The following is a 57,671-nucleotide window of genomic DNA, read 5'->3' on the forward strand; positions in this document are numbered from 1 at the left end:
TTAGAACGAAAGACTTCGTCGCCAGCAGCGCCGCCGCCCTCGTTCAGTGAGTGGGCTTATAGAACCAACCCCTTTTCTAAGTCAACAGCCATACCAAAAGTTTTTTGACAATTTTGTAACGGGTTGATTCGGAACATGTTTTTACCCGCCGGCATTATCCACAGGCCGCCCTTTCAGGCCGGATCCGCGAAAATTCTTTTATCAACCGGTCAAAAATCCGCTGAAAACCCGTCGTCAGCCGCCGAAAGATAACGAAAAAACAGCGTCTTGAGCGGATTTATGGTTAACGGAGGATGAAAGCGCCTCGGGCCAAGGCGCTTTAAATTTCCGTCACAAATCAACGGCTGCCATTTCGGAACCTATCGCCGTCTGAGGTGTTGTCTTTCCCATTGAAGAAAGGAGACCGACATGGCTGCCAATACCGATGATATCAGGACATCTGTAAGCAAGGACATCGCAGCACTCCAGCAAGAAGTCTCGCGCTTGCAGAAGATGATTTCCGCGCAGGGCGCCGAAGCTTATTACGAGGTGCGCGGCCGCGCCGGCAAGGTTTATGAAGATGCCCTTCCCCGTGCGAAAAACGCCGTGGCCCAGATCCGGGCCGAAGGGGCCGCTGCCGCCGGGGCCGCTCGTGAACACGCGGCCGCGACCACCACTGCATTGATGCTGGCAGGGGCGCTTGGCTTTCTCGCCGGATATCTGCTTGCCGGCAGTTCGCAGCCGCAGCCCCGCCATTGGTGGCGCTAAAACGCCGATCCGCTGAAAATCAGTATTTTTACGCACCCACCGATCTATTTTTCGGCAGGGTGCGTAAACGCTTATGTCTCAGAAAAACCAATTTTTAATGGCAGTGGTGGGAACATAAAAAACTACAGGGAGGACGACACATGGAAAACAAGAGGGCCAATTGCATCATTGAAGTCAGCGTCGACGGCGCCAATGGCCGTTACGCGGTCGGTATCATGAACATGCGTCAGGCGCTCGAACTGCCGGAAATGCCAAGTTTATCCTACACACACCCGGATCCGGCCAAGGCCGCCGCCGGTATCGTTGTCAGCCGCAAGGAATTGGCCGGTTTCATGGCCTGCCGCTGAAGATCGCACGATCGATCATGCCTGACGGCGCTTTGCCCCAAAGCGCTGATGTTTTCTTGTGACGCCCGCTTATCCTGGGTTTTTAATCACCTTGCTGGCCTCCTTGCGCTGTTCATGCCAAGAGAAGGCATTCGAAGACAGCACAAGGATGGCAGATGAGGGAGCGGCGTCCACCGCACAAGACGCGCGAGCGCACAAAGCCGGCCGCCGACGCCGCAGCCAAGCGAGTCACCATCCCACGCGCCCTATCCAAGCTCGGTTATTGTTCCCGTACGCAGGCCGAACGGCTGATCGCCGAAAACCGCGTCGCAGTCGATGGCCGCAGGGTCACCGATGCCTCCGCATGGGTCGATCTTTCCACAGCAAGGATAACCGTCGACGGCCGCCTCGTCGCCGCCGAGGCGAAAATCTATCTCATGCTCAACAAGCCGCGCGGGCTCGTCACCACCCGGGACGATCCCGAAGGCCGGCCGACGGTCTATGATTGCCTCAAGGATTTCGACATCCCGCACCTCTCCCCCGTCGGGCGGCTCGACAAGGCGAGCGAAGGCCTGCTGCTGTTCACCAACGACACGGAATTCGCCCAGATCCTGCTCGATCCGGTCACGCATCTGACGAAAACCTATCATGTGCAGATCGATCGCCTCATGGACGACGAGGCGATAGCCGCCATGACGTCAGGCATCCGCCACGACGGCGAGCTGCTGACGGCAACCGCCGCGCGGCGCCTGCGCCAGGGCGACAAAAATTCATGGATCGAGGTGGAGCTCGACGAAGGCCGCAACCGCCAGATCCGCCGCATGCTGGAGGCGCTCGATACCGAGTGTCTGCGGCTCGTCCGCGTCGCGATCGGCGGGCTCGAACTCGGCGAGTTGCCGAAAGGCGCCGTGCGTGCGCTGACCGAAGCCGAATTGCAGGGGCTACGCCGGAAAGCCGGCCTGGAAAGGACGAGGCGCAATTGACCGATGTGACTGATATGGCGCCGCACGATTTCTGGCAGGAGCTTCATCCGCCCGGCAAATTTGCCGAGCAGAAGGAGTTCACCTCCTTCTATATCGCCGCATTGGAAGACGGCCGCCAGCTTCGCCTGCCGATCCGGGTGCTCGCCGATGGCGATCATGCCCTCGCCTCGCTGATCGTCAACCAGGCGAGCTTTGCCGTGCTCGATGCCCTTGTCGAGAGCCTCGCCGAAAAGATCAGGCCCATGCGGATCGATATCGTCGCGGGCCTGCCGACTCTCGGCCTGACACTGGCCGCCGCGGTCGCGCAAAAGCTCGGGCATGGCCGCTATGTCCCGCTCGGCACATCGCGCAAATTCTGGTACCGCGACGAGCTCTCCGTTGCCCTGTCCTCGATCACCACGCCGACGCAGCAGAAACGCCTCTATATCGATCCGCGCATGCTGCCGCTGCTTGCGGAACGGCGCGTCGCCCTGATCGATGACGTCATCTCCAGCGGCGCCTCGATCGTCGCCGGTCTTGAGCTGCTTGCCGCCTGCGGCATCGAACCTGTCGCCATCGGCGCGGCAATGCTGCAGTCGGAGCGCTGGCGCGAAAAGCTGGCGGCGGCCGGGCCGCAATGGGCGGCGCGCATTGCTGGCGTCTTCGCAACGCCGATGCTGGAGCGGAACGCCGCGGGCCGGTGGCAGGTAGCACGGCTCTAACGAAATCTCGGGATTGAATCTTGCCGGCCGGCACCGCTTTATAGCGCACCGGACGAGCACAGTCCGGCTGACACATGCATACGGGATCCGCCCATGTCGTTTGAACAAGCATCCCTGCTGGTCCTTCTGCTGGCGATGCTCATTTTCTTTTCGCTCGATCGCATCCGCATCGAGATCGTCTCGATCGCCGGCCTGCTTGCCGGTTATGCGCTTGGTCTTTATCCAGCCGATCAGATCTTCACCGGCTTCGCCAGCCCCGTCGTCATCACCGTCATCGAAATCCTGCTGATCGTTCAGGTGCTTGCGCGCGCTAAGCTCTTCGACAGCCTTGCCACCCGCTTCGCGGCCGCTAAGCCCTCGCGCTTCAAAGTCATATCAGGCACGTCCTCGCTCGCCGGTTTCATTTCCATCTTCATGAACAATATCGGCGCCTTCGCAATTACGCTGCCGGTAGCACTCGGGCTCGGCACGGCGCTTGCCATTCCCCGTCGCCAGATCGTCATGCCGCTTTCCTTTGCGGCGCTGCTCGGCGGCATGGTTTCACTGATCGGCACGCCGGCCAATCTGCTTGTCAGCGATGGGCTCGCCAAGGCAACGGGAACGGGCTTTCGCTTTTTCGATTTCGCCTATGTCGGCCTGCCCGTGGCGATCGCCGGCATTCTTCTCATTGCCTTTCGCGTGCAGCGTCTGTTTCCGGAACCTGACGAAGCACCGGCCACGATCTCTTCAATTGCACGCCGCATTGTCGTCGAGCGTCGCGTTCCCGATGCCTCGCCGCTGATCGGCGTACGGCTTTCCGAGTGTTCGGCGCGTTTCGGCATCAAGCCGCACGCCCTGATCCGCGCCGACAATTTCGTCTTCGGTCCGCTCGACCAATCGGTGATCGAAGCCGGCGATGTGCTGCTTGCCGAAGGTGGCGATACCACCTTTGCCGGCCTCTCCGCCGCGCAGACGCTGCTGGCCGATGCCCACCCGGACGGAAATCAGGCGGATTTCGCCCGCGTCGAAAGCGTCGTCATGCCGGAAAGCACGCTGGTCGGCTCACGCATCCGCTCGCTCGAAGTCTTTCACAGCCGCGGCGTCGCGGTCACCGCTCTGTCCATGCGCGCGCCGCGCATCGAGGGCCGCTTTCTCGATCTGCAGCTATCGATCGGCGATATATTGACGCTGGAAGGATCGCGCACGGCGATCGCCGAAGCGCTTGATGAAAGCGAGTGTCTGCCGCTCGCTCAGACAGTGCCGGTCGAACCTGTCGTGCTCTCATGGCGGCCTTTCGCGCTTTTTGCCGGCGGCGTCGCCGCCTCCGCGGCCGGCCTGCATCCCGACATCGCCTTTGCCTGCGTCATCCTCGCGCTCGCCCTGCTCAACCTCCTGAACATCCGTCAGGCCATGGCCGATCTCAACTGGCCGATCATCATCATGCTCGCGGCGATGATCCCGATCGGCCAGGCAATGGCCACCACCGGAGCGGCCGAAACCATTGCCGGCTGGCTGAGCCTCGTGGTGCCGATCGCCGATCCTTTCTCCGGCATCGCGCTCATCCTCTTCCTCGCCATGGCATTGACGCCCTTCGTCAACAACGCGACGGTCGCGATCGTGCTGACCCCGATCGCGCTGGAATTCGCAAAGGCCGGACAGCACGCGCCGGATGCCTATCTGATCGCCGTTGCCGCCGGTGCGTCGCTCGATTTCCTCACCCCCTTCGGCCATCACAACAATACGCTGGCGATGGGCATAGGCGGCTACCGCTTCGGCGACTTCCTGCGCGCCGGCTGGCCGCTCACCGTCGCATGTTATGGCCTTGCTTTGTTTTTCCTGGCCCTGTTCTGGCTGTGATGCGATAGTTGGGCTCGACTTGACTTCCCCGGCAATGAAACTAGAGCAGGAAGCCGTCAGCCAACCACAAGGACAGTCGAGCGCCGTGCGAATCCTCTCCGAAGCCCATTTCCCGGAACTGCCGAACTATTATCGCGGCAAGGTGCGCGAGAATTACGACCTTCCGGACGGACGCCGCATCATCATCAGCACCGACCGGCTGAGCGCTTTCGACCGCATCCTTACCTGCATTCCCTATAAGGGTCAGGTGTTGACGCAAACAGCGCGCTATTGGTTCGAAGCGACGACGGACATCTGCCCGAACCACGTCCTCGACTATCCCGATCCGAATGTCGTCATCGGCAAGCGGCTCGACATCCTGCCGGTCGAGATCGTCGTGCGTGGTTATCTTGCCGGCACCACCGGCACCTCAATCCTGACGCTCTATAAGAAGGGCGAGCGGGAAATGTACGGCATGCGCCTTCCGGACGGCATGCGCGACAACCAGATTCTACCGGAGCCCGTCATCACGCCGACCAGCAAGGAATTCGATGGCGGCCATGACGAGCCGCTGACGCCTGCCGAAATCGTCACGCGCGGCCTCCTGACAAGCCAACAGTGGGAAACCTTGTCGGCATACGCGCTCGCCCTCTTCGCCCGCGGCCAGAAGATGGCGGCCGAGCGCGGCCTGATCCTCGTCGATACCAAATATGAATTCGGCACCGATGGCGACGGCAACATCATCCTCGCCGACGAGATCCACACGCCGGATAGCAGCCGCTACTGGCTTGCCGAAAGCTACCCGGCAAGTTTTGCGGCTGGAAAGCGGCCGGAAAGTTTCGACAAGGATTTCGTCCGCGCCTGGGTGGCGGAGCGTTGCGATCCCTACAAGGACGAAATTCCGGAAATTCCCGTCGAACTGATCGAGCAGACCTCGGGCGTCTACATCAGGGCCTATGAGGCGATCACCGGCGAACGCTTCGTTCCCGACGATAGCCGCGAGACGCCGCTTACCCGTGTCCGAAACAACCTCGCCCGCTATTTCCCTTGAAAAAGGACGACGCACGAAGCCGCCGGGCCGAGCATCGGCTTGGCAGCTCTCGTGTAGTCGCGCTAGCATAAGCAAAAAGGGATACCGGGCGCGGCCCGGCGGGGAGCAGATGGCGAGAAGGCCGAGGCGCAAGGCCGAGGAAACGCGGCGGGACATCCTCTGCATGGCGGAGATGCTGTTTCGCGAGCGCGGCTATGTCGCGGTGTCGATCGCCGATATCGCCGGCGCGCTCAACATGTCGCCCGCCAATGTCTTCAAGCATTTCCGTTCCAAGGTCGCACTGGTCGATGCCATCGCCGGACGCCATCTCGACAATGCCGCCGAACGTTTCGTCCCTCTCGACCAGGACATGCCCGCGAAAGAGCAGCTGCTCCGCTTCGTGCTGCGCCTGCTCGAGGGTCATCTGCAGGATATACAGAAGAGCCCTTACATCTTCGAAATGGTGCTTTCGACCATCGAGGCCAAACTCGAAGCCGGCAATCGCTACCGCGCCCGTATCGAGGAAAAACTCAGCGAGATCATTCGCAAGGGCATGGCGGAAGGACGCTACCAATGTCGCGAGCCCGAGCGCGCGGCGCATACCGTCGCCGATGTGCTGGCCTGCGTGCTGCATCCTATCCTCATCGTCCGCGACGACAAGGAGACGCTGGTGCAGCGCGCCGGGGAAATCGTCGGCTTCGTCGATGCCGCACTGCAAAATAACGCTTGCTAAGTGACGATTGCTGACTTACGTCACTTCGTAAAGCTTTTCTTAGACTCGGGTGTAATGGCATCTGAAGCCAGATCAATCCTGACGCTTATATAAGCCTGCGCTCGGCCCGGCCGAGCCCGTGGATCGAACGGCAATTGCCACCGCATGGGAATTCAAGAATGATACGGCGTGCCCTGCTCATTTCCTCGGCCCTCCTGGCCGGCGCCTTGCTTGGCGCCTGCAGCGACAACGCCAGCAAACCGGCCGGCAATGCCGGCGCAGGCGCGGCGCAGCAGGCAGCGCCGGTCGGCGTGGTGGCGCTGAAGAAGGCTAGTTTCCCTGTTACCACGATCCTTCCCGGCCGCGCCGAATCCTTCCAGACGGCCGATATCCGGCCGCAGGTGAGCGGCATCATCCGCGAGATCGCCTTCAGGGAAGGCGGCGAGATCAAGAAGGGTGACCTTCTCTATCAGATCGAGGATGCGCCCTATATTGCCGCGGTCGAGCAGGCCAAGGCGGCAATCTCCAAGGCCGAGGCGAGCGTGCCGAGCGCTGAAAGCAATCTCGAACGCTACCAGCGCCTCGTCGGCAGCGGCGCCACGCAGATCGAATACGAGACGGCCAGGACGACGCTTCTCCAGGCGAAGGCCGAGGTCGAGTCGGCAAAGGCCGCCCTTTCCGCCGCGCAGATCGACCTCGATCACACCAAGATCGTCGCACCCTTCGACGGCATCATCGACCAGACCGCCTATAATGTCGGCAACGTCGTCTCGGCCAACCAGACGACGGCGCTGACGACGATCCGCCAGCTCGACCCGATCTATATCTCCCTGACGGAATCGAGCACCAACCTGCTGCGGCTGCGCGATGCCATGGCGGCCGGCGACATCAAGGGCGCGGAGAACGTCGCTTTCCACCTGATCCTCGAAAACGGCAAGGAATATAACCAGCAGGGCAAGCTCGACATGTCGAAGCAGGTGGTCAGTGAGACCACAGGCACCTTCATCATCCGCGTGCTCTTCCCCAATCCCGATCGCGTCGTCCTGCCCGGCATGTATGTCCGTGCCACCGTCGAACTCGGCGCCGAGAACGGCTACGCGCTGCCGCAGCTCGCAACGAGCCGCGACGCCAACGGCCGGCTGACGGCGCAGTTCATTTCAGCCGACGGCAAGGTCGAAACCCGCGCCTTCGAGAACAGCTCGCCCTCCAACAATTCCTGGCTGGTGACCGAAGGCATCAAGGACGGCGATCAGCTGATCGTCACCGGTCTGCAGTCGGTGACCGCAGGCATGCCGGTAACGCCGGTCCCGATGAAGATCAACGACAACGGCGTGGTCGTGCCTGCCGAGCAGCCCGCGGTCGGTGACGCAGGAAAGCCCGCAGCGAAATAATCGCTTCGGGTTTGCATCGTCACTGTCTCAGCCGCACAGGAACAACCGATGGCCAAGTTTTTCATCCGACGTCCGATTTTCGCCTGGGTCATTGCGATCACCATCATGCTCGCCGGCCTGCTGGCGATCTACACCCTGTCGATTTCGCAATATCCCGACATCGCCCCGACGACGGTCCGCATCAACGCCACCTATCGCGGCGCCAGCGCCGAGACCGTCGAGAAATCGGTGACGACGATCATCGAGGACGGCATGACCGGCCTCGACGACCTCACCTACATGACCTCGACCTCGTCGACCGGGTCGGCCAGCGTCCAGCTCACCTTCGGAACCAGCATCGATCCCGATATCGCCCAGGTGCAGGTGCAGAACAAGCTGCAGCTCGTCCAGTCGCAGCTTCCGGGTGATGTCATCGATGCCGGCATCAGCGTGACCCGCTCGACTTCCAGCATCCTTCTCGTCGGCTCGCTCGTTTCGACCGATGGTAAGCGCAGTTCGGTCGATCTTGGCAACATCATGTCGACCTCCGTCGAGGATCAGATCCAGCGCCTGGAAGGCGTCGGCAGTATCAACGTCTTCGGTTCGGGATACGCCATGCGCGTCTGGATCGATCCCTTCAAGCTCTTGAAATATCAGCTGACGCCAAGCGACGTCACGGCAGCGATCCAGGCGCAGAACACCCAGGTTTCCGTCGGCTCGCTCGGCGCCCAGCCGACGATTCCCGGCCAGCAGCTGAACGTCACCATCACGGCGCAAAGCCAGCTGACCACCGTCGCCGATTTCGAGCATATCATTCTGAAGGTCGAAAAGGACGGCGCGACGGTGCGCCTCAGCGACGTCTCGCGTATCGAGATCGGCCAGGAAAGCTACGGCGGCAGTTCGCGCTACAACGGCCTGCCCTCCAGCGGTTTCGCCGTCAATCTGGCGATCGGCGCCAACGCCATCGATACCGCCGCCCGCGTGCGCTCGGCACTCGACGTCATCGGCCGCACTCTGCCGGAAGGTGTGAAGATCACCTATCCTTACGACACCACGCCCTTCGTGGAACTGTCGATCGAAAAGGTCGTGCATACGCTGATCGAGGCGATCGTCCTCGTCTTCGTGGTGCTGCTCGTCTTCCTGCAGAATCTCCGCGCGACGCTGATCCCGACGATTGCCGTTCCCGTGGTGCTGCTCGGCACTTTCGGAGTGCTGGCGGCGACCGGTTATTCCATCAATACGCTGACGATGTTCGCCATGGTTCTGGCGATCGGCCTTCTCGTCGACGACGCGATCGTCGTCGTCGAAAACGTCGAGCGCATCATGTCCGAAGAAAAGCTTTCGCCGCTCGAGGCGACGGAAAAATCGATGGGCGAGATCACCGGCGCCATTGTCGGCATCGCGCTGGTGCTGACCGCCGTCTTCATTCCGATGGCCTTCTTCGGCGGTTCGACCGGCATCATCTACCGCCAGTTCTCGATCACCATCGTCTCGGCCATGCTGCTGTCGGCGCTTGTCGCCATCGTGCTAACGCCGGCGCTCTGCGCCACGATGCTGAAGCCGGTCACCGAACACAGGAAGCACCGCGTCGGCGACTGGTTCAACCGCAACTTCACGCGCTCGACCAACGGTTATGTCAAGACCATCGGCTATCTCCTGAAGCGGCCGATCCGCGTCATGCTGGTCTTCCTTCTCGTCGGCGCCGGCTGCGCCTACCTCTTCACCCGCCTACCAAGCTCGTTCCTGCCGCAGGAAGACCAAGGCGTGCTGCTGACCATCGTCACCACGCCACCGGGCTCGACCACACAGCAGACCCAGGCGGTCGTCGAGAAGGTCGAAAATTACTACCGGGAAAACGAGAAGGATGCCGTCGAGTCCGTCTTCGGCGCCCTGGGCTTCGGCTTCAGCGGCTCCGGACAGAACAGCGCCATCGTCTTCACCAAACTCAAGGACTTCTCGCAGCGCACCGATCCTAATCTGAGTGCACAGTCGGTCGTCAATCGGGCGCTGCGCAGCTTCTTTGCGATACGCGAGGCACAGGTCTTCGCGCTTCTGCCGCCGGCGATCCAGGGCCTCGGCGTGTCGAGCGGCTTTTCCATGTATCTCGTCGATACCGGCGGCCATGGCAACGATGCTCTGACGGCCGCCTCCAAGCGGCTCATCCAGATGGGCAACTCGTCGGGCAAGGTCGTGGCGCTGCGCAGCAGCAACAAGGAAGTCGAGCCGCAGATGCGCATCGTGCTCGATCAGGAAAAGATCGGCGCCATGGGCGTCGACATCGCCTCGGTCAATTCGATGCTGTCGATCATCTTCACCGGCCGCGACGTCAACGACTTCACGCTGAACGGCGAGATCAAGCCGGTCTATGTCCAGGGCGACGCGCCCTTCCGCATGCAGCCGGACGATCTGAACCACTGGTATGCCCGCAACACTTCAGGCGAAATGGTGCCCTTCTCCGCCTTTACCAAAACAGAATGGGTGAAGGGCGCACCCTCGCTTGCCCGTTTCAACGCAGTCAGCGCCATCCCGCTCGACGGCGCTTCGGCTCCCGGCGTGTCCTCCGGCGATGCGATGAACGAAATGGAAGCGCTGACCGAACAGCTCGGCGGTGGCTACACGGTCGCCTGGCAGGGCATCTCCTATCAGGAGCGCCTTTCCGGCTCGCAAGCGCCGATGCTCTATGCGATTTCCGTTCTCGTCGTCTTCCTCTGCCTGGCGGCGCTTTACGAAAGCTGGTCGATCCCCTTCTCGGTGATCATGGCGGTGCCGGTCGGCATTCTCGGCGCGCTGGCGGCGGCAACGCTTTTCGGCCAGGCGAACGACGTCTATTTCAAGGTCGGCCTGCTGACCACGATCGGGCTTGCGGCGAAGAACGCGATCCTGATCGTCGAATTCGCCAAGGACCGGATGGAAAGCGGGCTGGGACTCTACGAGGCGACGCTGGAGGCTGCGAGACTACGCCTGCGGCCGATCATCATGACCTCGCTCGCCTTCATTCTCGGCGTCGTGCCGCTGGCCATCGCGACAGGCGCGGGCTCGGCGGCGCAGAACGCCATCGGCATCGGCGTTCTCGGCGGCATGCTCGCGGCGACGCTGCTCGGAATTTTCTTTGTGCCGCCCTTTTTCGTCGTGATCCGACGCATCTTTGCCACACGCGGCAAAAATGCGGCATCAGTGTGATATAAATGCACTGTGATAATGCTGTTCCGATTGCTACATTGCGCCCGACTGCTTCGGAGTGTGTGTTATTGGTAGAACGAGGCGCGGCGGCCGATAGTGAAGCATGAAGCTTCGGACAAGAATTGACTTGCTCGAGTACAGGAAGAAATGAATGGTATCTCTTCGTTTTGCCACACCGGCATTATTGTTATTACTGTCGGGCTGTGTTGTAGGCCCGGATCATGCTCCTCCTGAAATGCCGCTGCCCGCCAAATTCGGAGAAGGCGGGACGAAGAGTGTAGGTGATGTTGCTACCGCAGCCTGGTGGACCGCCTTCAACGATCCCAAACTGAATGGCTATGTCCAGGCCGGCCTCGACCAGAACCTCAGCGTCCAGCAGGCGATCGAACGCATCAATGCGGCGTCCGCCAACGTCACCACCGCCGGTGCCGGCGGCCTGCCGAACCTGACGGTCGGCGGCTCGCACACGGTCAGCGGCCAGAGGGGCGAGCTGCGCACGCAGTTCGACACGCGCAACACCAGTGCCGGCGACGTCCAGCTGAGCTGGCTGCTCGATCTCTTCGGTCTCTACAAGCGCAGCACCGAGAGCGCGCTCGCTTCGCTCGATTCCGCCTACGCATCTGCCGATGTCGCCAAGCTGACCCTGGTGCAGGATCTCGTCTCGAGCTACATCGACGTTCGCTACTATCAGCAGCGCCTGGCGCTTTCGAGGGCCAACCTGAAGTCTCGTCAGGAAACCTACGAACTGACCAAGTTCCAGCTTGAGGCCGGCGCCGCCTCGCGTCTCGATGTCGTCCAGGCCGAAGGTCTCGTCCAGTCGACGCTTGCCGAAATCCCCGGCCTCGAAACCAACATCCGCATCTCGGCCCATCACATCGCCACGCTGCTCGGCCTGCCGGCCTCGGCTCTCGTCGACGAATTGCTGAAGGGCCGTGGCCAGCCGGTATTCCGCGGCGGCATCAATTCCGGCATCCCGGCAGACCTGATCCGCAACCGTCCGGACATTCGTGTCGCCGAACGGGACCTCGCCGCAGCAACGGCCAATATCGGTGTTGCCGAAGCGCAGCTTTACCCGAGCATCTCGCTCAGCGGTTCGATCTCGCCCTCCTACATCAACCAGCGCGGCATTCATGGCGACCTGACCCCGTGGTCCTTCGGTCCGACCCTCAACCTGCCGATCTTCGACGGCGGCCGTCTGCGTGCCAACGTCAAGTCAGCACAGTCCACTGCTGCCACCGCCTACCTCAACTGGAAGTCCACGGTGCTGACCGCTGTCGAGCAGGTCGAGAACGCGCTTGCAGCCGTCCGGCGCGACGCCCAGACGGTCGCCGCCCTTCAGGCTCAGGTGAAGACCACGCAGGAAACGCTCGAACTTTCCACCGCATCCTATAAGGACGGCGCCTCCTCGCTGCTCGACGTTCTCGACGCGCAGCGCCAGGTCTCGCTCGCCCAGGCAAGCCTTGCCCAGGCCGTCCAGCAGATGGCCAAGGACTATGTCTCGCTGAACATCGCAGTCGGCGGCGGCTATGCTCCCGGCGGCAAGACCACCGTACCGGTGAAGGTTGCTCCGGCAAAAGCCAAGAGCTGATTGGCATTGCCTTTCTGGAAAATACCAAGCCCCGCGATCGTCTCGCGGGGCTTTTTTCATGCGGCTTCGCATGGGATAATTGCGCAGCAACGGAATTTGGATTCGACAAGCGGCGATCGCTGATATAGGACTGATTAAACGATTAATCAGGCGACCTGAAATGGCTTCATCGCGCCCGGGACCCAACCTCAGCAGGATAGCGACCTCGCTCGGCGTCTCGATTGCCACGGTCTCCAACGCGCTTTCCGGGAAAGGCCGGGTCTCCGACCAATTGGTCGAAAGAATTCGCGAGCATGCCGCCGAACTCGGTTATGTCCCGAGCCAGGCCGGCCGGGCGCTCAGGACCGGCCGTAGTGGCGTTCTCGGCCTGGTGCTGCCCGATATCGCCAACCCACTGTTCCCGAAGATCGCACAGGCGATCGAATTCGCAGCCTCCGCCGCGGGCTATGGCGTGCTGATCGCGGATTCCCGCGGCGATGCCGCCGCACAGGCCGAGGCGATCAACCGTCTGGTCGAACGTGGCGTCGATGGCATGGTCGTCATTCCGCGCCGCGCCACCCGCATTACGTTTGCCGCCTGTCCGGTCGCCGTCATCGACACGCCTTCGACGCCGGGCAACACCGTTTCCGCCGATCATTGGCAGGGCGGGCGTGAAATCGCCCTCCATCTCGCCGATCTCGGTCATCAGCGCATCCTCATTATTGGCAACAACCAGGAATCCAGCGTTCAGAACGACCGCGCCGGCGGCATCCGCGCTGGTCTCCGCCCCGGCATGCAGGCTGAAACCCTCTGGATCGACAAGCTGGAACGGGATGGCGGCAACGGCTGTCCGCTCGGCCTGGCCGAAAGGGCGAGGCAGGGTTTTACCGCTTTCGCGGCCCTCTCCGATCTGCAGGCGCTGCGCGCGCTGACGGAGCTGCAGCAGGCCGGCATCAATGTTCCCGCCCATGTCAGCGTCACCGGCTTCGACGACCTCATCTGGTCGCCCGTCGTCACTCCGTCGCTGACGACGGTCAGGATGGACATGGACAGGATTGCCGGGATCGCCGTCTCGGCCCTGGCGGATACCATAAGCAAAAGCCGCGCCCGGGAAGGCGTGCTCGTTACCGCGGAGATCGAACGCGTCGCAATGCAGCTGATCGTCCGCCAATCATCCGGGCCTCGTGAACCCGGCACTAAAAACCTCAGAGATGGAGAACATGTAAGATGAAAAAAGCTCTCATTGCCTCGGTGGCGCTTGCAGCGCTGTCCCCGCTTGGCGCGGCTGCCGCCGAACGGACGCTGACCATATCCGTCTATGCCTTCGCGCAGGACGATTTCAAGACGCTGGTCTACGATCCCTTCGAGGCCCAATGCGGCTGCAAGCTGGTGGTGGAAACAGGCAACAGCGTCGAGCGCCTGGCCAAGATGGAAGCCAACAAGGCCAATCCCGCCGTCGATCTCGCCGCCGTTTCGATGGCGGATGCGCTGGCCGCCTCGCGCGCCGGCCTGATCGACAAGATCGATACCGCCAAACTTTCCAATTTCGCCAAGCTTTACGACGTCGCCAAGGATCCGAATGGCGACGGCATGAGCGTCGGCTATACATTCTACGCCACCTCGATCGCCTATCGTTCCGACAAGATGAAGATCGAATCCTGGGCCGATCTCCTGAAGCCGGAATATGTCGGCCATGTCGCCTTCCCCAATGTCACCACCAACCAGAGCCCGCCGGCGCTCTATATGCTGGGGCTGGCGCTCGGCAAGGATACGCCCGATCTGAAGGGCCCGATCGAAGCCTTGGGCGAGAAGAAGGACGACGTCGTCACATTCTACGAAAAGTCCTCCCAGCTCGTGCAACTCATGCAGCAGGAGGAGATCTGGGCGGCTCCCATCGGCCGCTTCTCCTGGGCAGGCTTCACCAAGCTCGACGTGCCCGTTGCCTGGGCAACCCCGAAAGAGGGTCAGACCGGCGGCATGAACGTGCTGGTGCTGACCAAGGGTTCGAAGAACCAGGATCTTGCCATGCAGTTCATGGACTTCTGGCTTTCGACCGAAACCCAGACCAAGCTCGCCGAAAAGCTGATCGACAGCCCCGCCAACAGCGAGGTCAAGCTTTCCGAAGCCGCCGCCAACAACCTCACCTATGGCGAGGAGACGGCCAAGAGCCTCAAGCTGATCCCGTCCGCCATCGCCCTCGACAATCGCGCCGGCTGGCTGAAGACCTGGAACGACAAGGTCGGTCAATAAGCCGCTTCTGAAACCGGTCCCGGCCTTCTCGTCGGGGCCGCCCTCCTCTCCCGGAAAGGCGCCTCATGTTCCAGAACCGTGCAGAAGCCCTGGCGCTTGCGCTGCCGGCCGCCGTCTTCGCGACCCTGGTCTTTCTGCTGCCCGTCGCAATCCTGCTGTCGGAAGGCTTCCGCGCCGGCGGAGCCTGGACGCTGTCGGCCTATGCCGGCTTCTTTTCCGAGACGCTGAACCGCACCGTTTTCCTGCGCTCCTTCCGGCTCGGCCTCGAAGTTACCGCCGTTTCGGCAGTCATCGGCTACGCCGCAGCCTTCGCCATCGTCAACCTGCCGCCGACAGGCAAAGGGCGCATGATCGGCCTCGTCACCCTGCCGCTGATGATCTCGCCAGTGGCGCGCACCTATGCCTGGATCGTCATTCTCGGCCGCACCGGCATCGTCAACCAGGCGATCACGGGCCTCGGTTTCAGTGCGGAGCCGCTGCGCCTGCTCTTCACCGAAACCGCCGTCTTCATCGGTCTCTTGCAGCTCTTCCTGCCGCTGATGATCCTGTCGCTGATCAGCGCCCTTGAAAACATGCCGAGGGATGCGATCCCCGCCGCCCGTGTTCTCGGTGCCAACTGGTTCCAGGTCTTCTGGAAGGTCGTCCTGCCGCTGACCCGCGAAGGGCTCGTCATCGGCGGCACGCTCGTCTTCACCGGCTCGCTCACCGCCTACATCACCCCCGCCATTCTCGGCGGCTCGAAGGTGCTGATGCTCGAAACCCTGATGTACCAGCAGGTCTCCGTCGCCAATGATTTCGTCTCGGCGAGCGTCATCGCCTTCATCCTGATCGTCATGAGCTTTGCCGCCAATCTCCTGCTGAAACGCCTGGCGACGGCGAGGAGCCGCCGATGACCGCCCGTCTCTTTTCGCCCGTGGTGCTCTTCCTCTTGCTGGTCTTCCTGATCGGCCCGTTCCTGATCATCATCGCCGCCTCGCTCTCGGCAGGCGATACGCTGGCCTTCCCGCCGCAGGGCCTGTCGCTGCGCTGGGTGATGAAGGTCTTCACCATCGAAAGCTTCCGCGACAGCTTTGCCATGTCGATGTTCCTTGCCGTTTTCGGAACGCTCGCGGCCCTTGTCCTCGGCATTCCCGCCGCCTACGCCCTGTCGCGTTACCGGCTGCCCGGAGCCGAGACGGTACGCACCATCGTCTCGCTGCCGATCATCGTTCCCGGCATCATCGTCGGCCTGGCATTGCTGCGTTATCTCGTCGTGCCCTTCGGCTTCAACATCACGCTTGCCCTCTTCTTCGCCCACGCGGCCCTCGTGCTGCCCTATGCCGTGCGCGTCGTCTCCGCGAGCCTCGACAATCTGCGTTCGGATATCGAGGAAGCGGCCGTATTGCTTGGTTCCTCCAGGCTCGGGGCCTTCTTCCGCGTGGTGATGCCGAATATCCGCGGCGGCATTCTGGCCGCCTTCATCCTCGGCTTCGTCACCAGCTTCAATCAGGTGCCGGTCTCGCTCTTTCTTTCCGGCCCCGGCGTTCGGACGCTGCCGATCGACATGCTGGGTTACATGGAAACCACCTACGATCCGTCCATCGCGGCGCTCTCCGCCCTTCTCGCTTTCCTGTCGATCGGCATCGTCTTCCTCGCCGAACGCTTCCTGGGATTTTCGCGTTATGTCTGATGCCTATCTTCAACTCGACAAGCTGACGCTGAGCTACGGCGATACAGTCGCGGTGAGGGATCTCGATCTTGCGATCGGCAAAGGCGAGCTCGTCGCCCTTCTCGGGCCGTCCGGCTGCGGCAAGACGACGACGATGCGCGCCATTGCCGGTCTGCTGACGCCCGCCTCCGGCCGCATCCGCCTCGACGGCGCCGATATCACCCGCGTCTCCGCCAACAAACGCGCCGTCGGTCTCGTCTTCCAATCCTACGCTTTGTTCCCGCATCTGACCGTCTACGAGAACGTCGCCTTCGGCCTGCGCCTCAAGGGCATCTCCGGCGCGGATCTCGATACCCGCGTCGGCGCCGGCCTGAAATCCGTCGGCCTCACCGCTTTCGCAGGCCGCAAGCCCACCGAACTCTCCGGCGGTCAGCAGCAGCGCGTCGCACTCGCCCGCTCGATGGTGATGGAGCCGAAGGTGCTGCTGCTCGACGAGCCGCTCTCCAATCTCGATGCCCGCCTTCGCTTGGAAATGCGCGCCGAACTGCAGCGCGTGCAAAAGGAAACCGGCGTCACCATGATCTTCGTGACCCATGACCAGGTGGAGGCCCTGGCGCTAGCCGACCGCATCGTCGTGATGCTGAACGGCGGCATCGAGCAGATCGGCACGCCGGAAGAAATCTATAACAATCCCGTCTCCGCCTTCGTCGCCGATTTCGTCGGCTTCGAGAACGTTTTTGCGCTCAAGGACGGGAAGCTTGCGACGCCGAACGGCCCGGTCGCACTTTCCGCTCCGCCGCCGCAAGCTGCCGCAGGCTTGGCCTGGCGTCCGCGCACGGTGATCCTCGGCTCAGGTTCATTCCAGGGAACGGTGCGCGGCACTTCCTTTGCCGGCAACAGCCGCGAGTATCTCCTCGATACACCGCTCGGGCCAATCAAGGCCGAGATCGACGCAGGCCTGCCGCCGCACGAGATCGGTAGCACCCTCGCCTTCGACCTGCCGGTCTCCGGCGCGGCCAACCTCAAGCGCTTCGGGTGACATCGTGGGTGTGTGGATCGACACTGATATGGGCTTCGACGATATCGCCGCCATTCTGGTGGTGGCGCAGTCGGAATATGTGATCGACGGCGTCTCCCTGGTTTTCGGCAATGCGCCGCTGCCGCAGGTGAGGCTGAACGCCGCCGGCGCCGCCAGCGCTTTCGGCTGGACATTTCCCATTCATACGGGCCGCGCCATGCCCGTTCTCGGCAAGCTCGAAACCGCCCAGGCGATCCTCGGCGAAAGCGGCATTCCAACCATCGGCAAGACCCTGCCGAAGGCGGCCACCCTTGTTGAAAGCGATGCCTTCACCGCGCTCTGCCGCTGGCTCGAAGACGACGGACCCCACCGCATCCTGGCGCTTGGCCCACTCACCAATATCGCCGCCGTAGCGCTCGCCCGCCCCGATCTTGCAGCCCGCATCACCGACCTCGTCTGGATGGGCGGCGGCGTCACATCAGGCAACCACACGGCCTCTGCCGAGTTCAACGCACTCGCCGATCCCGAGGCGCTGGCAATCGTCATCGCCCATGACCTGCCGCTGCGCATGGTCGATCTAGACCTCTGCCGCAAGGTGCTGGCGCGGCCCGAAGATGCCGAGCCGGTGCGCAATGCCGGCGGCAATAATGCCGAACTGATCGCCGATATGTTCGCCGGTTATGTCAATATCGGCACCAGCCGCGGCCGCCCTGGAATGGCGATCTACGATCCCTCGGCCGCCGTCGCCTTCATCGATCCAGCCGTCGTCAGCTTCCGCCCCGCGCGCATCGACGTCGAACTTCAGGGCGCCCTCACCCGAGGCCGCACCGTCGTCGAGGTCCGCGCCACGCATGCGACCTTCAACGCCCAATTCGCCGCCGATATCGACGTCGGGAAGGCGCGTACCATCATTCTCGCCGCCCTGATCAATGAGGCCCGCAGATGAACGCCATCGCTCGTCAAGAACCTTTCGATCTCAACGATCCCGAATTGCGCGCCCGGGCCGTTGCCGCCGCCCGCGGCGATGCCCCATTCGATATGCTCCTCACCGGCGGCCGGCTGCTCGATGCGGTGACGGGTTTGATCCGAGAAGCCGACATCGGCCTCGTCGGCGCGCTCGTCGCCAGCATCCATGCCCCGGCAAGCCGCACGGATGCCGTCGAGATCGTCGATGCGGCAGACAGCATCGTGACGCCGGGGGTGATCGACACACACATGCATGTCGAAAGCTCGATGGTGACGCCGGCCGAATATGCGAGCGCCGTGCTGCCGCGCGGTGTCACCACGGTCGTCTGGGATCCGCATGAATTCGGCAATGTCCATGGCCTCGACGGCGTGCGCTGGGCGATCGAGGCCGCGCGCGTCCTGCCGCTGCGCATGATCCTGCTCGCTCCCTCCTGCGTGCCGTCTGCACCGGGCCTGGAGCTTGCCGGCGCCGACTTCGATGCGTCTGTTGTCGCCGAGATGCTGCGCTCTTCGGCCGTCGGCGGCGTTGCCGAAGTCATGAACATGCGCGGCGTCATCGACGGCGATCCCCGCATGAGCGCCATCGTCAATGCCGGCCTTGCCTCCGGCAAGCTCGTCTGCGGCCATGCCCGCGGCCTTGAGGGCGCCGATCTCAACGCCTTCATGGCGGCCGGCGTCACCTCCGACCACGAACTCACCTCCGGCGCCGATTTCGCCGCCAAGCTTGCCGCCGGCCTGACGATCGAGCTGCGCGGCTCGCACGACCATCTGCTTCAGGAATTCGTCGAGGTGCTGAACGGTCTCGGCCACCTGCCGCCCACCGTCACGCTCTGCACCGACGACGTCTTTCCAGATGAACTCCACGAAAGCGGCGGCCTCGACGACGTCATCAGACGGCTGGTGCGCTACGGCATGAAGCCGGAGTGGGCGATCCGCGCCGCGACCTTCAACGCCGCACAGCGGCTGAAGCGTTCCGATCTCGGCCTTGTCGCCGCCGGCCGCCGTGCCGATCTCGTGCTCTTCGAAGACCTCGAGGAATTCCGGGCGCGGCTGGTCATCTCAAGCGGCCGCATCGTCGCCCGCAACGGCGGCATGGAAGCGGCCGTTCAACCGCTCCATACGGCGCCGCTCACCCATTCCGTCAAGCTGTCGACGCTGACCGAGAACAATTTTCGCGTGCCCGCGAAGGGCGAGCGCGTCCGCGTCGCCACCATCGACCGCCCGCGCTTCACCCGATGGGGCGAAGCAGAAACAGAAATCCGGGACGGCTTCGTCGTGCCGCCGGCCGGCAGCGCCATGATCGCCGTCGCCCACCGCCACGGCAAGGCCGATGGTACCCCACGCATCGGCTTCCTCACCGGCTGGGGCGAATGGCGCGGCGCCTTCTGCACGACCGTCTCGCATGACAGCCACAACCTCACCGTCTTCGGCGGCAATGCCCGCGACATGGCGCTCGCCGCCAACGCCGTCACATCAGCCGGCGGCGGCATGGCGGTCGCGAAAGACGGCCGGATCGAAGCGATCCTGCCGCTGCCGCTCTCCGGCCTGGTGACCGACGCCTCGCTGCAGGACACCGCCTTGGCCTTCGCCGAGATCCGCAAGGCCATGGACAAGATCGTCGACTGGAAACCGCCCTACCGCGTCTTCAAGGCCTGCTTTGGCGCAACACTCGCCTGCAATGCCGGCCCGCACCAGACGGACAGAGGGATTGCCGATGTGGTGACGGGAAAGGTGCTGAAAAGCCCGGTGCTGGAGGTTTTGTAGGCTTGGTGAAATAGCGAGGATGGTGCCGGGGAGAAGAGACGTGCTGCGAGGTCTCGAATCTCCTTCTCTCCAACGGGGAGAAGGTGCCCGTAGGGCGGATGAGGGGGCCGCAAACGCCAGTTAACCCTTCAACTCCCGCTCCACCAACGCCACCCAATAGGCCGCCCCATATCCGAGCACTTCATCATTGAAATCATAAGCCGTATTGTGATGCAGCGCCCCGTCCACCGCCGGCCCATTGCCGAGCCAGACATAACAGCCCGGCGCATTCTGCGCGAAGAAGGCAAAATCGTCGCCTGCCGTCGACGGCGGAAAACTCGTCCGCACCTTCTCCCCGAATACCGTGCCGGCAGCGGCAAGCGCCCGTGTCGTCGCGTCCCCGTCATTGATGACAGGCGGAATGCGCCGCTCGAAACGGTAGTCGGCTGAAATGCCGTACATCGCGGCCGTTCCGCTCGCCAGCCTGCCGATCTCGGCCTCCAGCTGATCGCGCACCTCGGGCGAATAGGCCCGCGCCGTCCCGCCGATCTCCACGATATCGGGAATGACATTCAGCGCCTTAGCATCGCCCGCCTGCAGGAAGCAGGCGCTGACGACGGCCGGCTGCAGCGGATCGACCACGCGCCCGACGATCGTCTGCAGCGATGACAGAAAGGTACCAGCTGCCGTGATCGGATCACGACCGAGATGCGGCTTGGCGCCGTGGGTGCCGACGCCGCGAAAGGTGACGCGCCAACTGTCGGAAGAGGCAAGCTGGGGGCCTTCGACCACGGCGATCTCATCGATTGCGAGCCCTGGCATATTGTGCAGGCCATAAACGGCATCGCAGGGGAAAAGCTTAAACAGCCCTTCCTCGACCATGCGCTTTGCCCCGCCGCGCCCCTCTTCCGCCGGCTGGAAAATGAAATGCACCGTGCCGGAAAAATTCCGCGTCGCCGCCAGATGCCGCGCCGCGCCGAGCAGCATTGCCGTGTGCCCGTCATGGCCACAGGCATGCATCTTTCCCGGCACCGTCGACTTATAGGGTCGCTCGGCCATTTCAGGCATGGCGAGCGCATCCATGTCGGCTCTGAGCCCGATCCTGCGCGTGCCATTGCCGATCTGCAGCGTGCCGACCACGCCGGTGCCGGCAAGCCCGCGATGCACGGCGATACCAGCCTCCTCAAGAAGGCTTACGACGATGCCGGCGGTGCGCTCCTCCTCGAAACCGAGCTCGGGATGCGCGTGCAGATCGCGGCGCAAGGTGGTGAGGAACGGCAGATCGTCCTTGATCCGGGCGGGAATGCTCATCGGGCAATGCTCCTGGGGCCTGGATATCTCTTCATGCGAAACGGGCGCCCAACCGGCGCCCGCGTCAGATTATTCCTTGTTCATCAAACAGACTGTGACTTCAAGCCCTCAGGCCTCTTCGACGAACACCTCTTCGCGCTTCTTCCTGACGCTCGGCAGGAAGACGACGATGAGTACGGCGAGCGCGATCGCCAGAAGCGTGGCGCTGATCGGCCGCGTGACGAAGGTGGTCGGGTCGCCGCGCGACAGGATCATGGCGCGTCTCAGGTTCTCCTCCAGCAGCGGCCCGAGCACGAAGCCGAGCAGCAGCGGCGCCGGTTCGCAGCGCAGCTTTGCCAGCACGTAGCCGATGAGGCCGAAGAAGGCGACGGCATAGAGGTCGTAGACGTTCGAATTGACGCTGTAGACCCCGATCGAGCAGAAGGCCATGATGATGGGGAAGAGTACGTAATAGGGAACTGTCAGCAGCTTCACCCAGAGCCCGATCAGTGGCAGGTTGAGGATGACGAGCATCAGATTGCCGATCCACATCGAGGCGATGATGCCCCAGAACAACGCCGGCTGCTCGGTCGCGACATTCGGCCCCGGCACGATGCCCTGAATGATCATCGCGCCGATCATAAGCGCCATGACGGGATTGGCCGGAATGCCGAGCGTCAGCAGCGGAATGAACGAGGTTTGGGCGCCGGCATTGTTGGCCGATTCCGGCCCCGCCACACCGGCGACTGCACCTTTGCCGAATTCCTCCGGCGTCTTCGACAGGCGTTTTTCCACCGTATAGGAGGCGAAGGAGGCAAGGATCGCGCCGCCGCCCGGCAGGATGCCGAGTGCCGAACCAATCGCCGTGCCGCGAATGACCGGGGCGATCATCTCCTTGAATTCCTGGCGTGAGGGCAAAAGGCCGGATACCTTGGCCATCAGCACCGTGCGGGTCGACTCGCCTTCGAGGTTGCGCAGGATTTCCGCCACCCCGAAGACGCCGACGGCGAGCGCCACGAAGTTCAGCCCGTCGGCATATTCGCGGATGCCGAGCGTGAAGCGCGGCGTGCCGGTATAAATATCGGTGCCGACGAGGCCGAGCAGCAGCCCCAGCGCCACCATCGCCAGCGCCTTGACGACCGAGCCATGGGCAAGCGCGATCGAGGAGACGAGGCCGACGATCATCAGCGAGAAATATTCCGCCGCACCGAATTGCAGCGCGATGTCGGTAAGCGGCGGTGCGAAGATCGCCACGAGGAAGGTCGAGACCGTGCCGGCGAAGAACGAGCCGAGCGCCGCGATCGCAAGCGCCGCCCCGGCCCTGCCCTTGCGCGCCATCTGGTAGCCATCGATTGCGGTAACGGCGGAAGAGGATTCACCCGGCATGTTGATGAGGATCGCCGTTGTCGAGCCGCCGTACTGGGCGCCGTAGTAAATGCCGGCAAGCATGATGAGCGAGGAGACCGGCTCGAGCTGGAAGGTGATCGGCAGAAGCATGGCGATCGTCGCCGTCGCGCCGATACCGGGCAAGACGCCGATCAGCGTGCCGAGCAGGACGCCGATGAGGCAGAAGAAAAGATTGTGGAGTGTCGCCGCCGTGGCAAAGCCGAGCGCGAGATTGCTGAAGAGATCCACCGTAGCCTCCTAAAGCATGTCGCGCAAAGGTGTGCAGTGGTTTTGCGGTAACGACATGCGAGAAAATAAAGACCTAAAGCGCGGGAAGCGATCTGAAAGATCGCGACGTGCTTTAGAACCGGACCCAGGGGCCGAAGCGCTCGAACGGCAGCCCGAGCCCGTAGCTGAAGACAGCGACCGAAAAGAGCGTCAGCAGCAGCGACAGGATGAGCGCAAACACCACATTCATCTTGCGCGACGCAAAACAGGCGATGAAGGCGGTGAAGAACAGCGCCGGCGCAAATCCGAGCCCCCGCACCGTCAGCCCGAAGAACACGGGAGCCGGCAGGATGAAGAGCATGCCGCGCCAGGCGAACGGATCGATCGGCTCACCCTCGACGCGCAGCGCCTGAATGAAGATGATCGCGCCGAGCAGCACCAGCACGACGGAAAGCAACAACGGAAAATAACCAGGCCCCATGCGCAATGTCGTGCCGAGGTCGAGCCCCAGCGACTGGAAGGCGAAGAAAGCGCCGGTCGCGACGAAAAGCGCGCCGCAGATCGCATTGGTGGTATCGAAACTGATGGATTTCATGGTGTCTCCTGCAGTTGGAGATGGAGCGTCGTTACTGCCGCGATTCTCCCTCATCCGCCTGTCGCCACCTTCTCCCCGCCAGCGAGAAGAAGGGGATCCGCCGCGGCCTCTCGCCTTTGCCCCGCTATTCGCGGGCAAGTCCCCTCTCCCCGCATGCGGGGAGAGGGTTAGGGTGAGGGGTTATTCCTGGCACATCCCTCACTAGTCCGCATATTCCCCGGCAGCCTCGATCACCGGCTTCCAGCGGGTGATCTCGCTTTCGAGCTTGGCCTTGAGCGCAGCCGGCGTTGCATCCGCGTCAGAGGAAGGCGCCGTGCCGAGTTCGGCGAAGCGGGCGCCGACATTCGGATCCTTCAGCGCGACCTGCAGCGACTTCGACAGGCGTTCGTTGATCTCGGCCGGCGTACCCTTCGGCGTATAGATGCCGTGCCAGATACCGACTTCGAAGCCCGGCAGGCCAGCTTCGACCGCTGTCGGAATGTCCTTCATCACGTCGAGACGCTTGGGCGAGGTCACGGCATAGGCCTTGATCGTGCCACCGGTAATCTGCTTCGTCGTGTTGGTGGTCTGGTCGCACATGATATCGACCTGGCCGCCGAGCAGATCCGTCATCGCAGGGCCGGTGCCCTTGTACGGGACGGTGGTGAGCGGGGTCTGGATGGCGCTCATGAACATCATGCCGCAAAGATGCGAGGCGGCACCGATGCCGGCATTGGCGACCGTCACCTTGTCCTTGTTGGCCTTGACGTATTCGATCAGGCCCTTGAGGTCGGTCGGCTCGAAATCCTTGCGGGCGACGATCGTCATCGGCACCTCGGTGACGAGGCCGACATAGTCGAAGGCGCCGAGCGTATCGTAGGCGAGCTTGCGGTAAAGCGTGGCGCTGGTCGCCATGCCGATATGATGCAGCAGGATGGTGTAGCCGTCGGGATCGGCGCTCGCCACGCGGCCGGCGCCGAGCGTGCCGCCGGCGCCGCCGACATTTTCAACGACGATCTGCTGACCAAGATCCTTCGACATCGATTCGGCGACAAGGCGCGCGACGGTGTCGGTCGGGCCGCCGGCCGCAAAGGGCACGACCATGGTGATGATGCGTTCGGGATAGGTCTGCGCCGAAGCGACGCCGGCGAGAAGAGAGACCGCGGCAGCCGCGGTCAGGCCGAGCATGGCCTTCAGGATTTTCATCGTTTCCTCCCTGATGAAATAGCGAGCCCGCCGGCACATCCTCCGCGCCGGGGTTGACCTATTTGCCGCCGGGAAAACCCAACCCGCAATCATCGCCAGCGCGTTTGAGGGACGATTCTGCGACAGTGCGATGCAGCATGGGTCGATTCGGAAACAAACGACCAATGCGATGGGTGGATTTCCACCCATCGCGGCAAGCTGGCCGCTGCGACTAACCCTCCGTGATCAACATCCGCTTGTCGAGGCCATATTTCTGCATCTTTTCGTAGAGGGTCTTTCGGGAGATGCCGAGCGATTCATAGACCGGCCTGAGGCTGCCGCCATGCGCGACCAGCGCGCTGGCGATGATCCCGCGCTCGAATTCGGCGACGCGCTCTGCAAGCCCGGTCGCCTCCTCGGCCTGCCGCCCGCCATTGTCGAGGCCGAGAACCAGACGGTCGGCGGCATTCCTGACTTCGCGCACATTACCGGGCCAGTCGCGCTGCGTGATGTCGGAGATCACCTCCGGCGGCACGGCCACCTCGTCGCGGCCGTAGCGGGCCGCCGCTTCCCGCACCAGCTGCAGGAAAAGCAGTGGAATATCCGCCCGCCGCTGCGACAGCGACGGCACGTGCAGCGTCGCCACGTTCAACCGGTAGAAAAGATCGGCGCGGAAGCGGCCCGCCGCCACTTCCGCCTCCAGATTCACCTTGCTCGTCGCGATGAAACGCACGTCGAGCGGCACGATCTCGTTCGACCCGAGGCGGGAGATCACCCGCTCCTGCAGCACCCGCAGAAACTTCGCCTGAAGGTCGAAGGGCATGGAGCCGATCTCATCGAGCAGAATGGTGCCGCCGCGTCCATGCTCGAATTTTCCGTAGCGCGGCCTGACTGCGCCCGGAAAGGCGCCGGGCTCGTGGCCGAAAAGCTCGCTCTCGATCAGGTTCGCCGGCAGCGCCGCGCAGTTGATCGCGATAAACGGCCGGCTCGCCCGGGCGCTGATATCGTGAAGCGCGCGGGCGACAACCTCCTTGCCCGCCCCGGTCTCGCCGACGATGAGCGTATCGGCATCGCTCGCGCCGATCGCGCGGATGCGGTAGCGCAGATCCACCATCACCTGCGTACGCCCCGGCAGCCGCGCCTCGATGTCGTCGCGTTTGCCGGCGACCGCTTTCAGCAAGCGGTTTTCGAGCACGAGGCCGCGTCGCTCCATCGCCCGGCGGATGACGCCTGCGAGCATTTCGGGCGTGAACGGCTTCTCGATGAAATCATAAGCGCCTTCGCGCATCGCCTTGACCGCAAGCTGCACGTCGCCGTGGCCGGTGACGAGGATGACAGGCACCTCCTGATCGATCTCGCGGATCTTCTGCATCAGCGTCATTCCGTCCATGCCGGGCATGCGGATATCGCTGACGACGACACCGGGAAAGCTGTAGCCGATCAGTTCCAGCACATGATCGCCGTTCGAAAAGGTCTCGACGCTGAAGCCGGAAAGCTCCAGCGCCTGCGCTGTCGAGCGGCGCAACTCCTCCTCGTCGTCAACCAGCAGGATCTTCGCATCGTTCATTCCGCCGCCTCCGGCATCAGCCCTGCCGCCGACTGCAGCTCGATGCGGAACACCGCCCCTCCTTCGGGATGATTGGCGGCCGTCAGGCTGCCGCCGAAATCCTTGACGATGTTGTAGGAGATCGAAAGCCCGAGGCCGAGCCCCTTGCCGACGCCCTTGGTCGTGAAGAAGGGATCGAAGATGCGCTCAGCGATCGCCGCCGGCACGCCCGGGCCATGGTCGCGCACCGTCAGCACCACCTTGCCGGCCTCCTCCAAGGCGGAAATCTCGATGCGTCTGTCGTCCAGCCCCTCCACCGCATCGGCAGCATTCGAAATCACATTCACCAGCACCTGCTGCAGGCGCACCGAGCCGGCGCGCACGACCGGCGGCCGCGGCCCGAGATCAAGCCGAAGCTCGGCGTCGGCCGCCTTCAGCCGCCAGGCGATAATTTCGAGCGTGTCGCGCATTGCCTCGTCTAGAGGAACCGGGCCGAGCTTCTCGTTCGGCTTGCGGGCGAAATTGCGCAGGTGCCGGCTGATCGAGGCCATGCGGTCGATCAGCCCGCCGATCCGCCGGATATTGTCCCGCGCCTCCTCGGTCCGGCCGCGGTCGATCAGCACGGAAGCGCTGTCCGTATAGGTCTTGGCGGCGGCGAGCGGCTGGTTGAACTCGTGGGAAAGGGCAGCCGACATCTGCCCGAGCCCGGCAAGCTTGCCGGCCTGGATGAGATCGGCCTGCGTCTGGCGAAGCTGCTGCTCGGTCAGCCGCCGCTCGGCGATCTCCTCTTCGATGCGGCTGTTGACGCGGGCGAGATCGGCGGTGCGCTCCTCCACCCGCCGCTCCAGTTCGCCCTGTGCTTCGGCCTGCATCTGCATGCGCTCGGCGAGCCGCGCCCGCCGCTGGCGAACGACCGCAACGGCAAGCGCGGCGATGCAGAGGATGAGAAAGACGGCGACAAGAGCGGTGCGCGCCTGGGCGCGGATGGAACTCGTCTCCATTAGCACGTTCACCGTCCAGTCCTCGGCCGGCATGTAATGCGACAGCACCAGATATTCGCTCGCGCTCCGGTCGCTTGCGAGCGTCATCAGATCATGCTGCTCGAAGCGATGACGCGTCACCGGCAGCGCCGTCAGCCTGGCATTGGCATAGCGCCGCGACGCTTCCGTGCGGGCGACACGATCGGCCGTCAATGGCAGGATCGCGCCGTAGAGCCATTCCGGGCTGCCGGACATGAAGATGATGCCCTCGGGATCGGAGACGAAGATCTTGTATTCCCCGCCGCTCCAGGAGGACTCGATCATGTCGATATCGACCTTGAAGACGATGACGCCGCGGACATCCGCGCCGACCCTGATCGGCGCCGAGAAATAATAGCCGCGTTTCAGCGACGTGGTGCCGAGGGCGTAAAACCGAGCCTGCCGGCCCTCGATCGCCTCCTGGAAATAGGGCCTGTAGTTGAAATTCTGCCCGACGAAACTGGCCGGCCCGTCGTAATTGCTCGCCGCGATCGTCTCGCCGTCCGGCTTCACCACATAGATGTCGGAGGATTTCAACAGGCCGTTGATCTCCTTGAGATAGAGATTGGCCGCATCGCGCAGCGCCATGTCGTCAGGCGCGCTGACCAGTTCCTTGATATCGTCGTGATCGGCGATCAGCGCCGGCAGCGCCTCATAGCGGCTGAGGTGGCCGCTCAGCGCCGAAACGGCAAGCCGCAGCGCCGTTCCCGCCTGCGCCGAAGCCTCTTCCATATAGGCGCGCGTCGCAATCGCGCTTCCATAGGTGAAGAAGGCGAAAATGACGATCGGCACCGTCAGCAGCGCCGCGATTGCACGAAATCTCGAAGACAGATCCGGCTCCTCCCTTCCAGCCTCCGCTCCCCAGCAAGGCATGCCCGACTGGGGCTCAGTCTAATGAGGCCGACGGGTATTTCCAAGGGCCTGGCGAAACTTGACAGCCGGCGGAGCGAGTGTCCTATTGCGGCGCCGCAAGGAGATCCGCGCATGAGCGACGACCAGACGCCTGCCGACAGCAAGCTCACCAGTTCCAAGCGCCGCTGGGCGGCGGAGGGCAAGTTCCTCACCGGCCGCATCAGCCGTCCCGAAGCCGAGCGCCTGCCGCCCGGCCAGCACCTCGTCAAGAACTGGCCGGTGCTCGATCTCGGCCAGCAGCCGATCATCTCCACAGACAGCTGGCGGCTTGAGGTGCGCGGCCTCGTCGAAACGACCCTCACCCTCACCTGGGCCGATTTCCAGGCGATCGAGCAGAGCACCAGGGTCAGCGACATCCACTGCGTCACCACATGGTCGCGCTACGACAACAACTGGAAAGGCGTTTCGACGCGGGATCTGCTCGACCGCGCCATGCCGAAACCGGAAGCGGCTTACGTCATGCTGACGAGTTATGACGGCTATACCACCAATCTGCCGCTTTCCGATTTCGCCGCCGAAGACGCCATTCTCGCAACGTCATGGGAAGGCTTGCCGCTGACATCAGATCACGGCGGGCCGATGCGTCTCGTCGTGCCGCATCTCTATTTCTGGAAAAGCGCCAAATGGCTGCGCCGCATCGAGATCCTGGCTGCCGACGAGGCCGGCTTCTGGGAAAAGAACGGCTACCACATGTATGGCGATCCGTGGCGCGAGCAGCGCTATTCCGACGATTGAACCTTTGGCCGGAGGAAACGGCGAAGGGCAAAAACCCCCAGACCGAACAAGGCGGCGAGCGCCGTCAGCGACGCCATGCTGGCGAAATGAAGCGGTACCTGGCTCCAGCGTGGCTTGATAATGTCGGCGGTGTTGAAAGTCTCGCCGCTGAACCGGCAAGTGATGAGCGTAAGCCCGCGGCCCACCATATCGGCATCGACGGCGGAGATGATTTCGCCCGCAACCTGCGCCTCCCGCGGCATGTCCCGCATCGCCATCAGCACGGCTTTCGTCGCCGCGAGATAGGCATGGGCGCATTCGTTGAAGGGGCTTTCCTCATCCGTCACGCTGCCCGGCATCCTGCCCCAGAGGCAATAGGAATATTGGATCTCGGCATAGTTTAGGATGCGGCGGAACGGCTCATTGGTATCGACCGCCTGCGATGCGAGGGCGATGATCCCACGGCGATAGTCGGAAATCACCGCCATCTCGCCATGGGAAATCTCCGGGATATCGAGGCCGGCATCGCTGCCCCCGGCGCTGCGGCCATGGGCAAGGCAATCTCCGGCAATGAAGAGCAGCAAGCCCGCGCCGAGCACCGGCCCTCGGGTCGAGCCCGAGGGCGGGAATGCAGCAAGCCTACCGATAGGACCGATCACCGAAATGCCGGCCGCAGCCCGCCTTTGGCGGCAAGGCGCTTTTCCGCCAGCACCCCGAAGGCAAGACCGAGCGTCGCCCAAAGGATCGCGTGCATGCCGAGCGATGTCGTGCGGAAACGCCACAGCACCATGGCCGAGAAATTCTCCGGCACCTCGTTGATCGGCGGCAGCAGATAGAGCACGAGGCCGATGAAAACGAGATAGGCGATGCCGGCGACGATCGCACCGTTCCAGAGGCCGAAACGCTCGGCAAGGCGGCGCGAAAGCGCGACCGCCGCGATCAGCGAGGCGAGCGAGACGACGATCATCAGGAAGAACAGCTCGGTCCTGACGCCGATCGTATCCGGATTGCCGACCGCCGGCGGGTTGGCCGGATATTTGATGCCGGGCACCAGGACGACCGCCACGAAGGCGGCGATGGCGATGACGGCCGAAGTACCACGCGCCGAAAGGCTGCTGAAGCGGCCGTGCACGAAGGCGAAAGCGAGCGAGAAAAGCCCGCCGACGGCGATGCTATAGGCCATGACGCCGGTGAAAAGGCCGATCCCGGCCTGCGTGGCGCGGCTGACGATTTCGGGCTCGGCAACTTCGCCGGCCGCCTGCGCGCTCGCCTCCTCGAAGGCGATCGCCGCATCGACCAGCGGCTCGCTGAAGACATGGGCGAAGGCGAAAACGAGAATGCCAGCAATCAGGCCCGCGAGCATGCCGCGAAGCAGAAGATTTCCAACCATGTCAGTATTCCCTTAGTGGCAGGGAAAGCCGAGGAGGTGACGGCCGTCATGCACGAATTCGTGCACGTACATGCCGTTGAATAGCGCCATCGCGCCTTCCTCGGTGCCGACGAAATAGATGGCGATGATCATCAGCAGGCCGCCGAAGATCGCCCAGGGCAGGATTTCGCCGACGGGGATGGGCGCAGGTGTCGCGACGGGCGCGAAAGTGGTGTCAGACATGTATTCCTCCGGAATGACGCGTTCAGTCGAAAGAGTGCTTGTGCGGCAGGGTCTGACTTCCAGCGTGAAGAACGTCGACACGATGGTTACAGTGGCGCGACCGCGCCGGATTTTCACCGGCTTCCAAACCCGCAACGCCACGGTTATATCTGCTCGCCGGAGAGACTGTCAACGAAACTTCACCGAGCCGGCAAGGCTCGTCCCTACCGCATTCCGGGAGATGAGAACGATCGTGAATACGCGCCTTACCTGGATCTGCCACGGCGCGACGGCGGCAAGCCGCAAGGCGCTGTTCCCGCTCGACGAACCGCTGGAAGACAAGGCAGCCGAGGAAGCCGGCAGGATGGCAGCCCTGCCCCGCGCCGACCGTATCGTCACGAGCCCCGCTTTGCGCGCCCGGCAGACCGCCAAAGCCCTTCGTCTTCAAGCCGAAACAACTCAGGCGCTGCGCGATTGCGACCACGGCCGCTGGGCAGGCAGGCCGATCACGGCGATCGGAGCCGAGGAGCCTGACGATCTGATGGCCTGGATGAGCGATCCGGAAGCCGCCCCGCACGGCGGTGAGAGCTTTTTCGATCTGCAGAGGCGTGTTGCCGGCTGGATGGATGAGCAATTTCTGCTCGCCGGCCATGTGATCGCCATCAGCCATGCAGCCGTCATCAGGGCGGCGGTCGCACACGTGCTTCAGGCGCCGCTTTCCTCCTGCTGGCTGATCGACGTCGAGCCGCTCGCCGTCATTCGCATGACCAGCAACGGACAACGCTGGTCGCTGCGCCTTTAGAGCCCTCCCAAAAGCAGCGCATTAGCGATCCCTGATAAGATCCAGCCTTACGCAAGCAAATCGCGTCATCTCTATTGAACCGGGTTTGACCGGGACTACTTCCTTGTCCCAAGGAGATGGAAGACATGGCATATGACTGGAGTGGCGAACGTACGCGGCGCCTGCGCTTGATGCGTGTCGCGACGTTCACGATAATTATGGTCGGTCTGGTCGTCAGCGTTCCGCTGCTGATCGTCACCGCCTGATAAAGCGAGACAGGGCGAGCGATGCGACAGCACGCTCGCCCTCGTTCTTTGCAGCAACGCTGCTCAAGCGTTCAATCCCAAGACATCGCCCGCCTGGCCACGCCGCTGAACAACTGCCGCAACGCCGTCCTGACAGCGCTGCCGACCTCAAAAGGCGGTTGCCTCCAATAATTCGCCTTCTGGTTTCAACGAACATTTCAGACTTTCGTGATAGTTCGACGCAGGGTGGAGATGGAGAAGGCGATAATGCCGGCGTTTTTCCAAAGCAGGGCCGGAAGGCAATGCGTGTCGGTCGTGGTGCTCGGAGTGACGCTCTGGATCCTCGGCGCGCTGTTGCACCTTGGCGACGGCCTGGTCTCCTTCATGACCGGTTTCAGCAAATACGGCGCCGACAAGCTCGTTCTGGCCCTCGGCATCGCCGGCGCCATGAGCTTCATCTATTCGGTGCTGCGCATCGCCGACCTGCGCAAGGAAATGGAACTGCGCGCCACCGCCCAGACAAAGGCCGACTGGACCGCCACGCACGACCACCTGACCAAGCTGCCGAACCGCTACGCCTTCGAGCGCAAGATCCTTTCGCGGCCGATCCTGGACGAAGAAGCCGAGATCGACGAGTGGGCGCGCAACGTCACCATCTTCTCCGTCGATCTCGACGGCTTCAAGAAGGTCAATGATCTCGTCGGCCACAAGGGCGGCGACGTGCTTCTGATCGAGGTCGCCAAGCGCATCTGCGCGCTCGGCAATGCCGATTGCGTCTATCGCTTCGGCGGCGACGAATTCATCATCATCGCCTTCGGCCTGACGGCGCAGCGCGAAGAGCGTTTTGCCCGGCTGCTGATCCAGGCGGTCACCCGGCCGATCCATATCGACGGCTTTGGCGTCGAAGTCGGCGCCAGCGTGGGCTACGATCGCTGGGCCGAGGGAAGCGAGCCGCTGGAAGATGCCGCTCACCGCGCCGACCTCGCCATGTACGAGGCGAAATCGCGCGGACCCAACCACTATCTCGTTTTCGAAGCCTCGATGCAGGACAAGGTTGCCGAACGCGCTGCCCTGGAAACGAGGCTGCGCGCCGCAATCTCCAAAAAGGCGATCAAGCCCTTCTATCAGCCGCTGATCGATCTCAAGACAGGCCAGCTCTGCGGCTTCGAGGCGCTCGCCCGCTGGATCGGCGAGGATGGTGTCAACATTCCGCCGCCCGTTTTCATCGACATTGCCGAGGAAACCGGCATGATCACCGCTCTGTTCGAGGACCTTCTCGCCCAGGCCTGCAGCGACGCGCTCGCCTGGCCCGAGCATGTGATGCTTTCCTTCAACGTCTCGCCGGTGCAGATGGAAGACAGGCTGCTGACCTCGCGCATCCTCAAGGTCCTCTCGGCAAGCCGGCTGCCGCCGCAGCGCCTCGAAATAGAGATCACCGAAAACGCGCTGATTCAGGATCCGGCCGTCGCCGCCATCGTCCTCGAGGAGTTGCACGCGGCCGGCATTCAGATCGCGCTCGACGATTTCGGCACGGGCTATTCGAGCCTTGCCCAGCTCGCCCGCTACCGCTTCGACAAGATCAAGATCGACAAAAGCTTCACCGCCACCTGCCGCGAAGACGAGCGGCAGGAAAAGATCGTCCGCGCCATGCTCGGCCTCGGCAGGAGCCTCAACATCAAGACGACGGCGGAAGGGGTCGAGGATCACGGCCAGCTCGCCTTCCTGCTGCAGCTCGGCTGCGATATCGGCCAGGGCTATCTGTTCGGCAAGGCAATGCCCGCCGCCGAGGCGAGTGCCTTCATCAGCGATCGCAGCGCCAATCTGGCCTCCACGGCCTGACGCCCTTGTCAAAAGCCTGCCGGGTCGGCACCCGGCGCAAAAATGCGCGGCGGACGAATAAATGTCTTTCCGTATGAAGTCTCGGCACTAAGTTCGGTCATCATTACGCTCGCGCGGAGCCCGTGATTATGTCCTCGGCCGACCTCCTGCTGACCTTCAACGCCGGCTCCTCCACTGTCAAGATCGGCATCTTCGCGATGGAGAGCGCCGAAGCCCAGTGCATCGGCAAGGGCATTATCGATCTTCGCGCCGAGCCGCTCTCCTTCAGTCTCACCAAGGGAGAGCAGACGTTCGACACCTCGCTGAAGGCGGAAGCGACGGAGGATCTGCATGACGTGATCGACGAGACCTTCGCCCTTCTCGCCGATCATTTCGACATTGCCGCCGTGCGCGCCGCCGGGCACCGCGTCGTCCATGGCGGCGACCGCTTCACCGGGCGGGCCGCCCTCGACGAGGCCGCCATCGACGCCGTCGAAGCCCTGACCCCGCTCGCACCCCTGCACCAGCCGCAGGCGCTGCGCTTCATCCGCGCGCTCCGGCATTTAAAGCCGCATCTTGCGCAGACGGCTTCCTTCGACACGGCCTTCCATGCCACGCAGCACGATCTCGTTCGCCGCTTCGCCATCCCCCGCGCGCTGCATGAGGAGGGGATCAAGCGGTACGGCTTCCACGGCCTATCCTATAAATTCATCGCCGGCGAACTTCGCCGCAGGGCGCCGCATGCGGCAAAGGCAGTGGTTGCCCATCTCGGCAGCGGCGCCAGCCTCTGCGCACTCGACCAAGGCGTCAGCCGCGATTGCAGCATGGGCTTTTCGACGCTCGACGGCATCCCGATGGCGACGCGCCCAGGCTGGCTCGATCCCAGTGTGATCCTGCATCTGGCCGGCGAGAAGAAGCAGTCCTTCCGCGAGATTGAGGATCTTCTCTATCACCGCTCGGGCCTGCTCGGCGTTTCCGGCATCAGCGCCGATACCCGCGACCTGTTGAAGGACGGACGCCCGGAGGCGCGGGAAGCGATCGACCTCTTCACGCTGCGCATTGCCGGCGAAATCGGCCGCATGGCGGCGACGCTCGGCGGCCTTGATGCCATCGTTTTCACTGCCGGCGTCGGCGAGCATCAGCCGGAGATCCGCGCCGGCGTGGCGAAACGGCTCTCATGGCTCGGCCTGGCACTCGACGAAAAGGCCAATGCCGCCAACGGTTTTGCCATCAGCACGAGGGGAAGCCGCATCGCCGTGCATGTCATCGCCACCAATGAGGAGCAGGTCATCGCCGACGAGGCGCTCTCCATTCTCCTCGGCGACTGATCCAGATCAACGGCAACGCGGCGCCGGCCGTTAGAATTGATGTTGAACAGGTTTCGAACGGGAGAAATCCATGGAAAAGCATGTCTCGACCGCCGCTCCGACAGACGCCGAACTCGCCCTGATCGACCGCTACTGGCGGGCCGCCAACTATCTCTCGGTCGGCCAGATCTACCTGCTTGCCAATCCGCTGCTGCGCGAGCCGCTGAAACCGGAGCACATCAAGCCGCGCCTGCTCGGCCACTGGGGCACGACGCCCGGCCTCAACTTCATCTATGCGCATCTCAACCGCCTCATCCGCGCCCGCGATCTCGATGTCATCTATATGTGCGGCCCGGGCCACGGCGGCCCGGGCATGGTCGCCAACACCTATCTCGAAGGCAGCTACAGCGAAATCTATCCCGATATTTCCGAGGATGCCGAAGGCATGCGCAAGCTCTTCCGGCAATTCTCCTTTCCCGGCGGCATTCCGAGCCATGCGGCGCCGGAAACGCCCGGATCGATCCACGAAGGCGGCGAACTCGGCTACGCCCTCGTCCATGCCTATGGCGCCGCCTTCGACAATCCCGACCTCATCGTCGCCTGCGTCGTCGGCGACGGCGAGGCCGAGACCGGGCCGCTGGCCGCAAGCTGGCATTCCAACAAGTTCCTGAACCCCGCCCGCGACGGCGCCGTCCTGCCGATCCTGCACCTGAACGGCTACAAGATCGCCAACCCCACGATTCTCGGCCGCGCGAATGATGACGACCTCAGGCATCTCTTCGAAGGCTACGGCTACGAACCGTTCTTCGTCGAAGGCCATGAGCCGCGCGACATGCATCAGAAGATGGCCTCGACCCTCGATCGGATCTTCGACCGCATCGGCGAGATCCGCAGGCAGGCCCGTAACGGTGAGGCCGGGGACGGTTGCCCGCACTGGCCGATGATCGTGCTGCGCAGCCCAAAGGGCTGGACCGGCCCGAAGGAGGTCGACGGCAAGAAGGTGGAAGGCTTCTGGCGCGCCCATCAGGTGCCGGTCTCCAACTGCCGCGAGAATGAGGCTCATCGCAAGATCCTCGAAGACTGGATGCGCGGCTATGATCCGGAAGACCTGTTCGGCCTCGACGGCCGGCTGAAACCGGAGCTGCGCGCACTCGCCCCTGCCGGCAAACGCCGCATGGGCGCCAATCCCCATGCCAATGGCGGCTTGCTGCGCAAGGAATTGGCCGTGCCCGATATCCGCGACTATGCGGTCGATATCGGTAAACGCGGCAGCGTCAATGCTCAGTCGACGGAGATCCTCGGCCATTACCTGCGCGACACGATGAAGCTCAACACGGAGGCTGCCAACTTCCGCATTTTCGGCCCCGACGAAACGGAATCGAACCGCCTCGGCAGCGTCTTCGAAGTCACCGAGCGCGTCTGGATGGAGGATATCGAACCCTACGACGTCAAACTCTCCCGCGACGGACGCGTCATGGAGGTGCTCTCCGAGCATCTCTGCCAGGGCTGGCTGGAGGGCTACCTGCTGACCGGCCGGCACGGCCTCTTTTCCTGCTACGAGGCCTTCATCCACATCATCGATTCCATGTTCAACCAGCATGCCAAATGGCTGAAGGTGACGCGCGAACTCGAATGGCGAAAGCCGATCTCATCGCTGAACTATCTGCTGACCTCGCATGTCTGGCGCCAGGACCATAACGGCTTCAGCCACCAGGACCCGGGCTTCGTCGATCTCGTCGCCAACAAGAAGGCCGATATCGTCCGCATCTACCTGCCGCCGGACGCCAACACCCTGCTCTGGGTCGGCGATCATTGCCTGCGCACCTACGACCGCGTCAACGTGATCGTCGCCGGCAAGCAGCCGGAGCCGCAATGGCTATCGATGGACGAGGCGGTAAAACATTGCGAAGCCGGAATCGGCATCTGGCACTGGGCGAGCAACGAGGAAGACACGATCTCACCCGATCTCGTCATGGCCTGCGCCGGCGACGTACCGACCATGGAGACGCTCGCCGCCGTCGATCTCTTACGCAAGGCCATCCCGGAGCTGAAGATCCGCACCGTCAACGTCGTCGACCTGCTGGCGCTGCAATCCAGCGACCAGCATCCGCACGGCCTTTCCGACGAAGCCTTCGACGCGATCTTCACATCGGACAAGCCTGTCATCTTCGCCTATCACGGCTATCCCTATCTCATCCACCGCCTGACCTATAAGCGCACCAACCACGAAAACATCCACGTCCGCGGCTTCATCGAGGAGGGAACGACGACGACGCCCTTCGACATGACCGTCCTCAACCAGCTCGACCGCTTCCATCTCGCCATCGAAGCCATCGAGCGCGTCCCCGGCCTGAAGGAAAAGGCAGGTGAAACCCTCGCAGCCCTCCGCGGCAAGCTTGCCGCGCATCACGACTATGTCAGGGAACATGGCGAGGACATGCCGGAGGTGAGTGGATGGGTGTGGCCGGCGCCGTGAGCCGAAGAGCAGGCACAATTCGCCGGAAGGGCCAATCGCGCTTTGGCTGGATTGATTATTTCAGCAGCGTCGGGCAAGCTTAGTCTCGACGAAGAAACTATGGGCAATGCACGTAGAGAAAATAAGCAGAAATTGAATACGACGCTCGAGATACAATGTTTTTTTCTATAAGAAGTTTAAAGGTTTTAGATGTAATAGCGGCATTGCTGCTGGTTTTGGAAATTGTTTACATTTGGAAAAACGTTCATTTTTATACAAACTGGGAATTATATAATATTTACACAACAGGACATTATCGCAACTTCAAAAAAATAGGAGAAAATGACAAAATGTTCGTTGCTGTCAACAAAATGATCAACTGCAACGAAGCCACCATGGGTAAGGCAGATAGAATTGATATCGCGACATCTTCTGTCTTTTTTATACAGACAGCGATGTTCCTCGAAGTGAGTTTTAAGAAAACCGAGAATGGCCAATGCATCGATCAGATGATGTTTAGAAGCATGCCCGGTTAAGGAATCCTGGAGAAAAGCGAGCAATTGATGCGATATAGACCGCATAGGGAGTTATTGGCGAGTGACTGTTCTGACAATCGCCACCGCTACACACCTTCGAGCCGAACCTTCTCCTTCATGCGCCAGACCCGCGGTGTTTCTCCCGTATATTTGAGGAAGAAGCGGGAGAAATAGGCGGGATCGGCAAAGCCGAGCCGAAAGCCGATTTCCTGAACGCTGCCGAGCGTAAAGACCAGCTGACGCTTCGCCTCCTCGACAAGCTTGCCGGCGACCAGTTCATGCGGCGTGCTGCCGGTCATCGACCGGACGATCCGGGTGAGATGCGTCGGCGAAAGCCCGAGTTCCCTGGCATAGAAGGATGCGGGCTTGTGGGATCGAAAATGCTGCTGAATGAGCTCGCCCAGCATCTCCATCCGTCGCTCGTTTTCGTTTGACGAAAGCTCCCGCGCATTCCCCTCATGGGAAATCCGCGCCGTCAGCCGCAGCGCCAGGGCGACGTAGGCTGCCAAGACCTCGTTGCGGCCACTGCGGCGGTTTTCGAATTCGTCGCCCAGCCGCCGTAGCGTCTGCATCACATGGGCAGCCTCGGCATGATCGGGATCGAGCGGCGTCAGATGCGGCGTCGCCAGCCATTCGCCGAGATGGCTCCGCTCGCCGGGCGGATGGCTCAGATAGGACCGCAATATGGTGATGACGAGACCGTCGATATCGCGTGAAAAACGAAAGCCGTGATGGAGCCCGGGCGGAACCGTAATGACCGCCGGCGGCCGGATGGCATGGCTCTTCTCGCCGAAGATTGCATCGCCCGAACCGGCTTCGATGTACAATATCTGAAAGAAGCTCTCGTGACGGTGGAGGCGGATTTCCCATTGATGCAGGCTGCTGCGGGAGCGAATTGTTTCGCAATGCAACCAGAATTCCGGCGATCGCCCGATGTTTTCGCCGTAGAGCTCGTAGGTCGGTATATGTCTGCTCATCGGCTCCCTCCCGCGCCAATGTTCGATTAGTGCAATTTTTAGGCTGGAATGTCCATTGTGGCGATCCGGCCGGCGCGGCAGAATCTGACAAAACGCAAAAATGTCGGGGAGGAAGCATTTGCGAACCCAGGTCGCCATCATCGGTTCGGGACCATCCGGCTTGCTTCTCGGCCAGCTTCTGACCGAAGCCGGCATCGACAATGTCGTCCTCGACCGGGTGAACAAGGATTACATCCTTGGCCGGGTCCGGGCCGGCGTTCTCGAGGAAGGCACTGTCGGGCTGCTGGATGAAGCCAAGGCTGGAGCGAGGCTGCATGCCGAAGGCCTGCCGCATGACGGCTTCTCGCTCGCCTTCGACGGACGCGACCATCGCATCGACCTGCATGAACTGACCGGCGGCCGGCGCGTCACCGTCTACGGGCAGACCGAGGTGACGCGCGATCTGATGGAGCGGCGCGAGGCAAGCGGCGCCCTGTCGATCTACGATGCCGTCGATGTGACGCCGCATGATTTCGACGGCCGCTCTCCCTTCGTCACCTATATGAAAGACGGCGCTGCCAGGCGCATCGACTGCGATTTCATCGCCGGCTGCGACGGTTTTCACGGAGCAAGCCGCAAGGCCGTCCCCGAAGGGGCGATCCGGAGTTTCGAAAAGGTCTATCCTTTCGGCTGGCTGGGCCTGCTTGCCGACGTGGCGCCCGTCAGCCATGAACTGATCTACGCCAACCACCCGAGGGGCTTCGCGCTCTGCTCGATGCGCTCGGCCACGCGCAGCCGCTACTATATCCAATGCCCGCTCGACGAGAAGGTCGAGGACTGGAGCGACGACCGCTTCTGGGACGAGTTGCGACGGCGCCTGCCAGTGCATCACGCCGAAGCATTGAAAACCGCGCCATCCTTCGAGAAATCGATCGCTCCATTGCGCTCCTTCGTCGCCGAACCGATGCGCTTCGGCCGGCTCTTCCTCGTCGGCGACGCCGCCCATATCGTGCCGCCGACCGGCGCCAAGGGGCTGAACCTTGCGGCGAGCGACGTCCACTACCTCTTCTCCGGGCTCGTCGAACATTACCGCGAACGCTCGGATCGGGGCATCGACGCCTATTCGCAGACAGCGCTCGCCCGTGTCTGGAAAGCCGTGCGGTTTTCCTGGTGGATGACGACGATGATGCATCGTTTTCCCGATACCGGCGATTTCGATCAGAAGATCCAGGAGGCCGAACTCGATTATCTCACCCATTCGCGTGCGGCCTCGACGGCGCTTGCGGAAAACTATGTGGGATTGCCATTCTGACAGAATGATTTGAGGCAGACGTAAACCACATCGACGGCTGTCCCCTCGACATGGAATCATAATCGGATGGTGATGGGTTAGGGCTTTTATTTCATTTTACATCACCATTTCGCATGACAAGCTAACGCGCAATTTTTGCGGCTAGCAAAGACGGCGCTGGAGTGCGCCAACAAGGGAGAGAGACATGAAGAAACTGCTTCTGGCCGCCGCCGCGGCAATCGCCATCGGCACGAGCGCCTATGCCGACACCATCAAGGTTGGCGTCATCGGCCCGTTCTCCGGTCCGTTCGCGCTTCAGGGCAAGAATTTCAAGGCCGGCATCGACGCCTATATGGCTGTCAACGGCAACAAGGTCGGCAGCGATACGGTCGAGATCGTCTATCGCGACGTGCCCCAGGCCGATCCCGCCCAATCCAAGGCGCTGGCACAGGAGCTGATCGTCAAGGAAAAGGTCCAATATCTCGCCGGCTTCTATTTCACCCCCGATGCCATGGCGGTGACGCCGATCCTGAAGCAGGGCAACGTGCCGATGGTCATCATGAACGCCGCCACCTCGGCGATCGTCACCAAGAGCCCGCTCGTCGTGCGCACCTCGTTTACGACCTGGCAGACCTCGACGCCCATCGCCAAGGTCGCCTTCGACGCCGGCGTCAAGAAGGTGATCTCGGTCGTCAGCGATTACGGCCCGGGCATCGATGCCGAGAATGCCTTCAAGACCGGCTTCGAGAAGGCCGGCGGTCAGGTGGTCGAGGCGATCCGCATGCCGCTTGCAACCAACGACTTCAGCCCGATCATGCAGCGCATCAAGGATTCCGGCGCTGAGGGCGTTTTCGCCTTCCTGCCGTCGGGACCGACGACGCTCGGCTTCGTCAAGGCTTACAATGAAAACGGCCTGAAGGCGGCCGGCATCAAGTTCTTCGCACCTGGCGATCTGACCCAGGAATCCGATCTGCCGGCGCTCGGCGACGCCGCACTCGGCATCCAGACGACCTTCCACTATGCCGTTTCGCACGACTCGCCCGAGAACAAGGCCTTCGTCGAGGCGGCTTCCAAGGCGATCGGCAACAAGGCCGAACTCTCCTTCCCCGCAGTCAGCGCCTATGACGGCATGTATGTCATCTACAAGATGATCGAGGTGACGGGCGGCAAGCAGGATGCTGAGAAGGCCGTCGATGCGGTGAAGGGCCTTTCGTGGGTCAGCCCGCGCGGCCCGGTTTCGATCGATCCGGAAAGCCGGCATATCACCCAGAACATCTATCTCCGTGAAGTCGTCAAAGCCGATGACGGGACCTACATCAACAAGGAGGTCCAGACCTTCGAGAAGCAGGGCGATCCGGGCCTGGCCGCCGCCAAGTAATATCCGGCGTCCGGTTAAGCGGCGGGCCCGCGCATCGAGCCCGCCGCATCGAAGCAAGGTATTTCCATGCAGACAGTCTTCAGCATAGCCGTCGACGCCTTTGCCTATGGCATGGTGCTCTTCGTGATATCCATCGGCCTTTCCGTGACCATGGGGCTGATGCGTGTCGTCAACCTGGCGCACGGCGCCTTCGCCATGATCGGCGGCTACATCGCTTCCTATGCGGCACGCGACCTCAGCCTTGGCTATGCGGTCGCGGTCATCGCCGCCGTCGTCGCCACGATCATCATCGCAATCCCGCTCGAACGCTTTCTCTACCGCCGGATCTATGGCGCACCTGAACTGACCCAGGTGCTGATGACCATCGGCATCACCTTCTGCGTCATCGGCATTGCAAACTATGCAATGGGGCCGACACTGAAGACCATACCGCTTGCCGGCGCCCTGCAGGGCTCGGCCGACCTCGGCTTCCGCACCATTCCCGTGCACCGGCTTTTCGTCATCCTTTGCGGCCTGGTGGTCGCAGTCGCGCTCTGGTTCGCCATCGACCGAACCAGTTTCGGCGTGAAGCTGCGCGCCTCCGTCGACGATGCGGCGATGGCTGCCGCGCTCGGCGTGCGCACCGAAATCATCTATGCGGTCAGCTTTGCCGTCGCCGTCGGCCTTGCCGCCTTTGGCGGCGTGGTCGGCGCCGAGCTCCTGCCGGTCGAACCCTATTACGCGCTGCGATACATGGTCACCTTCCTGGTCGTCGTCTCGGTCGGCGGCGCGGGCTCCATTCCCGGCGCGCTGATCGCCTGCCTGCTGCTCGGCGCGATCGATACGACGGGACGCTATCTGATGCCGGAATTCGGCGAATTCTTCTTTTATCTCGCCGTGATCGCCATCATCTGCGTCTTCCCGCGCGGCCTTGCCGGAAGGGTGAAATGACATGGCGCTCGTCATGAACAGTGAAAACGAACGTCTCCAGAATCGGCGCGGCTTCAGCGGCGATCTCGCCGGATTGGCGGTCATCATCGCAATCGGCACGATCGGCTATTTTGCCTTCCCGGATAATCTCGCGCTGCTGACGCGGATGATCACCATCGCCCTGCTCGTCCTGTCGCTCGATCTGGTGACCGGTTATTGCGGCGTCGCGACACTCGGCCATGCCGCGCTTTTCGGCTCCGGCGCCTATGCCGCCGGGATCCTGTCGGCGCATTACGGCATCAACGATCCGCTGCTGATGATGCTTGCCGGCATTGCCGCCGGTGCGATCGCCGGGCTGCTGTCAGGCACGATCATCCTGCGTGCGCATGGATTGCCGCAGCTCGTGCTGTCGATTGCCCTCATCCACCTCTTCCATGAATTCGCCAACAAAGCCTCGTCCTGGACGGGAGGCAGCGATGGGCTGTCCGGCATTGCGCCGGACCCGATCTTCGGCCTTTTCGAATTCGATCTCTACGGTCAAACCGCCTTCTTTTTCGGAATGGCGCTGCTGCTTGTCGTCTTCGTGCTGCTGCGCTTTCTGGTCCGCTCGCCCTTCGGCATGCTCTGCCGCGGCGTCAGGCAGGATCCCTTGCGCATCCGCGCCATGGGCGGCTCGCCGAAGGCGGCGCTCATCAGAATGTACATCATATCAGGCGCCGTTGCCGGTGTCGGCGGCGCGCTGAACGCGATCTCGACCCAGGTCGTCGGCCTCGACAGCCTGTCCTTCAACCAATCGGCCGAAGCGCTTGTCATGCTCGTGCTCGGCGGCACCGGTTCCCTCTTCGGGGCGCTCTCCGGCACCGTCATCTTCATGCTCTTCGAGGATTACGTCTCCGCAGCCAATCCCTTCCACTGGCTGACCATGGTCGGCGCACTGCTGATCGCCGTCGTGCTCTTTGCGCCGAAAGGCCTCTTCGGCACGGCCGCCGCCTTCGTCAGCCGCCGGAAGGAGGCGCGCGCATGAGCCCGGTCTTCGAAGTCTCCAATCTCCGGAAAGCCTTCGGCGGGCTCGCCGTCACCAACGATGTCTCGCTGGCGATGGCGCCGGGCGACCGCATCGCGCTGATCGGTCCGAACGGCGCCGGCAAGACCACCTTCGTCAATCTCGTCACCGGCAATCTCTCACCCGATTCCGGCGAGGTTCGCCTCGGCGGCGAGGCGGTGACGAAGATCGATGCGATCGGCAGGGTCAAGCGCGGCCTGGTGCGATCCTTTCAGGTGACGCGGCTTTTCCAGGACATGACGCCCGCCGAACATGTGGCGCTTGCCGTCCTTCAGCGCGACGGAAAGACGAAGCGGATGTTCGGAAACTTCCTGTCGATGCCCGATGTCATGGCGGAGGTCGACGAACTCCTGGGGAAACTCGGGCTGGCTTCGCTGATGCACCGGAAGGTGAGCGAGATCGCCTATGGCCAGCAGCGGCTGCTCGAAATCGCTGTGGCGCTGGCCCTGAAGCCGAAGGTGCTGCTGCTGGACGAGCCGGCCGCCGGCGTGCCGCAGAGCGATACCGGCCGCATAGAGCAGGCGCTTGCCGATCTGCCCGGCGATCTCGCCGTGCTGATGATCGAACACGACATGGATCTCGTCTTCCGTTTTGCCAAGCGCGTCATCGTACTTGCGGCAGGCGCAATCATCTTCGATGGCCTGCCGGCCGATGTCACCAAGGATGCCCGCGTGCGCGAGGCCTATCTCGGGAGCTATGCCAATGCCAGCCATATCGCTTGAGGTCGATAATCTCTCGGCCGGCTATGGGCCGACGCGGGTGCTGGAAGGCATTTCCTTCTCGGTGCCGGCAGGCGCACGGCTTGCCGTGCTCGGCCGCAACGGCATGGGCAAGACGACGCTGCTCGCAACGCTTGCCGGACAGACCAGGCGCTATGACGGCCACATCCGCCTCGGCGATCTGGATGTCACCGCAGCACCCAGCGCGGCGCGGGCGCATAAGGGCCTGGGTTATGTGCCGCAGACGCGCTGCGTCTTCCCGACGCTGACCGTCGAAGAGAACCTCTTCGTCGGCCTGAAGGCGCGGCCGAAAACGGCGCTGGAGGAAGCCTACGCGATGTTCCCGCGCCTGAAGGAGCGCCGCCGCAACCTCGGCAGCCAACTCTCCGGCGGCGAGCAGCAGATGCTTTCCACCGCCCGCACCATTCTCGGCCGTCCTTCCGTGCTGCTGCTCGATGAACCGCTCGAAGGCCTGGCGCCCGTTATTTGCGAGGAACTCATGGCCGCCTTCGCCGAACTCGCCAAGTCGGGCGACATGACGATCCTCCTCGTCGAGCAGCGCATCCAAAGCGCGCTCGACTTCGCCGACCAGGTCATCATTCTCGAACGCGGCAGACTGGCCTGGGCTGGAACGCCAAAAAGCCTGTCGGACGATCATCAGGTGGTCGAGAGCCTGCTCGGGGTCGGCGGCCTGCACTGAAGCCCGGGGGGCCAAGCCGGCGAAATTGTCCGCCGAATCCATCGTGGCGTGAGGTTGGATCTGGGCCCTGATCGCAGCCAATGCAGTATATCGTCATGACGACGTCGTGCTTGGCCTGTCATTATTATCGCGCCTGAAGGGTTTCAGCGACAAATCAAGACATCGCATCGGCAGGATGATCGACGAAACGGCATTTCGGCAACAACAGCTATGAAAGATTCAACATAGACAGGACAGACATCAACATCGATTGCTCAGTTGAGATTTTTGAGCTGCGGACAATCCGGACTTATTGGTCTTCGCAGCTAGAATAATCTGCCGCTCCATCAAATTTCATTGCCAGACACCCCACAAGGTTGCATAGTCAAATAGAACATCAAACGGGAGGTAGAAATGGCAAATCACAAGCCGCATGCGGGCAACGTATACATGCCTGTTTTTGATATCGATGATCCGATCAGCGGCGACATCCTCGAAAGTTCTTACGATACCGACGGAGATGCGGTGCGGCTGAATTTCGTCAATGGACAACGCATCAAGCAGCCGGCCAACCCGGAGGGCGATCCGGTCAAGACGATCATCGAGGGAGAATACGGTACACTCACCGTTTATTCCAACGGCACCTACACTTACGAGCTCGATCATTCCAAGCCGGAAGTCGCCGCGCTCGGACCCGGCGATGAGCTCGTCGAAAAATTCACCTTCAAGATATCCGATGGCAAAGGCGCCACCGATTTCGGATCGTTCAGCATCTCAATCGACTTGCCGGAACGCGGCGATGTATTCGTCAATTTCGAGGATGTCGGCCAAAGCGACTTCCCGACCGGCTACAAAGGCTTCGATTGGGGCGCGTGGCGAGACGGCGATGACGCGAGCGTGCGCGAAGACAGCGACGGCAACCACTATTTGGGTGGCGGCGTGTTCTGGACCCCCATCTATTCAGCCGATGGCGGACCTTTTGAGATCAAACAATTCGAAGTCGCGAATGGAACGTCGAACTATGACAACGTCCTGACGATCGAAGGCCAGTTGAACGGCAACATCGTCTTTTCCACAACAGTGACTATCACCGCCGATAGCATCGACGATCCCCAACTGATCGATCTCAGCGCCTACGGCCCGATCGACTATCTCCTGCTCGACAGCGAACCGATCATCACGGAAGACAGCGGCCCTGATTATTTCGGCGCGCAATACGACAATTTTCATTTCCTCGTTTGACCGATGCGCGGGCGGCGCGGGGTTTCCCCGCGCCGGAAAGCCGGGACCGAGACGATGGCGCACGTGCCGAAAGCTCACAGCCAGGGACGTTCCTCGTCCGAGGCGTTCAGGGCCTTTACGGTGATGGCGGCGATGACGCCGGTCAGCACGATTCCGGCAAAACCGATGACCAAAGCCAGTATTCGCGCAGAAACATGTTTGGGCGTGAAGTCGCCATAGCCGATGGTAAGCCCGGTCACGAAGGTGAAATAAAGCGCTTCGTCAAGCCGCCAATCCTCGATGCGCCAAATAGCGAGGCCGGATGCCAACATGATCGACACGATGCCCGAGAGGATCGGCCAGATGATGCGAAGCTGCTTTGCGAGTGCGATGAAGAACAGCCGTCTCATCTGCCGGGTGTGCGGCGCACCGTCTGGTCGCTGCTGTTTGCGGACGCGGAGCCTCATCGCACTGCCGGCGGCAAGACGTAGAGCGTTATGGCGAAAATCATATAGACCATCAGCACCAACACGCCGACGAACCATGCCGATCGGCCGCTATTGGTGACGAACATCGCAGTGACGGCGGCAAGGAACATCATCGTCACGGCGCCCGGCCAGAATTGCAGATCCATCGGTGACGGGCCGATCACATAGCTCATCAGGACCAGAACCGGCGCGACGAACAAGGCGATCTGCGACGCGCTTCCGAGTGCGATGCCGACGCTCAGATCGAGCCGGTTCTTGCGCGCGCCGGAAAATGCCGAGGCCATTTCGGCGGCGGCGCCGACCAATGCGACGACGATGAAGCCGACGAAGGCCGGGGTCATTCCGAAGGCGACGGCCGCCTCCTGCACGGATTCGACGAAAATCTCGCTCACCAACGCCACGAGGACGGTGACGCCCGCAAGCGTGCCGAGGGCGAGCCCGATCGGCCAAGGCGCCTCACCGGCCTCGCCATGATCCGCGGACGAGAAAAACTCCCGGTGCGTCCCAAGCGTGAACAACAGCCCCAGCCCGTATCCGATGATCAGCAGAACGGCGAGGCTGAGGCTGAGCTCTTGGGTGACCGGCGCCGCCGATGCCGCCTCCAATCCGCCAAGCGTCGACGGCATCAGAAGCGCGATTGTGGCTAGGAAAAGCAGGCCGGCTTGAATGCGCGCACTCGCCCGGTTGAATTCCTGTATGTGGTATTTGAGCCCGCCAAGCAAAAACGAAGCGCCGAGCATGAACAGTGTGTTGGTGACGATCGCGCCGGCGACGGATGCCTTGACCAGCGTATACTCGCCGGCGCGCAGCGCAGTCAGCGCGATGACCAGTTCGGTCAGATTTCCAAGCGTCGCATTCAACAGTCCGCCGGCCGCGTCACCCGTCTTTACGGCGACGGATTCGGTCGCATGGCTGAGCAGAGCGGCGAGCGGCACGATGGCCAATACCGAGAGGACGAAAAGCGCCGTGTGGGCTTCGGGGACAAGGGCTGCAGCTGAGAACACCACCGGCACGGCGACGAGCAGCCACAATATCGGGCTATCGCGAATCTCTTTGAAAAGGAGGCTCAATCTTCACTCCCCACAATCACCCAGATGGACGCACAGCTTCACTCCGGAAGGGCCGTCTGCCGGAAGAAGGTCACGACTGCGTCGTCAGGCGGGCCGAACCATGTTGTAAAGAACGCCCGGAACGCTGGCGCCGCATAGGCTTGGCTCAGGGCGCGATCGACCGCCAGGCGAAAATCCTCGTCCCCGCGCGCCAGCTCGAGACCGAGCGGTTCGTAGGTGAAATGGCGATCGAGGACGATGAGATTGCCGGAGCTGTCGCTGCGGGCGGCAGCATCCATCAGAAGCGGCATATCGCCGAAGAGCACCGCCGAACTGCCGTCCAGGACACGCTCGATCCCCTGCTGATAGTCGCTGACGAGCGTCGCCGTCGCCGCGAGCTGAAAGGTCTTGATCCTGTCCGTCAGCCAGCCTTCGCTGGTCGAACCCGCTATAGAGGAAAATGTCTTGTGTTCGAGGATCGTGCGGGCCGGCGCGCCGCGCCAGATGGGCCGGCTCGAGGGCTCGCCATATTGCAGAACTTCGCGCAATGCCAGCGGCGCGCTCGTGCTGAGCAGCGCCCCGGTGCCGCTCGGGAAGATCGGAAGCGAGAATGAAACCTGCTGCCGGCGATTGAGCGTCACCGGCTCGGCGGCGCAGACAAGGTCCGCCGTGCCATCCTGAATGGCACGCACCTTCGCCTCACCCGACAGGGAGATCCATTCGACATCGAGTTTCGGCAAGTCCAGCTGCGCCCTCAGGCTGTCGGCGATCCCATTGCAGAGGGCAACCGCATAGCCGTCAGGCTTTCCCTGGGCATCGAACGAAAAGGGCCTTGCGTCCGGATCGTAGCCGAGTTTCAGCGCGCTGGTCGTCCTGACACGGTCCAGCGTCTGCGCCCGTGCGGGCGGCGCGATGACGCAGACAGCCGCTGCGGCGAGGACAGAGGCGGCGATAGCCGCCCAGCGACCATTTCTCTCTGACATATCTGGTCCTCCCTGTGTTACTCGGCCGGCGCCCGGTTCACGCTGGCGAACCGCGGGGCGATGAGCCCGTAAATGATGAAACCGATCCCTGTGACGATCATGCCGCCAAGCACTGCATCCTTGCCGGAGGCGTAGATGGCGAAAACGCTGTAGGCCATGCCGACCATGGCAATGGTAGCGTTCAGCCGGTATTTCGCCTGGGGCACACGGGCAGCCCTCATCATCACGAACAAAGAAGAGAGTGCGATGATATAGGGCAGCACGTTCGTCACCACGGCGAGATTGACGAGCGCGGAAAACTGCTCGCTCAAGGTCGGCGATATGGTCATCAGGGCAAGCCCCGTCTGAACGATGCCGAGGATGATCATGCCGCTGACCGGCGCTCCCATCTCATTCACCCGGGAAAATATCGACGGAAACATCTTCTCTTCCGCTGCAGTCTTCGCCGTTTGGGCGATCGTGAACTGCCAGCCGAGCAAGGAGCCGAGGCAGGCAAGCACCGCCAGCGCCATGACGATCGAACCGATGGTCGGATTGAACATCGTGGCATAGGCCAGCGCGAACGGCCCCGTCGAGGTGGCGAGATCGGCGTTGGGGACAATACCCTGAATGACCGTCGTCGACAGTATATAGATGACGGCGGCACCCAGCGTGCCGAACATGCAGGCAAGCGGCACGTCGCGTTTGGGATTTTCGACGGCATCCGAATTCTGGGCCGCCGACTCCATGCCGAGGAAAGCCCAAAGCGTCAGCGAAATGCTCGATCCCATGCCTTGGGCCAGCGTCAGCCCCTTCGGATTCCAGGCGGCCCCGAACGTGCTGGAACTGAACCAGAGCCAGCCGATGATGGATAGCAGCCCGACAGGAAGGATGACGCCCCAGACCGTGACTGAACCGATGCGCCCGGTGATGCGCGGGCCGCCGAAATTGGCACCCGTGGTCAACCACAGGAGCACGATCAGCGCCAGGCAGGTCATGATCGGCGTGGAGGTCAGCACCGGAAAAAATCCCGCGAGATAGCCGACGGCCGAAATGCCGATCGCGACATTGCCGACGGCAAGCGATAGGAAATACAGGAAAAACACCATGAAGTAGCCGTCTTTCCCATAGGCGTCTTCCGCATAGGCCGACATGCCCCCGGGGCGCTGATTGAACAGCCCGGCCTGGGCGAAGCCGTAGGCGATGGCCATCGAGCCGATGGCGGTCACGAGCCAGGACAGCAGCGAGATCGCACCGACCTGGGCCATATTGGCGGGCAGCATGATAATGCCCGACCCCATCATGTTGACGGCGACGATGAAGGTGAGCTGCACCAGGTTCATCTTTTTCTTGGTCGTGGCCTCTGCCGCAAGATGCATCGCGTTGTCGGTCATGACGAAACCCTCCCTGCGTCTACTCGCGCACGACATATGTGTGGAATTTGATCCGCCCTTCGATCCGTTCCTGGAACACGCCCTGGACCTCGTAGTTGAAGCCGGGAAACCGGTTGAAGGATTCCTCGAAGGCCAGGAAGTAATCCCGCATCGGCCTCGCCCGCTCGTCCCAGCGCTCTCCCGGCACGATGACGCCGATACCAGGCGGATAGATCAGTGCCAGCGTCGCCGAGATGCGGCCGGCGGCCTCCGTCAGCGGCACATAATCGACATTGTTGGCGACCAACGCCTCATAGGCTTGCTTCGGCGCCATTGCCGGCTCCGGAAAACTCTCGGAACGGAAGCACAGGCGCTGCAACTCCTTGACGCCCGCATCGCGATAAAAGGAATGCATCTCCCGGCAGACCTGGCGGACGGTATAGCCGGCATAGCGCTCGCGATTGGCCGCATAGACGGTGGGCAGCACTTCCTGCAGCGGCGCATCGCGGTCCCAGAGGTTCTTGAACTTGACCAGCTTGGCGACGAGCGTGTTCAGCTTGCTCTCATCCTCCGCCGGCGTCAGCAGGAAGAGCAGGCTGTTCAAGTCGCATTTTTCCGCGACCACGCGCTGCTCACGCAGATAGTTGGCAACCACGGTCGCCGGAATGCCGAATTCGCGATATTCGCCGGTCTTCCGGTCGATGCCGGGTGTCAATATTGCAAGTTTGTTCGGATCGACCATGGTATAGCCGGGCGCATAGCCTGAATAACCGTGCCACTTTGCCTCGGGATCGAAGCGCCAGCATTGCTGCTCGCGCTTCAGCACATCGGTCGGAACGTCCTCCCATCTGGTATCGGCAAGATCGCCGGTATGCTTCGAACCGAAAACCGAAACCTTGTCGGGTACGAAGGGATCGAAGAACCATTGCTCTTCCGGGCTCGCGGCCTTCGACTCGTAATGCGCAACGAAACCGCGCAGCTTCTTGCGCACCTCGATCCCGAGCTCGATGCAGCGATCCCAAAGCATTTCGCCAGCCTTGCCCTCATGCACCTTGGCGTTGACATCGAGCGAAGCGAAGAGCGGATAAAAGGGCGAGGTGGAAACATGCATCAGCAGCGATTCATTGAAGCGCTTGTGTTCGACGAACCTGCGCTGGCCGCTGATATGCTCGTCCCGCTTGTGGATCTGTGACGCCTGGGAGAAGCCGGCCCCCTGCTTGTGAACCGACTGGGTGGAGAACAGCCCGGGCATGTCGGCCCGCAGGTCTTTCAACCGCATCGGGCTGTGGCCCTCGAAGAGCGGGTGGAAGGCGTTGTAGCCGATCCAAGCCTCGTCCCAGAGTACGTAATCGCAGAGATGACCGAGCTTCTCCATGACCTGGCCGACATTGTAGATCGTGCCGTCATAGGTCGCGAGCTGGATGCAGGCCAGGCGGAAGGGCCTTTCCGCATTGGCACGGCTTTTGTCGGCGACGAGCGGATGCTCCTCGATCCTGCGCCGCAGCCAGCTCTCGTCCCAGGCCTCCCAATCGACCGCCCCGATCATGCCGAAGGAGTTGCGGGCCGTCGGCAGATAGATCGGAATAGCGCCGGCCTGGACGAGAGCACCCTGATGCAGCGATTTATGATTGTTGCGGTCGAAGAGCACGAGATCGCCGCTGCGCAGCACCGCGTTGGCGACGACCTTGTTGGAGGTGCTCGTTCCGTTCAGAATGAAATAGGTGCGGTCGGCGCCGAAAATGCGCGCCGCCTGTTTCTGGGCCTCGACGGCGGGGCCTTCATGGATCAGCAGATCGCCGAGATCGACATCGGCATTGCAGAGGTCGTTGCGGAAAATGCTCTCGCCGAAATATTTGAAGAAAAGCTGCCCGGCCGGCGACTTTCGATAGAACTGGCCGCCCTGATGGCCCGGGCAATCGAAGGCGATATTGGCCTCGCCGTCATAGGCCATCATGCCGCCGAAGAAGGGCGGCAGCAGCGACTTGCCGTAATTGACCGCGCTGGAGACGATCTGCTTGGCATAAAAGGCCGGCGTCTGCTGGCCGAGATAGACGAAGCCATCCACTTCGCCGGCCATTTCGACGACATCCATATCGGCGATCGTCAGCGTATCGGCCATGGCCCAGATCGGCGTGCGGAAACCAATATCCCGGACGGAACGCAGGAAGCTACGTGCAGCCGGCAGCTTGCCATCCTCGACCGAGCCGACATAGGCGCCGACATCCGCATCCTCGGACACATCGGCCGAATAGTCGTCGCGCAGTTCCACCTCGAAGCCTTGGGCATTGATCTGTGCGACCAATTCCTGCGCCTGAGAATTGTCGCGGTCGACGACGGCCACGATCTTCAGCATCTTATGGAACGGTATGGCGACCGTCGGAGATTTCACATCGCGCGGGATCATTCTTGCGCCTCCTCTGCAATGCAATCGACGAGGTAGCGGCGGCCGCCGTCGCCGGGAGCGAAGCGAAGGCCATGGATATCGGTTTCGAAACCGGGAAACTTGCGGTCGAAATCGCGGGCGTAGAGCAGATAATCCTGAATGGACTTCGTCAACTGCGTGATCCGCTCGCCCGGCATGATCAGCGGAATTCCCGGCGGATAGGGAACGATCATCACGGCGAGGATGCGGTTCATGAGACCGTCGATTTCGACACTCTCGATATGGCTCTTGACCAGCCGGTCATAGGCATCGGCGGGACGCAGCGCCATTTCGGGCAACGCCGTGTACATTTCGCGCTGCGCCTTCGGCACATCGTCCTTGCGGTAGACCGCGTGGATCTCTCCGCAGAGGTCCTTCAATCCCATGCCGGCATAGGCCTCGGGATGGGCCGCGGCGAGCGCCGGCAGCGCCCGCGTCAACGGCGCGTTGGCATCGTAGAGATCCTTGAAATTGATGAGCTCGGTGACGAGCGTGCTCCACTTGCCGCGGGTAATGCCCATCGAGAAGAGAACCAGGAAGGAATAGAGCCCGGTCTTTTCGATCTCGATCCGCCGGGAGGAGAGGAACTTGGTGATGACCGCCGCAGGAATCCCCTGCTCCTGCATGCTGCCGCTGGCCGACAGGCCCGGGGAAAGGATGGTGACCTTGATCGGGTCGACCATGACATGATTTTCGGCAAGGGCTGCAAAACCATGCCAGACATCGCCCGGCTTCAGCACCCAGTCGGCGTGGGTGTCGCTCGGCGTCTGTTCGGCGACCGTCGGCTCCCACACATCGAACCACCAGCTGCCTTCCGTCTGTTTTCTCACGCCATTCATCGCCCGGCGGAAGCTGATCGCCTCATCGATCGTCTCCTGTACGAGCGCGCGGCCCGCCGGCTGCTCCATCATCGCGGCGGCGACATCGCAGGAGGCGATGATGCCGTATTGCGGCGACGTCGAGGTGTGCATCATGAAGGCTTCGTTGAATCGTGTGACGTCGAGACGCTTGTTCTCGGCGTGCTGGACATGGATCATCGATGCCTGCGAAAGGGCCGCCAGTAGCTTGTGCGTCGAGTGCGTCGCAAAGGTAATGGCGTTTTGCGATCGCGCCGGCTGGTTCGACGAGATGCCGTGGAAGCCATCGTAAAATTCGTGGAAATTGGCATAGGCATACCAGGCCTCGTCGAAGTGCAGCACCTCGACGGCATCGCCAAGCGAGGCCTTGATCGCATCGACATTGTAGCAGAGGCCGTCATAGGTCGAGTTGGTGATGACCATCAGCCGCACCTTGCCGCTCGTCTGTCCGGCAAACGGGCTGGCGGCAATCTTGCCGGCGATTGCCTCAGGTGTGAACTGGTCCTTCGAGATCGGCCCGATGATGCCGAGCCCATTGCGCGAAGGGATCAGATAGATCGGCGTTGCACCGGTCATGATGAGGGAATGCAGGATGGACTTGTGGCAGTTGCGGTCGCACAGCACGAGATCGCCGCGTCCGACCATGCCATGCCAGACGATCTTGTTGGCGGTCGACGTGCCGCCGACGACGAATAGGGTCTCGTCCGTGCCGAAAATGCGCGCGGCATTGCGCTCGCCCTCGGCGATTGGCCCGACATGATCGAGCAGCGAACCGACGCTGCCGACCGAGACGGAGATGTCGGAGCGCAGCGTGTTTTCACCGAAGAACGTATAGAAAAGTTGGCCGACGGGGCTCTTGCGGAACGCGACGCCGCCTCCGTGGCCGGGCGTGTGCCAAGAATAGGCGCCCTCGAGCGTGTAATCCATCAGCGCCTTGAACATCGGCGGCGGCAGCCGGTCGAGATAGTTGCGCGCCGCCTGCGCTATGGCGCGCGCCATGAATTCCGCCGTATCCTCGAACAGCCGGAAAAAGGCGTTGGCGTGGCGCAGCACCGTGGCCGGGACATCTTCCGCGGTCGTATCGTCGCCGAACAGAAAGATCGGCAGGCGGTCGTTCCTCTGGCGCTTCGCGGCCAGAACCTCTCCGAGCACCTGCCAGCGCGTGACCTTGTCCTCGGCGCCGTCGACGGAAACCAGCCAGCAGGATTCGGTGTTGAAGATATGCACCAGGCGCCGCGCATCCTCATAGGAAACGCCGGAAACGATCCGGAAGCCTTCCTTCTCGATTGCAGCAGCCAGATCGCGCATGCCGCGTCCGGCGGCGCTTTTGCCATCAAAATCCTCGTCGATAACGGCTATGGGAAATGCCTTCTGGAATTCCATGCCTTCCTCCAGAAACCGAGGGTCAAAGGCCGTGGCCGCTCTGCAGCGATGCGCATCTCAGTTGGAAGGATGGTACATGACGGGTGGTGCACCGTCGTTGATTGCAATCAACGTCAGGCAAAGCATTTCAATCAGTGCGGAGCCTATTCCGCCCATTCCGCATCGGCTGTGAAGGCGATCGTCAGCCAGCGATTGGCGCTTTCATCTCCAATTGCTTCGCCGATCTCGTCCCTGAGCGCGTCCCATTCCTCCACGCTCTTCGGAGGAAGCCCTTCGGGGACGATGAAGTAGAGCTCGATCTGCATTGCCCGGCCGACCTGGGCAACATAGGCGCGATGCGAGAGGAAGCCGAGACGGCGAACGGTTTCCATGGCAACGCGGTCGACATGTTCCTGGAGGTCGACGGGAGCAATCAGCAGAATTTCGGTGAGTGCCTTCCAGACGGTGCCGATCGGAAGCGGGATCATGACCAGGCAGACCAGCGCCAGAACCGCAGGGTCCATATAGCTGGCAACCCACGCGACCGGCGTCGCCTGCACGGCCATGCCGATCAGAAATGCAATCAGCAGGGCCAGTGCGATGGCGCCGGACATGATCCAGGCCTTGATGTCGAGCGAGACGAAATCAGATTTGATGCGGGCGTTCAGCCTGATGCCAAGGAATGCCATGATGGCGCAGACAAGCAGGGTCGACGCGGAATAGGCGACCGCCATGCCGAACTGCAGCTCATGGCCGCCGTTCAGGATGCTGATGATCGCGCTGATCAGCGCATAGACGGCGACCGCCATCAGCAGGCAGCCATTGAGCATCAGCACGATAGGTTCCAGATGCCAGAAGCCCATGGTAAAGCGGTTTCGGATCCTGCCGGATTTCGCGTCGCTCTGCGTCGATTTGACGATGAGGCTGGAAACCCCGAGCGCAAGACCGGTCATGGCCGCATCGGCCAGCGAATAAACGCCGTCGAAGGCGATCGAAAACGAGCCGGAAAGGATGCCGAAGACAACGCCGAGCGTTGCGACCACGACCGTCGCTGCGATCGAGACCCTGAGAAATCCCTGCTCGCCCAACATCCCCGCCCCGCCTCCGACATCAGACACTCTCATCGTTTTATGCTGATCGTGAAGGTGAAACGAGATCTGAATGGAGTGAGGCCGCTTTTATTTCTTGCTGGCCGCAGTCGGCCTGCGGCAGCAGGGCGACCATCCTGTCGGTTATCGGGAGCGGCCGCCCGGCCTGCCTCAGCCTGAAATCTGCCTGGCGCAGATCCTGGTCATTTCGTGTAGAAGGTCATGTTGCCGTTGCGTGCCCGCGAAACCCATTCGATGTCGTTCGCGGTAAGCTTCTTGGTCTTGAGCTGAGCCGTAAGCCATTTGTTCGCCCGAACCGCATCTCTGATGGCTTTGACATGCTCTTCGCTTCCCGGTTGGGGGTGTGAGCCGGTCTCCGAAAAACCTGCCATCCGATAGCTGACGATCGTGAATCGTCTGTCGTGATAAGTCCGCACCGCCTCAGGCAGATTCTCGCTCCAGTTCATTCTGCGATATTCGCGTCTCGTCTGCTGGGCCTCGACCGGCGCAGTTCCGGTGACGGCAGTCAACACGGCAAGTCCAATGATCATGGCCATCTTCATCGCTCTAACTCCCGAGAACAAAATGATATTCGGCCGTGGAGGATAACTCATGCGTCGGCGTCAGGCATTGAGCACGATCAATGCCGTTCAAACAATAGCGGCGTCCCCACTACGCATTGAACCGGATTGCGGCGTCTTTTCTTTGGGAGGAAGATTGCGCCCGGCAGCCGATCGCCGAGGCGATATCAGCATCGGAAAAGGCGTCTTTCGGGAGGGGGCCATGACAACGTCGCCAAATGGCAAGAGTTTGGGACTTGCCGCCTGCACCGCCATCGTGGTCGGAAATATGGTGGGGTCGGGCTTTTATCTTTCGCCGGCCGCGGTCGCGCCCTACGGCAACCTCGCGATCATCGTCTGGATCCTCATGGGTGCGGGCGCGATCTGCCTCGGCCTCACCTTTGCGCGCCTGGCAAGCCTCGTGCCTGCCGTCGGCGGTCCCTACGCCTATACGAGGCTCGCCTATGGCGATTTCGCCGGCTTTCTGATTGCCTGGGGCTACTGGATTTCCATCTGGACGTCGCTGCCGGTCATCGCCATTGCCTTTGCCGGCGTGATGGTCGATCTCTTCCCCGCGCTCGGCAATCGCTTCGCCGCGACGATGCTGACGCTTGGGGTGATCTGGGCGATCGTGCTCGTCAATCTCCGCGGCGTTCATGCGGCGGGCCTCTTTGCCCAGGTCACCACCTACGCCAAGCTTCTCCCCTTCGGCGCCGTCGCCATCATCGGCCTCTTCTTCATCGACACGTCCCATTTCTCCGAATTCAATCCAAGCGGCCAGCCGCTGCTGCAGTCGATCGCAACGCTCGCGCCGCTGACGATGTTTGCCTATCTCGGGCTGGAATCGGCAACCGTGCCCGCAGGCGATGTCGAAAACGCGGAGCGGACCATCCCGCGCTCGACCGTCCTTGGAATCTCAATCGCCGCGGTGCTCTACGTGCTCGGCACCATCGTGGTGATGGGCCTCGTGCCGCGCGAGCAGCTTGTTCGCTCGGTCGCGCCCTTCTCCGAGGCAGCCGGCATGATGTGGGGGCGCGGCGGCGAGCTGGCGATCTCGATCGCCGTCCTGGTCTCCTCGATCGGGGCCTTGAACGGCTGGACCCTGCTGATGGGGCAAGTGCCGATGGCCGCTGCCCGGGATGGGCTGTTTCCTCCGCTTTTCGCGCGGCTCTCTTCCCGTGGCGTACCGGCTCTGGGCATGATCGTCTCGGCTTTGTTCGCGACCCTGCTGGTTCTCGCTCAGGCTGTCGGGGCCGAAGGATTCGCCGCAGCCTATCGGCTGATGGTCGGGCTGAGCACGATGGCCGCCGTCGTTCCCTACGCCTTCTGCTCACTGGCCGGCACTCTTGTGGCCGGCGTGACGCTCGGGCGGATGCCGCGCGTTAGCGCCATCGAACTGATCGCTTTCGTTTTTGCGATCTTCACCCTCTATGGCTCAGGCGCGGAGCCGGTGCTCTACGGGCTGGTGCTGCTGATGCTCGGGATCCCCGTCTACGTCTGGCAAAGGCGAAACGCAGCGCCCGCAGTCGAACGTCAGAAGACGTCAGGGGCCGCGGCAACGCACCCGGCCGTGTCGGGATAGGCAGGCTCGAAGGGCCGGACGGGGTTCAGGCGTGCCAGCTCAGGCCGGCAAAGCTCTCGCTGATGATTG

Annotated in this window: 49 protein-coding genes, 1 pseudogene and 1 riboswitch (1 of these 51 running past the window's edge); of the genes and pseudogenes, 31 read left to right on the top strand and 19 right to left on the bottom strand. The window is 62.3% G+C overall.

Annotated features, from left to right (window positions below; all coding sequences use genetic code 11):
* Nucleotides 1-408: 408 nt before the first annotated feature.
* From ATY77_RS13705 to ATY77_RS13785, 17 genes and pseudogenes are all read left to right on the top strand, one after another.
* Nucleotides 409-747: a hypothetical protein gene (locus tag ATY77_RS13705; protein ID WP_088687792.1), complete on the top strand. Its 339-nt coding sequence runs from the start codon at nucleotides 409-411 to the stop codon at nucleotides 745-747.
* 140 nt (nucleotides 748-887) lie between these two features.
* Nucleotides 888-1,094, top strand: a complete 207-nt coding sequence (locus tag ATY77_RS13710) for a hypothetical protein (protein ID WP_088678037.1) — start codon at nucleotides 888-890, stop codon at nucleotides 1,092-1,094.
* 155 nt (nucleotides 1,095-1,249) lie between these two features.
* Complete coding sequence (locus ATY77_RS13715; RefSeq protein ID WP_088687793.1) at nucleotides 1,250-2,056, top strand: pseudouridine synthase; 807 nt, start codon at nucleotides 1,250-1,252, stop codon at nucleotides 2,054-2,056.
* Between the two features lie 14 nt (nucleotides 2,057-2,070).
* Nucleotides 2,071-2,757 (top strand): phosphoribosyltransferase, encoded by a 687-nt coding sequence (locus ATY77_RS13720; RefSeq protein WP_088687794.1) that lies wholly within the window; start codon nucleotides 2,071-2,073, stop codon nucleotides 2,755-2,757.
* A gap of 93 nt (nucleotides 2,758-2,850) precedes the next feature.
* Entirely contained in the window at nucleotides 2,851-4,593 is a 1,743-nt protein-coding gene (locus ATY77_RS13725) for an SLC13 family permease (RefSeq protein ID WP_088687795.1), read from the top strand.
* Between the two features lie 85 nt (nucleotides 4,594-4,678).
* Nucleotides 4,679-5,623, top strand: a complete 945-nt coding sequence (locus ATY77_RS13730) for a phosphoribosylaminoimidazolesuccinocarboxamide synthase (protein WP_088687796.1) — start codon at nucleotides 4,679-4,681, stop codon at nucleotides 5,621-5,623.
* 109 nt (nucleotides 5,624-5,732) lie between these two features.
* Nucleotides 5,733-6,335: a TetR family transcriptional regulator gene (locus ATY77_RS13735; protein WP_088687797.1), complete on the top strand. Its 603-nt coding sequence runs from the start codon at nucleotides 5,733-5,735 to the stop codon at nucleotides 6,333-6,335.
* Nucleotides 6,336-6,493: 158 nt separating this feature from the next.
* Nucleotides 6,494-7,705, top strand: a complete 1,212-nt coding sequence (locus tag ATY77_RS13740; RefSeq protein ID WP_088687798.1) for an efflux RND transporter periplasmic adaptor subunit — start codon at nucleotides 6,494-6,496, stop codon at nucleotides 7,703-7,705.
* Between the two features lie 48 nt (nucleotides 7,706-7,753).
* A complete protein-coding gene (locus ATY77_RS13745; RefSeq protein WP_088687799.1) occupies nucleotides 7,754-10,864 on the top strand; it encodes an efflux RND transporter permease subunit in 3,111 nt (1,036 codons plus the stop codon).
* 151 nt (nucleotides 10,865-11,015) lie between these two features.
* Complete coding sequence (locus tag ATY77_RS13750) at nucleotides 11,016-12,452, top strand: efflux transporter outer membrane subunit (protein WP_088678029.1); 1,437 nt, start codon at nucleotides 11,016-11,018, stop codon at nucleotides 12,450-12,452.
* A gap of 160 nt (nucleotides 12,453-12,612) precedes the next feature.
* A pseudogene (locus ATY77_RS13755) lies at nucleotides 12,613-13,657 on the top strand (LacI family DNA-binding transcriptional regulator).
* A gap of 1 nt (nucleotide 13,658) precedes the next feature.
* Nucleotides 13,659-14,681, top strand: coding sequence for an ABC transporter substrate-binding protein (locus ATY77_RS13760; RefSeq protein ID WP_088687800.1), 1,023 nt, complete (start codon nucleotides 13,659-13,661; stop codon nucleotides 14,679-14,681).
* Between the two features lie 65 nt (nucleotides 14,682-14,746).
* The gene (locus ATY77_RS13765; protein ID WP_088687801.1) at nucleotides 14,747-15,574 is read left to right on the top strand and encodes an ABC transporter permease; all 828 of its coding nucleotides are present in this window, start codon (nucleotides 14,747-14,749) and stop codon (nucleotides 15,572-15,574) included.
* Nucleotides 15,571-16,350 carry an ABC transporter permease gene (locus tag ATY77_RS13770; protein ID WP_088687802.1) on the top strand — a complete coding sequence of 260 codons (780 nt, stop codon included), beginning with the start codon at nucleotides 15,571-15,573 and terminating at the stop codon, nucleotides 16,348-16,350. Before ATY77_RS13765 ends, ATY77_RS13770 begins: the two co-directional genes overlap by 4 nt.
* Nucleotides 16,343-17,368, top strand: coding sequence for an ABC transporter ATP-binding protein (locus ATY77_RS13775; RefSeq protein WP_088687803.1), 1,026 nt, complete (start codon nucleotides 16,343-16,345; stop codon nucleotides 17,366-17,368). The genes ATY77_RS13770 and ATY77_RS13775 overlap by 8 nt, the downstream gene beginning before the upstream one ends.
* Before the next feature lie 4 nt (nucleotides 17,369-17,372).
* Complete coding sequence (locus tag ATY77_RS13780; protein WP_088687804.1) at nucleotides 17,373-18,293, top strand: nucleoside hydrolase; 921 nt, start codon at nucleotides 17,373-17,375, stop codon at nucleotides 18,291-18,293.
* Nucleotides 18,290-20,077, top strand: coding sequence for an adenine deaminase C-terminal domain-containing protein (locus ATY77_RS13785; protein ID WP_088687805.1), 1,788 nt, complete (start codon nucleotides 18,290-18,292; stop codon nucleotides 20,075-20,077). The genes ATY77_RS13780 and ATY77_RS13785 overlap by 4 nt, the downstream gene beginning before the upstream one ends.
* Nucleotides 20,078-20,197: 120 nt before the next feature.
* Here the strand turns inward: ATY77_RS13785 and ATY77_RS13790 are convergent, their stop codons facing one another.
* The 6 genes from ATY77_RS13790 to ATY77_RS13815 form a co-directional block, all read right to left on the bottom strand.
* On the bottom strand, nucleotides 20,198-21,367 hold the full coding sequence (locus ATY77_RS13790) for a M20 aminoacylase family protein (RefSeq protein ID WP_088687806.1): 1,170 nt from the start codon (nucleotides 21,365-21,367) through the stop codon (nucleotides 20,198-20,200).
* Nucleotides 21,368-21,475: 108 nt separating this feature from the next.
* Nucleotides 21,476-22,981 carry a tripartite tricarboxylate transporter permease gene (locus ATY77_RS13795; RefSeq protein WP_088678021.1) on the bottom strand — a complete coding sequence of 502 codons (1,506 nt, stop codon included), beginning with the start codon at nucleotides 22,979-22,981 and terminating at the stop codon, nucleotides 21,476-21,478.
* A gap of 112 nt (nucleotides 22,982-23,093) precedes the next feature.
* Nucleotides 23,094-23,555: a tripartite tricarboxylate transporter TctB family protein gene (locus tag ATY77_RS13800; protein WP_088678020.1), complete on the bottom strand. Its 462-nt coding sequence runs from the start codon at nucleotides 23,553-23,555 to the stop codon at nucleotides 23,094-23,096.
* 201 nt (nucleotides 23,556-23,756) lie between these two features.
* Nucleotides 23,757-24,740, bottom strand: coding sequence for a tripartite tricarboxylate transporter substrate-binding protein (locus tag ATY77_RS13805; protein ID WP_088687807.1), 984 nt, complete (start codon nucleotides 24,738-24,740; stop codon nucleotides 23,757-23,759).
* A 211-nt stretch (nucleotides 24,741-24,951) separates the two neighbouring features.
* A complete protein-coding gene (locus ATY77_RS13810; protein ID WP_088687808.1) occupies nucleotides 24,952-26,286 on the bottom strand; it encodes a sigma-54 dependent transcriptional regulator in 1,335 nt (444 codons plus the stop codon).
* Nucleotides 26,283-28,157, bottom strand: coding sequence for a sensor histidine kinase (locus ATY77_RS13815; protein ID WP_280950740.1), 1,875 nt, complete (start codon nucleotides 28,155-28,157; stop codon nucleotides 26,283-26,285). The genes ATY77_RS13810 and ATY77_RS13815 overlap by 4 nt, the downstream gene beginning before the upstream one ends.
* Before the next feature lie 111 nt (nucleotides 28,158-28,268).
* Here ATY77_RS13815 and ATY77_RS13820 point away from each other — a divergent pair, with 111 nt between their 5' ends.
* Nucleotides 28,269-28,931 (top strand): sulfite oxidase-like oxidoreductase, encoded by a 663-nt coding sequence (locus ATY77_RS13820; protein WP_088687809.1) that lies wholly within the window; start codon nucleotides 28,269-28,271, stop codon nucleotides 28,929-28,931.
* Here ATY77_RS13820 and ATY77_RS13825 read toward each other — a convergent pair.
* The 3 genes from ATY77_RS13825 to ATY77_RS13835 all read right to left on the bottom strand — a co-directional run bounded on the left by ATY77_RS13825 (nucleotide 28,916) and on the right by ATY77_RS13835 (nucleotide 30,522).
* Nucleotides 28,916-29,494 carry a hypothetical protein gene (locus ATY77_RS13825; protein ID WP_245314344.1) on the bottom strand — a complete coding sequence of 193 codons (579 nt, stop codon included), beginning with the start codon at nucleotides 29,492-29,494 and terminating at the stop codon, nucleotides 28,916-28,918. The two genes, ATY77_RS13820 and ATY77_RS13825, sit on opposite strands and share 16 nt — an antisense overlap.
* Nucleotides 29,495-29,565: 71 nt before the next feature.
* Complete coding sequence (locus ATY77_RS13830; protein WP_088687811.1) at nucleotides 29,566-30,300, bottom strand: CbtA family protein; 735 nt, start codon at nucleotides 30,298-30,300, stop codon at nucleotides 29,566-29,568.
* A 12-nt stretch (nucleotides 30,301-30,312) separates the two neighbouring features.
* On the bottom strand, nucleotides 30,313-30,522 hold the full coding sequence (locus ATY77_RS13835; protein ID WP_088687812.1) for a CbtB-domain containing protein: 210 nt from the start codon (nucleotides 30,520-30,522) through the stop codon (nucleotides 30,313-30,315).
* Between the two features lie 50 nt (nucleotides 30,523-30,572).
* A riboswitch (cobalamin riboswitch) is annotated at nucleotides 30,573-30,647 on the bottom strand.
* Nucleotides 30,648-30,754: 107 nt separating this feature from the next.
* Here ATY77_RS13835 and ATY77_RS13840 point away from each other — a divergent pair.
* From ATY77_RS13840 to ATY77_RS32505, 5 genes are all read left to right on the top strand, one after another.
* On the top strand, nucleotides 30,755-31,303 hold the full coding sequence (locus ATY77_RS13840; RefSeq protein ID WP_088687853.1) for a histidine phosphatase family protein: 549 nt from the start codon (nucleotides 30,755-30,757) through the stop codon (nucleotides 31,301-31,303).
* A gap of 491 nt (nucleotides 31,304-31,794) precedes the next feature.
* Complete coding sequence (locus tag ATY77_RS13845; RefSeq protein WP_088687813.1) at nucleotides 31,795-33,366, top strand: bifunctional diguanylate cyclase/phosphodiesterase; 1,572 nt, start codon at nucleotides 31,795-31,797, stop codon at nucleotides 33,364-33,366.
* A gap of 128 nt (nucleotides 33,367-33,494) precedes the next feature.
* The gene (locus tag ATY77_RS13850; protein WP_088687814.1) at nucleotides 33,495-34,673 is read left to right on the top strand and encodes an acetate/propionate family kinase; all 1,179 of its coding nucleotides are present in this window, start codon (nucleotides 33,495-33,497) and stop codon (nucleotides 34,671-34,673) included.
* A 70-nt stretch (nucleotides 34,674-34,743) separates the two neighbouring features.
* Entirely contained in the window at nucleotides 34,744-37,128 is a 2,385-nt protein-coding gene (locus ATY77_RS13855) for a phosphoketolase family protein (protein WP_088687815.1), read from the top strand.
* A 155-nt stretch (nucleotides 37,129-37,283) separates the two neighbouring features.
* Complete coding sequence (locus tag ATY77_RS32505) at nucleotides 37,284-37,643, top strand: hypothetical protein (protein ID WP_141103933.1); 360 nt, start codon at nucleotides 37,284-37,286, stop codon at nucleotides 37,641-37,643.
* Between the two features lie 86 nt (nucleotides 37,644-37,729).
* On the opposite strand, the gene ATY77_RS13865 is transcribed toward ATY77_RS32505, so the two are convergent.
* Nucleotides 37,730-38,620, bottom strand: coding sequence for a helix-turn-helix domain-containing protein (locus ATY77_RS13865; protein ID WP_088687817.1), 891 nt, complete (start codon nucleotides 38,618-38,620; stop codon nucleotides 37,730-37,732).
* Nucleotides 38,621-38,738: 118 nt separating this feature from the next.
* On the opposite strand from ATY77_RS13865, the gene pobA reads away from it, so the two are divergent.
* The 7 genes from pobA (at nucleotide 38,739) to ATY77_RS13900 (ending at nucleotide 45,880) form a co-directional block, all read left to right on the top strand.
* Nucleotides 38,739-39,911 carry a 4-hydroxybenzoate 3-monooxygenase gene (pobA, locus tag ATY77_RS13870; protein WP_088687818.1) on the top strand — a complete coding sequence of 391 codons (1,173 nt, stop codon included), beginning with the start codon at nucleotides 38,739-38,741 and terminating at the stop codon, nucleotides 39,909-39,911.
* Between the two features lie 184 nt (nucleotides 39,912-40,095).
* Nucleotides 40,096-41,268, top strand: coding sequence for an ABC transporter substrate-binding protein (locus tag ATY77_RS13875; protein ID WP_088687819.1), 1,173 nt, complete (start codon nucleotides 40,096-40,098; stop codon nucleotides 41,266-41,268).
* 66 nt (nucleotides 41,269-41,334) lie between these two features.
* A complete protein-coding gene (locus ATY77_RS13880; RefSeq protein ID WP_088687820.1) occupies nucleotides 41,335-42,198 on the top strand; it encodes a branched-chain amino acid ABC transporter permease in 864 nt (287 codons plus the stop codon).
* A gap of 1 nt (nucleotide 42,199) precedes the next feature.
* Nucleotides 42,200-43,201 (top strand): branched-chain amino acid ABC transporter permease, encoded by a 1,002-nt coding sequence (locus ATY77_RS13885; RefSeq protein ID WP_088687821.1) that lies wholly within the window; start codon nucleotides 42,200-42,202, stop codon nucleotides 43,199-43,201.
* Entirely contained in the window at nucleotides 43,198-43,962 is a 765-nt protein-coding gene (locus ATY77_RS13890; RefSeq protein WP_088687822.1) for an ABC transporter ATP-binding protein, read from the top strand. Before ATY77_RS13885 ends, ATY77_RS13890 begins: the two co-directional genes overlap by 4 nt.
* Nucleotides 43,943-44,659 (top strand): ABC transporter ATP-binding protein, encoded by a 717-nt coding sequence (locus tag ATY77_RS13895; protein WP_088687823.1) that lies wholly within the window; start codon nucleotides 43,943-43,945, stop codon nucleotides 44,657-44,659. Before ATY77_RS13890 ends, ATY77_RS13895 begins: the two co-directional genes overlap by 20 nt.
* A 393-nt stretch (nucleotides 44,660-45,052) precedes the next feature.
* On the top strand, nucleotides 45,053-45,880 hold the full coding sequence (locus ATY77_RS13900) for a VCBS domain-containing protein (RefSeq protein ID WP_088687824.1): 828 nt from the start codon (nucleotides 45,053-45,055) through the stop codon (nucleotides 45,878-45,880).
* Between the two features lie 74 nt (nucleotides 45,881-45,954).
* Here ATY77_RS13900 and ATY77_RS13905 read toward each other — a convergent pair whose 3' ends face one another.
* The 8 genes from ATY77_RS13905 to ATY77_RS13940 all read right to left on the bottom strand — a co-directional run bounded on the left by ATY77_RS13905 (nucleotide 45,955) and on the right by ATY77_RS13940 (nucleotide 56,023).
* Complete coding sequence (locus tag ATY77_RS13905; RefSeq protein WP_088687854.1) at nucleotides 45,955-46,269, bottom strand: potassium channel family protein; 315 nt, start codon at nucleotides 46,267-46,269, stop codon at nucleotides 45,955-45,957.
* Between the two features lie 53 nt (nucleotides 46,270-46,322).
* The gene (gene cax, locus ATY77_RS13910) at nucleotides 46,323-47,417 is read right to left on the bottom strand and encodes a calcium/proton exchanger (protein ID WP_088687825.1); all 1,095 of its coding nucleotides are present in this window, start codon (nucleotides 47,415-47,417) and stop codon (nucleotides 46,323-46,325) included.
* Between the two features lie 38 nt (nucleotides 47,418-47,455).
* Nucleotides 47,456-48,379 carry an amino acid ABC transporter substrate-binding protein gene (locus tag ATY77_RS13915; RefSeq protein WP_088687826.1) on the bottom strand — a complete coding sequence of 308 codons (924 nt, stop codon included), beginning with the start codon at nucleotides 48,377-48,379 and terminating at the stop codon, nucleotides 47,456-47,458.
* A gap of 17 nt (nucleotides 48,380-48,396) precedes the next feature.
* Nucleotides 48,397-49,752: a putrescine-ornithine antiporter gene (potE, locus tag ATY77_RS13920; protein WP_088687827.1), complete on the bottom strand. Its 1,356-nt coding sequence runs from the start codon at nucleotides 49,750-49,752 to the stop codon at nucleotides 48,397-48,399.
* A 19-nt stretch (nucleotides 49,753-49,771) separates the two neighbouring features.
* A complete protein-coding gene (gene speC, locus ATY77_RS13925; protein WP_088687828.1) occupies nucleotides 49,772-52,135 on the bottom strand; it encodes an ornithine decarboxylase in 2,364 nt (787 codons plus the stop codon).
* Nucleotides 52,132-54,393 (bottom strand): arginine/lysine/ornithine decarboxylase, encoded by a 2,262-nt coding sequence (locus ATY77_RS13930; RefSeq protein ID WP_088687829.1) that lies wholly within the window; start codon nucleotides 54,391-54,393, stop codon nucleotides 52,132-52,134. Before ATY77_RS13930 ends, speC begins: the two co-directional genes overlap by 4 nt.
* A gap of 143 nt (nucleotides 54,394-54,536) precedes the next feature.
* Nucleotides 54,537-55,463 carry a cation transporter gene (locus tag ATY77_RS13935; RefSeq protein ID WP_088687830.1) on the bottom strand — a complete coding sequence of 309 codons (927 nt, stop codon included), beginning with the start codon at nucleotides 55,461-55,463 and terminating at the stop codon, nucleotides 54,537-54,539.
* Between the two features lie 200 nt (nucleotides 55,464-55,663).
* The gene (locus ATY77_RS13940) at nucleotides 55,664-56,023 is read right to left on the bottom strand and encodes a hypothetical protein (protein WP_245314343.1); all 360 of its coding nucleotides are present in this window, start codon (nucleotides 56,021-56,023) and stop codon (nucleotides 55,664-55,666) included.
* A gap of 220 nt (nucleotides 56,024-56,243) precedes the next feature.
* Between ATY77_RS13940 and ATY77_RS13945 the strand changes: the two genes are divergently transcribed.
* Complete coding sequence (locus tag ATY77_RS13945; protein WP_088687856.1) at nucleotides 56,244-57,602, top strand: amino acid permease; 1,359 nt, start codon at nucleotides 56,244-56,246, stop codon at nucleotides 57,600-57,602.
* Between the two features lie 25 nt (nucleotides 57,603-57,627).
* Here the strand turns inward: ATY77_RS13945 and arcC are convergent, their stop codons facing one another.
* On the bottom strand, nucleotides 57,628-57,671 hold the final stretch of the coding sequence (arcC, locus tag ATY77_RS13950) for a carbamate kinase (protein ID WP_088687831.1). It continues 895 nt past the right edge of the window; the window shows 44 of its 939 coding nt (coding positions 896-939); its start codon lies off the right edge, out of view — the gene reads right to left on this strand; its stop codon occupies nucleotides 57,628-57,630.

Source organism: Rhizobium sp. R634 (genome assembly GCF_002211305.1).
GTDB lineage: Bacteria > Pseudomonadota > Alphaproteobacteria > Rhizobiales > Rhizobiaceae > Rhizobium.

Bases quoted from the DNA above. Each gene is read 5' to 3' on its own strand.
- ATY77_RS13705 (WP_088687792.1), top strand. From the start codon at position 409: ATGGCTGCCAATACCGATGATATCAGGACATCTGTAAGCAAGGACATC.
- ATY77_RS13710 (WP_088678037.1), top strand. From the start codon at position 888: ATGGAAAACAAGAGGGCCAATTGCATCATTGAAGTCAGCGTCGACGGC.
- ATY77_RS13715 (WP_088687793.1), top strand. From the start codon at position 1,250: ATGAGGGAGCGGCGTCCACCGCACAAGACGCGCGAGCGCACAAAGCCG.
- ATY77_RS13720 (WP_088687794.1), top strand. From the start codon at position 2,071: ATGGCGCCGCACGATTTCTGGCAGGAGCTTCATCCGCCCGGCAAATTT.
- ATY77_RS13725 (WP_088687795.1), top strand. From the start codon at position 2,851: ATGTCGTTTGAACAAGCATCCCTGCTGGTCCTTCTGCTGGCGATGCTC.
- ATY77_RS13735 (WP_088687797.1), top strand. From the start codon at position 5,733: ATGGCGAGAAGGCCGAGGCGCAAGGCCGAGGAAACGCGGCGGGACATC.
- ATY77_RS13740 (WP_088687798.1), top strand. From the start codon at position 6,494: ATGATACGGCGTGCCCTGCTCATTTCCTCGGCCCTCCTGGCCGGCGCC.
- ATY77_RS13745 (WP_088687799.1), top strand. From the start codon at position 7,754: ATGGCCAAGTTTTTCATCCGACGTCCGATTTTCGCCTGGGTCATTGCG.
- ATY77_RS13750 (WP_088678029.1), top strand. From the start codon at position 11,016: ATGGTATCTCTTCGTTTTGCCACACCGGCATTATTGTTATTACTGTCG.
- ATY77_RS13760 (WP_088687800.1), top strand. From the start codon at position 13,659: ATGAAAAAAGCTCTCATTGCCTCGGTGGCGCTTGCAGCGCTGTCCCCG.
- ATY77_RS13765 (WP_088687801.1), top strand. From the start codon at position 14,747: ATGTTCCAGAACCGTGCAGAAGCCCTGGCGCTTGCGCTGCCGGCCGCC.
- ATY77_RS13770 (WP_088687802.1), top strand. From the start codon at position 15,571: ATGACCGCCCGTCTCTTTTCGCCCGTGGTGCTCTTCCTCTTGCTGGTC.
- ATY77_RS13775 (WP_088687803.1), top strand. From the start codon at position 16,343: ATGTCTGATGCCTATCTTCAACTCGACAAGCTGACGCTGAGCTACGGC.
- ATY77_RS13785 (WP_088687805.1), top strand. From the start codon at position 18,290: ATGAACGCCATCGCTCGTCAAGAACCTTTCGATCTCAACGATCCCGAA.
- ATY77_RS13790 (WP_088687806.1), bottom strand. From the start codon at position 21,367: ATGAGCATTCCCGCCCGGATCAAGGACGATCTGCCGTTCCTCACCACC.
- ATY77_RS13800 (WP_088678020.1), bottom strand. From the start codon at position 23,555: ATGAAATCCATCAGTTTCGATACCACCAATGCGATCTGCGGCGCGCTT.
- ATY77_RS13805 (WP_088687807.1), bottom strand. From the start codon at position 24,740: ATGAAAATCCTGAAGGCCATGCTCGGCCTGACCGCGGCTGCCGCGGTC.
- ATY77_RS13810 (WP_088687808.1), bottom strand. From the start codon at position 26,286: ATGAACGATGCGAAGATCCTGCTGGTTGACGACGAGGAGGAGTTGCGC.
- ATY77_RS13815 (WP_280950740.1), bottom strand. From the start codon at position 28,157: ATGCCTTGCTGGGGAGCGGAGGCTGGAAGGGAGGAGCCGGATCTGTCT.
- ATY77_RS13820 (WP_088687809.1), top strand. From the start codon at position 28,269: ATGAGCGACGACCAGACGCCTGCCGACAGCAAGCTCACCAGTTCCAAG.
- ATY77_RS13830 (WP_088687811.1), bottom strand. From the start codon at position 30,300: ATGGTTGGAAATCTTCTGCTTCGCGGCATGCTCGCGGGCCTGATTGCT.
- ATY77_RS13835 (WP_088687812.1), bottom strand. From the start codon at position 30,522: ATGTCTGACACCACTTTCGCGCCCGTCGCGACACCTGCGCCCATCCCC.
- ATY77_RS13845 (WP_088687813.1), top strand. From the start codon at position 31,795: ATGCCGGCGTTTTTCCAAAGCAGGGCCGGAAGGCAATGCGTGTCGGTC.
- ATY77_RS13850 (WP_088687814.1), top strand. From the start codon at position 33,495: ATGTCCTCGGCCGACCTCCTGCTGACCTTCAACGCCGGCTCCTCCACT.
- ATY77_RS13855 (WP_088687815.1), top strand. From the start codon at position 34,744: ATGGAAAAGCATGTCTCGACCGCCGCTCCGACAGACGCCGAACTCGCC.
- ATY77_RS32505 (WP_141103933.1), top strand. From the start codon at position 37,284: ATGTTTTTTTCTATAAGAAGTTTAAAGGTTTTAGATGTAATAGCGGCA.
- ATY77_RS13865 (WP_088687817.1), bottom strand. From the start codon at position 38,620: ATGAGCAGACATATACCGACCTACGAGCTCTACGGCGAAAACATCGGG.
- ATY77_RS13875 (WP_088687819.1), top strand. From the start codon at position 40,096: ATGAAGAAACTGCTTCTGGCCGCCGCCGCGGCAATCGCCATCGGCACG.
- ATY77_RS13880 (WP_088687820.1), top strand. From the start codon at position 41,335: ATGCAGACAGTCTTCAGCATAGCCGTCGACGCCTTTGCCTATGGCATG.
- ATY77_RS13885 (WP_088687821.1), top strand. From the start codon at position 42,200: ATGGCGCTCGTCATGAACAGTGAAAACGAACGTCTCCAGAATCGGCGC.
- ATY77_RS13890 (WP_088687822.1), top strand. From the start codon at position 43,198: ATGAGCCCGGTCTTCGAAGTCTCCAATCTCCGGAAAGCCTTCGGCGGG.
- ATY77_RS13895 (WP_088687823.1), top strand. From the start codon at position 43,943: ATGCCAGCCATATCGCTTGAGGTCGATAATCTCTCGGCCGGCTATGGG.
- ATY77_RS13900 (WP_088687824.1), top strand. From the start codon at position 45,053: ATGGCAAATCACAAGCCGCATGCGGGCAACGTATACATGCCTGTTTTT.
- ATY77_RS13905 (WP_088687854.1), bottom strand. From the start codon at position 46,269: ATGAGACGGCTGTTCTTCATCGCACTCGCAAAGCAGCTTCGCATCATC.
- ATY77_RS13915 (WP_088687826.1), bottom strand. From the start codon at position 48,379: ATGTCAGAGAGAAATGGTCGCTGGGCGGCTATCGCCGCCTCTGTCCTC.
- potE (WP_088687827.1), bottom strand. From the start codon at position 49,752: ATGACCGACAACGCGATGCATCTTGCGGCAGAGGCCACGACCAAGAAA.
- speC (WP_088687828.1), bottom strand. From the start codon at position 52,135: ATGATCCCGCGCGATGTGAAATCTCCGACGGTCGCCATACCGTTCCAT.
- ATY77_RS13930 (WP_088687829.1), bottom strand. From the start codon at position 54,393: ATGGAATTCCAGAAGGCATTTCCCATAGCCGTTATCGACGAGGATTTT.
- ATY77_RS13935 (WP_088687830.1), bottom strand. From the start codon at position 55,463: ATGTTGGGCGAGCAGGGATTTCTCAGGGTCTCGATCGCAGCGACGGTC.
- ATY77_RS13940 (WP_245314343.1), bottom strand. From the start codon at position 56,023: ATGAAGATGGCCATGATCATTGGACTTGCCGTGTTGACTGCCGTCACC.
- ATY77_RS13945 (WP_088687856.1), top strand. From the start codon at position 56,244: ATGACAACGTCGCCAAATGGCAAGAGTTTGGGACTTGCCGCCTGCACC.